At 58.3% G+C, this 56,689-nt stretch carries 52 protein-coding genes and 3 pseudogenes (2 of these 55 only partly in view); 23 read left to right on the top strand and 32 right to left on the bottom strand.

Annotation, left to right across the window (positions count from 1 at the left end; all coding sequences use genetic code 11):
• The 5 genes from VRB54_RS00280 to VRB54_RS00300 all read left to right on the top strand — a co-directional run.
• Positions 1-471 carry the 3' portion of a hypothetical protein gene (locus tag VRB54_RS00280; protein WP_338479086.1) on the top strand. 483 nt of this gene lie to the left of the window's left edge, so 471 of the gene's 954 nt are visible here — the last part of the coding sequence; its start codon lies beyond the left edge, outside the window; its stop codon occupies positions 469-471.
• Positions 462-857 carry a hypothetical protein gene (locus tag VRB54_RS00285; protein WP_338479087.1) on the top strand — a complete coding sequence of 132 codons (396 nt, stop codon included), beginning with the start codon at positions 462-464 and terminating at the stop codon, positions 855-857. Before VRB54_RS00280 ends, VRB54_RS00285 begins: the two co-directional genes overlap by 10 nt.
• Positions 858-874: 17 nt before the next feature.
• On the top strand, positions 875-1,531 hold the full coding sequence (locus VRB54_RS00290) for a hypothetical protein (protein ID WP_338479088.1): 657 nt from the start codon (positions 875-877) through the stop codon (positions 1,529-1,531).
• Positions 1,532-1,550: 19 nt separating this feature from the next.
• A complete protein-coding gene (locus VRB54_RS00295; protein ID WP_338479089.1) occupies positions 1,551-2,192 on the top strand; it encodes a hypothetical protein in 642 nt (213 codons plus the stop codon).
• 296 nt (positions 2,193-2,488) lie between these two features.
• A complete protein-coding gene (locus tag VRB54_RS00300; RefSeq protein ID WP_338479090.1) occupies positions 2,489-3,085 on the top strand; it encodes a hypothetical protein in 597 nt (198 codons plus the stop codon).
• On the opposite strand, the gene VRB54_RS00305 is transcribed toward VRB54_RS00300, so the two are convergent.
• From VRB54_RS00305 to VRB54_RS00320, 4 genes are all read right to left on the bottom strand, one after another.
• Complete coding sequence (locus VRB54_RS00305; RefSeq protein WP_338479091.1) at positions 3,027-4,577, bottom strand: relaxase/mobilization nuclease domain-containing protein; 1,551 nt, start codon at positions 4,575-4,577, stop codon at positions 3,027-3,029. The two genes, VRB54_RS00300 and VRB54_RS00305, sit on opposite strands and share 59 nt — an antisense overlap.
• The gene (locus tag VRB54_RS00310; RefSeq protein ID WP_338479092.1) at positions 4,574-5,029 is read right to left on the bottom strand and encodes a hypothetical protein; all 456 of its coding nucleotides are present in this window, start codon (positions 5,027-5,029) and stop codon (positions 4,574-4,576) included. Before VRB54_RS00310 ends, VRB54_RS00305 begins: the two co-directional genes overlap by 4 nt.
• 68 nt (positions 5,030-5,097) lie before the next feature.
• A complete protein-coding gene (locus tag VRB54_RS00315) occupies positions 5,098-5,358 on the bottom strand; it encodes a hypothetical protein (RefSeq protein ID WP_338479093.1) in 261 nt (86 codons plus the stop codon).
• A gap of 485 nt (positions 5,359-5,843) precedes the next feature.
• Positions 5,844-7,472 (bottom strand): recombinase family protein, encoded by a 1,629-nt coding sequence (locus VRB54_RS00320; RefSeq protein WP_338479094.1) that lies wholly within the window; start codon positions 7,470-7,472, stop codon positions 5,844-5,846.
• Between the two features lie 37 nt (positions 7,473-7,509).
• On the opposite strand from VRB54_RS00320, the pseudogene VRB54_RS00325 reads away from it, so the two are divergent.
• The 3 genes and pseudogenes from VRB54_RS00325 to VRB54_RS00335 all read left to right on the top strand — a co-directional run.
• Positions 7,510-8,346 (top strand): annotated as a pseudogene (locus VRB54_RS00325) (PA0069 family radical SAM protein); the annotation flags it as partial.
• 229 nt (positions 8,347-8,575) lie between these two features.
• Entirely contained in the window at positions 8,576-9,307 is a 732-nt protein-coding gene (locus VRB54_RS00330; protein ID WP_338479095.1) for a carbonic anhydrase, read from the top strand.
• Positions 9,308-9,392: 85 nt separating this feature from the next.
• Positions 9,393-10,934, top strand: a complete 1,542-nt coding sequence (locus tag VRB54_RS00335) for a SulP family inorganic anion transporter (protein WP_209986831.1) — start codon at positions 9,393-9,395, stop codon at positions 10,932-10,934.
• 316 nt (positions 10,935-11,250) lie between these two features.
• Here the strand turns inward: VRB54_RS00335 and VRB54_RS00340 are convergent, their stop codons facing one another.
• Positions 11,251-11,898 (bottom strand): hypothetical protein, encoded by a 648-nt coding sequence (locus VRB54_RS00340; protein ID WP_338479096.1) that lies wholly within the window; start codon positions 11,896-11,898, stop codon positions 11,251-11,253.
• A gap of 272 nt (positions 11,899-12,170) precedes the next feature.
• On the opposite strand from VRB54_RS00340, the gene VRB54_RS00345 reads away from it, so the two are divergent.
• Positions 12,171-12,719: a cytochrome c oxidase assembly protein gene (locus VRB54_RS00345; protein WP_338479097.1), complete on the top strand. Its 549-nt coding sequence runs from the start codon at positions 12,171-12,173 to the stop codon at positions 12,717-12,719.
• 165 nt (positions 12,720-12,884) lie between these two features.
• Positions 12,885-13,520: an SCO family protein gene (locus VRB54_RS00350; RefSeq protein WP_209986841.1), complete on the top strand. Its 636-nt coding sequence runs from the start codon at positions 12,885-12,887 to the stop codon at positions 13,518-13,520.
• A gap of 148 nt (positions 13,521-13,668) precedes the next feature.
• On the opposite strand, the gene VRB54_RS00355 is transcribed toward VRB54_RS00350, so the two are convergent.
• From VRB54_RS00355 to VRB54_RS00365, 3 genes are read right to left on the bottom strand one after another with little or no spacing between them, the layout of a single operon-like run.
• Complete coding sequence (locus tag VRB54_RS00355) at positions 13,669-14,439, bottom strand: MetQ/NlpA family ABC transporter substrate-binding protein (protein ID WP_057006190.1); 771 nt, start codon at positions 14,437-14,439, stop codon at positions 13,669-13,671.
• Positions 14,440-14,490: 51 nt separating this feature from the next.
• Complete coding sequence (locus VRB54_RS00360) at positions 14,491-15,165, bottom strand: methionine ABC transporter permease (protein WP_209986847.1); 675 nt, start codon at positions 15,163-15,165, stop codon at positions 14,491-14,493.
• A complete protein-coding gene (locus VRB54_RS00365) occupies positions 15,165-16,172 on the bottom strand; it encodes a methionine ABC transporter ATP-binding protein (RefSeq protein ID WP_057006188.1) in 1,008 nt (335 codons plus the stop codon). Before VRB54_RS00365 ends, VRB54_RS00360 begins: the two co-directional genes overlap by 1 nt.
• Before the next feature lie 265 nt (positions 16,173-16,437).
• On the opposite strand from VRB54_RS00365, the gene katE reads away from it, so the two are divergent.
• The gene (gene katE, locus VRB54_RS00370) at positions 16,438-18,579 is read left to right on the top strand and encodes a catalase HPII (protein WP_338479098.1); all 2,142 of its coding nucleotides are present in this window, start codon (positions 16,438-16,440) and stop codon (positions 18,577-18,579) included.
• Between the two features lie 99 nt (positions 18,580-18,678).
• Here the strand turns inward: katE and VRB54_RS00375 are convergent, their stop codons facing one another.
• Genes VRB54_RS00375 through zur form a run of 4 tightly spaced genes read right to left on the bottom strand, consistent with a single transcriptional unit; the run spans position 18,679 to position 21,484 of the window.
• The gene (locus tag VRB54_RS00375; protein WP_209986852.1) at positions 18,679-19,398 is read right to left on the bottom strand and encodes a PA5502 family lipoprotein; all 720 of its coding nucleotides are present in this window, start codon (positions 19,396-19,398) and stop codon (positions 18,679-18,681) included.
• Between the two features lie 37 nt (positions 19,399-19,435).
• Positions 19,436-20,224 (bottom strand): zinc ABC transporter permease subunit ZnuB, encoded by a 789-nt coding sequence (gene znuB / locus VRB54_RS00380; protein WP_338479099.1) that lies wholly within the window; start codon positions 20,222-20,224, stop codon positions 19,436-19,438.
• Positions 20,217-21,002 (bottom strand): zinc ABC transporter ATP-binding protein ZnuC, encoded by a 786-nt coding sequence (gene znuC, locus VRB54_RS00385; RefSeq protein WP_338479100.1) that lies wholly within the window; start codon positions 21,000-21,002, stop codon positions 20,217-20,219. Before znuC ends, znuB begins: the two co-directional genes overlap by 8 nt.
• Complete coding sequence (gene zur / locus VRB54_RS00390) at positions 21,002-21,484, bottom strand: zinc uptake transcriptional repressor Zur (RefSeq protein ID WP_003233728.1); 483 nt, start codon at positions 21,482-21,484, stop codon at positions 21,002-21,004. Before zur ends, znuC begins: the two co-directional genes overlap by 1 nt.
• Positions 21,485-21,542: 58 nt before the next feature.
• Here zur and VRB54_RS00395 point away from each other — a divergent pair, with 58 nt between their 5' ends.
• Entirely contained in the window at positions 21,543-22,472 is a 930-nt protein-coding gene (locus VRB54_RS00395) for a zinc ABC transporter substrate-binding protein (protein ID WP_338479101.1), read from the top strand.
• A 126-nt stretch (positions 22,473-22,598) separates the two neighbouring features.
• Here the strand turns inward: VRB54_RS00395 and VRB54_RS00400 are convergent, their stop codons facing one another.
• Together VRB54_RS00400 and VRB54_RS00405 are read right to left on the bottom strand one after the other, a co-directional pair.
• Positions 22,599-23,552 carry a homoserine kinase gene (locus VRB54_RS00400; RefSeq protein ID WP_338479102.1) on the bottom strand — a complete coding sequence of 318 codons (954 nt, stop codon included), beginning with the start codon at positions 23,550-23,552 and terminating at the stop codon, positions 22,599-22,601.
• Between the two features lie 55 nt (positions 23,553-23,607).
• Positions 23,608-23,898, bottom strand: a complete 291-nt coding sequence (locus VRB54_RS00405; RefSeq protein ID WP_003187366.1) for a DUF2782 domain-containing protein — start codon at positions 23,896-23,898, stop codon at positions 23,608-23,610.
• Positions 23,899-23,972: 74 nt separating this feature from the next.
• On the opposite strand from VRB54_RS00405, the gene polA reads away from it, so the two are divergent.
• A complete protein-coding gene (gene polA, locus VRB54_RS00410; protein WP_338479103.1) occupies positions 23,973-26,765 on the top strand; it encodes a DNA polymerase I in 2,793 nt (930 codons plus the stop codon).
• A 268-nt stretch (positions 26,766-27,033) separates the two neighbouring features.
• Here the strand turns inward: polA and yihA are convergent, their stop codons facing one another.
• Positions 27,034-27,681 (bottom strand): ribosome biogenesis GTP-binding protein YihA/YsxC, encoded by a 648-nt coding sequence (gene yihA / locus VRB54_RS00415; RefSeq protein WP_338479104.1) that lies wholly within the window; start codon positions 27,679-27,681, stop codon positions 27,034-27,036.
• A gap of 297 nt (positions 27,682-27,978) precedes the next feature.
• Here yihA and VRB54_RS00420 point away from each other — a divergent pair, with 297 nt between their 5' ends.
• The 5 genes from VRB54_RS00420 (at position 27,979) to VRB54_RS00440 (ending at position 33,159) form a co-directional block, all read left to right on the top strand.
• On the top strand, positions 27,979-28,590 hold the full coding sequence (locus VRB54_RS00420) for a cytochrome c4 (RefSeq protein ID WP_338479105.1): 612 nt from the start codon (positions 27,979-27,981) through the stop codon (positions 28,588-28,590).
• A 168-nt stretch (positions 28,591-28,758) separates the two neighbouring features.
• Positions 28,759-29,394 carry a thiol:disulfide interchange protein DsbA gene (gene dsbA / locus VRB54_RS00425; RefSeq protein ID WP_338479106.1) on the top strand — a complete coding sequence of 212 codons (636 nt, stop codon included), beginning with the start codon at positions 28,759-28,761 and terminating at the stop codon, positions 29,392-29,394.
• 10 nt (positions 29,395-29,404) lie between these two features.
• Positions 29,405-30,283 carry an endonuclease/exonuclease/phosphatase family protein gene (locus VRB54_RS00430; protein ID WP_338479107.1) on the top strand — a complete coding sequence of 293 codons (879 nt, stop codon included), beginning with the start codon at positions 29,405-29,407 and terminating at the stop codon, positions 30,281-30,283.
• Positions 30,280-32,295 carry a diguanylate cyclase gene (locus tag VRB54_RS00435; protein WP_338479108.1) on the top strand — a complete coding sequence of 672 codons (2,016 nt, stop codon included), beginning with the start codon at positions 30,280-30,282 and terminating at the stop codon, positions 32,293-32,295. The genes VRB54_RS00430 and VRB54_RS00435 overlap by 4 nt, the downstream gene beginning before the upstream one ends.
• An 87-nt stretch (positions 32,296-32,382) precedes the next feature.
• Positions 32,383-33,159 (top strand): N-acetylmuramoyl-L-alanine amidase, encoded by a 777-nt coding sequence (locus VRB54_RS00440; RefSeq protein WP_338479109.1) that lies wholly within the window; start codon positions 32,383-32,385, stop codon positions 33,157-33,159.
• Positions 33,160-33,395: 236 nt separating this feature from the next.
• On the opposite strand, the pseudogene VRB54_RS00445 reads toward VRB54_RS00440, so the two are convergent.
• Positions 33,396-35,182, bottom strand: a pseudogene (locus VRB54_RS00445) (KinB sensor domain-containing domain).
• A 10-nt stretch (positions 35,183-35,192) separates the two neighbouring features.
• On the bottom strand, positions 35,193-36,539 hold the full coding sequence (gene algB, locus VRB54_RS00450; RefSeq protein WP_003233753.1) for a sigma-54-dependent response regulator transcription factor AlgB: 1,347 nt from the start codon (positions 36,537-36,539) through the stop codon (positions 35,193-35,195).
• A 392-nt stretch (positions 36,540-36,931) separates the two neighbouring features.
• On the opposite strand from algB, the gene VRB54_RS00455 reads away from it, so the two are divergent.
• The 5 genes from VRB54_RS00455 to VRB54_RS00475 all read left to right on the top strand — a co-directional run bounded on the left by VRB54_RS00455 (position 36,932) and on the right by VRB54_RS00475 (position 41,321).
• The gene (locus VRB54_RS00455; protein ID WP_338479110.1) at positions 36,932-37,216 is read left to right on the top strand and encodes a hypothetical protein; all 285 of its coding nucleotides are present in this window, start codon (positions 36,932-36,934) and stop codon (positions 37,214-37,216) included.
• Between the two features lie 79 nt (positions 37,217-37,295).
• Positions 37,296-37,460: a DUF1328 domain-containing protein gene (locus VRB54_RS00460; RefSeq protein WP_003187386.1), complete on the top strand. Its 165-nt coding sequence runs from the start codon at positions 37,296-37,298 to the stop codon at positions 37,458-37,460.
• 2 nt (positions 37,461-37,462) lie between these two features.
• Complete coding sequence (locus VRB54_RS00465) at positions 37,463-37,933, top strand: inhibitor of vertebrate lysozyme family protein (RefSeq protein ID WP_057006174.1); 471 nt, start codon at positions 37,463-37,465, stop codon at positions 37,931-37,933.
• A gap of 728 nt (positions 37,934-38,661) precedes the next feature.
• Positions 38,662-39,993 carry a glutamate/aspartate:proton symporter GltP gene (gltP, locus tag VRB54_RS00470; protein ID WP_338479111.1) on the top strand — a complete coding sequence of 444 codons (1,332 nt, stop codon included), beginning with the start codon at positions 38,662-38,664 and terminating at the stop codon, positions 39,991-39,993.
• A gap of 98 nt (positions 39,994-40,091) precedes the next feature.
• The gene (locus tag VRB54_RS00475; RefSeq protein WP_057006172.1) at positions 40,092-41,321 is read left to right on the top strand and encodes a nucleoside recognition domain-containing protein; all 1,230 of its coding nucleotides are present in this window, start codon (positions 40,092-40,094) and stop codon (positions 41,319-41,321) included.
• A 93-nt stretch (positions 41,322-41,414) separates the two neighbouring features.
• Here VRB54_RS00475 and VRB54_RS00480 read toward each other — a convergent pair whose 3' ends face one another.
• The 15 genes and pseudogenes from VRB54_RS00480 to VRB54_RS00550 all read right to left on the bottom strand — a co-directional run.
• Positions 41,415-42,026, bottom strand: a complete 612-nt coding sequence (locus VRB54_RS00480; protein WP_338479112.1) for an ABC-type transport auxiliary lipoprotein family protein — start codon at positions 42,024-42,026, stop codon at positions 41,415-41,417.
• Complete coding sequence (locus VRB54_RS00485; RefSeq protein ID WP_338479113.1) at positions 42,023-42,961, bottom strand: MlaD family protein; 939 nt, start codon at positions 42,959-42,961, stop codon at positions 42,023-42,025. The genes VRB54_RS00480 and VRB54_RS00485 overlap by 4 nt, the downstream gene beginning before the upstream one ends.
• A 1-nt stretch (position 42,962) precedes the next feature.
• The gene (locus VRB54_RS00490; RefSeq protein WP_338479114.1) at positions 42,963-43,766 is read right to left on the bottom strand and encodes an ABC transporter ATP-binding protein; all 804 of its coding nucleotides are present in this window, start codon (positions 43,764-43,766) and stop codon (positions 42,963-42,965) included.
• A complete protein-coding gene (locus tag VRB54_RS00495; protein WP_057006168.1) occupies positions 43,763-44,911 on the bottom strand; it encodes an ABC transporter permease in 1,149 nt (382 codons plus the stop codon). Before VRB54_RS00495 ends, VRB54_RS00490 begins: the two co-directional genes overlap by 4 nt.
• Before the next feature lie 54 nt (positions 44,912-44,965).
• On the bottom strand, positions 44,966-45,997 hold the full coding sequence (locus VRB54_RS00500) for a DUF5924 family protein (protein WP_209986913.1): 1,032 nt from the start codon (positions 45,995-45,997) through the stop codon (positions 44,966-44,968).
• Positions 45,998-46,067: 70 nt separating this feature from the next.
• Complete coding sequence (locus VRB54_RS00505) at positions 46,068-47,453, bottom strand: pitrilysin family protein (RefSeq protein WP_338479115.1); 1,386 nt, start codon at positions 47,451-47,453, stop codon at positions 46,068-46,070.
• 57 nt (positions 47,454-47,510) lie between these two features.
• On the bottom strand, positions 47,511-49,169 hold the full coding sequence (locus VRB54_RS00510) for a Na/Pi cotransporter family protein (protein ID WP_338479116.1): 1,659 nt from the start codon (positions 49,167-49,169) through the stop codon (positions 47,511-47,513).
• Positions 49,170-49,366: 197 nt separating this feature from the next.
• Positions 49,367-50,134, bottom strand: coding sequence for a TerC family protein (locus tag VRB54_RS00515; protein WP_338479117.1), 768 nt, complete (start codon positions 50,132-50,134; stop codon positions 49,367-49,369).
• A gap of 68 nt (positions 50,135-50,202) precedes the next feature.
• A complete protein-coding gene (locus tag VRB54_RS00520; protein WP_338479118.1) occupies positions 50,203-51,510 on the bottom strand; it encodes a CitMHS family transporter in 1,308 nt (435 codons plus the stop codon).
• Positions 51,511-51,830: 320 nt separating this feature from the next.
• Positions 51,831-53,791, bottom strand: a pseudogene (locus tag VRB54_RS00525) (DUF4105 domain-containing protein).
• Complete coding sequence (locus tag VRB54_RS00530) at positions 53,788-54,108, bottom strand: DUF2388 domain-containing protein (RefSeq protein WP_338479119.1); 321 nt, start codon at positions 54,106-54,108, stop codon at positions 53,788-53,790. The pseudogene VRB54_RS00525 and the gene VRB54_RS00530 overlap by 4 nt, the downstream one beginning before the upstream one ends.
• A gap of 17 nt (positions 54,109-54,125) precedes the next feature.
• The gene (locus VRB54_RS00535) at positions 54,126-54,443 is read right to left on the bottom strand and encodes a DUF2388 domain-containing protein (RefSeq protein ID WP_338479120.1); all 318 of its coding nucleotides are present in this window, start codon (positions 54,441-54,443) and stop codon (positions 54,126-54,128) included.
• A gap of 109 nt (positions 54,444-54,552) precedes the next feature.
• Entirely contained in the window at positions 54,553-54,873 is a 321-nt protein-coding gene (locus VRB54_RS00540) for a DUF2388 domain-containing protein (RefSeq protein ID WP_057006161.1), read from the bottom strand.
• Positions 54,874-55,211: 338 nt separating this feature from the next.
• Positions 55,212-55,427: a DUF1127 domain-containing protein gene (locus VRB54_RS00545; protein WP_003233780.1), complete on the bottom strand. Its 216-nt coding sequence runs from the start codon at positions 55,425-55,427 to the stop codon at positions 55,212-55,214.
• 317 nt (positions 55,428-55,744) lie between these two features.
• A protein-coding gene (locus VRB54_RS00550) for an acetyl-CoA hydrolase/transferase family protein (RefSeq protein ID WP_338479121.1) crosses the window boundary here: on the bottom strand, positions 55,745-56,689 show its 3' portion. Its footprint extends 549 nt past the window's final position; 945 of the gene's 1,494 nt are visible here — the last part of the coding sequence; the start codon falls outside the window, past its right edge; the stop codon is at positions 55,745-55,747.

Below are 56,689 nucleotides of genomic sequence, written 5' to 3' on the forward strand. Positions count from 1 at the left end.
TTTGGAAGTCTAAAAGAGCTTTACGAAATAGATCCTAGAATACTCGGCAAACTAACAAATGAATATCAAAGAATGCTTTATGTTTTGTATGTGTGTAACAGACGTAATGACGTGAATTATTTCAGTGTTGAAATGTTGAAGCAGCGTTTCAGGATCAACAGTGAAAAGATGCCCGATAAAAGGTTCGTATTGAAAATAAGAAAAGCAAATATAGCTCTTCAAGCAATGGGCTTTATAGATGGTTTTACAGAGACAAAAAAAGAACCTGAAAAATTGCGTAGTCAAACAATTAGATTTGATGTGAGTTACAGCTATAAAACTCTTTACAAAAAAAACGATAAAAAGAAGAGTGCGGAAGGGTCGAATTCAGACGATTTTGATCGTGAGTTGAGTGAAGATTTTTACGAAGAAATTGAAGAGCCAAAAGCACCTAATAAATTAACAGATGATGGGGACGAAGAATGGATATAAATGAAATCAAAGAAATAGATTTAAAGCACGTCAGCCTAGCCGCTGTAGGCTTGATTAAGCAGATTGAAAGCATATTGCCAACGATCCCTAACGACCGTGTTAGACAGATGGTGTCGGTTAAATTAAGCACCGCTATCAGCGAGGGTGGAAATGAGGCCATGTTACGTCAAATTTTGATCTTAGCTACTGCGTCAATCGAAAGTAGCGAATTGATCGAACATAAAATGACTACCGGCGATCTTGAATACAATCCTTTTACCGGGGAAATACTCAGCGAAATAAACGTTTTACCAGCCGTTGTTGCTGTCATAAAAGTGCAAAAAGAAGTATTGAAAAGCAAAGCACCGAAAGCAACACCAAATGAACAAAAACCGCCAGCGGTTTAACATCGATCAGGAGATCCATGAATGTAAGAAATGTAATCACTTTTTTAACGCTGCTTTTCCTTCCTATCGTCGCATTCGCTGACGGTGATGCAACCGCCGCCCGTGTTGAATTGATTTCAGCAAATATCGGACTAATCAAGCTCGTCATTTTCTTAATCGGATTTACCCTTTTTGTTGCAGGTGGGTACAAGCTCATATTGCTTACCGAACAAGGCGGAAAAATGGCTAAAAGCGTGCCACTTGTTTACTTGATTGTTGGTGCTGTTCTTATGAACCTTACGATGTCCATCGGTGTGTTTGGCAATACCTTGTTTAAAGCCGGGGATTTCTGTTTTGTCGTGTCCGAAGGTGCGATAAATAACGCTTGTATGAATACAGAAGTTTCAGGGCTTACGGGTGAATTAAAGGGCAGAATTGAAAAGCTTTCGAGTGGAAGCACTGCCGAAGCATTCATGCAAAACGTGCAAATCATTATCGGTATTTTGCAAATTATTGGTTTTATCTATTTTGCGGTTGGTGCCTATGGATTAGCACAAGTTGCGAATGGATCATCAAAAGATAGCGGCTACGGTAAACCCATTATAACAATGTTTGCATCGGCGTTGATTGTCGATATACCGCACACGGCACAGATGGCAATTGATACGCTTGAAAAAATAGGAATTAACTTTTAAATAAACACAGGGGGGAATTATGAAAAATACAATATTACTTTTAACGCTTTTATTCTCAGTCAATGCTTTTGCTGTTAATGACTTTTGTGAAGATGGATGCACAATGGAAGAAATAGAAGCAAGAAATAAAGCAAACTATAAAACACATGAGCAATTGATGCGTGAAGGACATGAGTGGGAAGCGGAGCATTTTAGAAAGCTTGTTGAAGAAAACAGGGAAGCTCAAGCAAGATATGACGCACTCCCAAAATATGTACATACACCGAAAGGGCCAGTTATCACATGCGTTCAAGAAGTTTACGAAAAAGCTACGGGGATCTTGGGCGATGATGCAACAAACCACATCGACGTTTCTATCATTTCGCCCGGCAAATGTAGTTTTGAAGTAAAAGAATTCGGAGACTTCGGGCGTGGTTGCGACAATCTAGCCGCTCTTTCTAGTATTGCAAAAATGGGATTTTACCAAGAAGAACAATGCAGATATGAAGACGAAAGCTGGAAAGTATATTTACAGTACAAAGACGTAATTTATACACCTGAATGGACTAATGCACTAAATCGAGAATATTACAACAAGTTGAAACCTATTAAACAAAGGCACATTGACAACGTTGCTAAATTGCAAGATCAAGAAAGAGCTTTAAATAAATCCGATAAATAAACAAGCCCAGAAAATGGCTTTTTGTTCGTATTTGATTTTTTAATATTATTATATATAATAATATTAACAACATATTTTAATGAAATGAGAACATCGAAAATAGTAATTTTAGTTTTAGGTATAGCACTAGCCGCATTTTTTACTTCGATTTATTTTGCAGTAGCCGCAAATTTCTACAACATTCAATTTTTCTTATTGATCGCCATTCAGATCCTTGGCATTTACGCATTGCTAGGTTTGAAGGGTGAAGCACAAAGGAGAGAAAACAAAACAAACAACAATAACGAGGTATCACAATGATCAAGCTTTCAATCTTAACAATCGCATTATTTGCTTCAATGTCAGCCAATGCAGCTTATAAAATTTACATACCAATAGAAGCAAAGCTAGGCGGGTCATTGCCTGATAATACTTTGGCGTGGGTTGGTGTCCCTGATGGTGGTGTTGTGGGTGGTGGGAATGGTTCAAATCCAACGACACCGGAAGAACCAGAAAACCCAGAAAACCCAGAAAAACCGGAACCTAAGCCAGAAAGAAAATTGGTTACTACTCTAAATTTCTCAGTAGTTTCCGGCGAAACAAATAGTCTTTTCACATCGGACAGACAAAATGGGTTTGTTCTTCAAACTTCCACGTTTGCCATTAAAGGTGCGTTAAAGCACGGTCAAAATTACTACGTTACGAACAATGGTAATGAGTGTAAATATAATGCAGCTGTATGCATAATTGATTATAACTGTTTCTATTCATCCGATAAATTAAGCGGTGAATATACATTGTTATCAATTTCGCCAAGCCAAGCCAAAGCGTGTCTTAATGTAGTGACCAATCACTTCACGGGTACCAAATCTTTGAGCAACGTGACGATTTACGACAACCCAAAAACAGAATGAAGAAAACGCCATTAAGGCGTTTTTTATTGCGGCATAAGTTTAATGCCAACAGGCTTTCTTTTTTCTCTTCTTTTCGTTCGCTTTCGTCTATCAAATCTTTCATCATATTCAAAGCGGCTAGCTGGTCTGTCGCACTTCCGTCGCTCATATCAGTAAGCTTATTTAAAGCACCTTCAAGCACGCCAGCAGCAACATCTACAACTTTCCCTGCAGCGGCCATTCCAGCAGTTTTAACACCATCCGCAATTTCGGCTCCGGTTGTTTTTTCTGGGGTTTTTTCAGTTGGTAAAGCTTTAATATTGTTTTTTTCAATCGGCTTCTTAAAAGCTGGATTTTCAAGCTTCAATTTTTCAAGCTTTGCTTTATCTGTCAAAGTAGGTTCAAAACCTTTGAGCGAGTAACCTTTTTGATCCAGTTGCATCATGTGGAATTCGAGCCATGCGTTACGCTTAAAATCGTCATTGCCATTAAGGTATAAGGTTTGTGGTTTGCCGTTCTCAGTGAGCTTCTGCAAGCCCGCTTTAATCACCATCGGGTTACTGGTTTTGAACGTGGCACAGCCATTACTGTATTCAAAGGCTTTTTTGTTTGAGTTTTTGAAAAAGAAATCGCGACCATCAGGCGTATCGAAGCGAGTATCTAAAACGCGGTTGAACTCCTTAATTCTTTTTTCTGTGATGCTTGATTGTTCATCATGAAAATCGCCGCCAATGCTTCCAAAACCATCATTCCCAGGCTTTTCTTTGTGAAGTGAAGCAAGGGTAGCGGCAAACTCGGGATCGTCGCCTAATGCGGCTTTTAAGGTCTTGTAGGACACAGCAAGATCGGAAGCCTTGAAGGTCTGATCATCTTTGGTCATTGAATAGGCTTCTTTCCCACTGTGGTGAATGTCGAAGCCCGCACCATTCGCCAGCATCAAGAACTCGGAAGCGGTCAACGCATTATCCAGAATGGTTTTTAATTCTTTTTTAAAGGTCTTCTTGTATTCGTCTTCGTCCTTTGGTTTTCGGTGCTCATTGTAAAGCCCATATTTCAATTCAAGCTTTTTAATGATCGGGTTGTAATCGATCATCTTGTTATTGACCTTTTTTGTTTCTAGGTCAGTAAGATGGATCATTGCATGAACGTGGTGGTGTTCGGTGTTTCTTTCGACAACAAACAAATAATGGCGATTGTCATTCAGGCCATTTTTCACGCCGTTATTTAAATAGACTTCTTTTGCCATTTCAATCATTTGTGCATCTGTAAACTTGTCGCCTTCGCTTGGGTGAAGCGACAGCATATTAAATTGATATAGATTTTTTTGATTGTGAACGCGGTCGCCTTCAAAAACATTTTTTATACGTGTGGCATATTCCATATTCGTTTCACCATCCAAACGGGGGATGGTGCAATCTATTGCGTCACCTTCGGGGTTTAGTTTTAAAAGGTAGTTAGCTGATGATCTGGTTCTATTACCTCTCCCCTTTCTCATTTTCATTTTATTGATCATGATTTAAGCCCCCTTTTTTTCTTGGCCTTAATGACTTCTTTGAGGGTCAAATCTGTTGAACGCTTTATGTTTTCTTCGTAAATGCAATACCCTTTAATTGCACGATCTAAGTTTGCGGAAAACGAAATCATAGCGTTTAAATTTTTTCTATCATCTTTTTCTAGGTAGTTGATCAGGGTTTGAAACTTTTCAGGCTGTAATTGAATAAGGTCTAAACCTTTATTGATGCCTTTTCCAAGATCCTTGGCTTTTGCTAAAACGGCACTGTATTTCTCGACCTCGCTCACTAAGATGATGCCAGAATTATTTATTGAATTTATTACGAGTTCGACAACTGATTTTGAGTTGGTCGCAGCCATTGCGGCTAAGATGGTGTCTTTTTCTTCTTGTGTAACGCGAAGGGTAAAACGTTTGTCTCTGTTTCTTACTCTTGGTTTTTTGTCATTGCTCATAGTTCTCCTGATCGGGGTTTATAATTTGGTGAACAAAGGCCGGGGCCTGTTGTTCATTTTTGTTGCTATCAACTTTCTCTAACCTCGTCAGGAATTTCACCATAAATAGTTATATTCAATCCAATAGTCATTAAGCTCATCAAGAAAAGCTTATGCTCATCTGTGATATATTCGCTGTTATGGATTGCACCAAGCAAGTATGTAAATAATGCGATATTGTCTTTTTCGACATTGGCAAGTAATGTTTCTGCAATACTTCCTTCTTTCAATTCAAAAATAATTTCAGCTTGTATATTTGTTAGTGTTTCAAGTATGTCTGTCAATTTCATAATTTTCCTCATGCTTATGTTTGTTTTTTTGACCAATGAGCATCAGCTAATTGATCGGGTCTTGCTTTTGATTTTCTGTAATGTCCACAGACATTGCAGTAACTGGCTTTTGACTTTCTGTAATATCCGAAGGTATTACAGCAACCGGCTTTTGACTTTGCTTTTGCCTTTGCTCTTGATCTTAAATTTCAAACGAAGTGCGACAATTTCAAGCGGCCCGTCCCGAAGGGTGGACAGACACGACGAAGTCAGTGGCAGTCCAAGGGCCTTGCTTGCAAAAGAAAGAAAGCTTACCTATACAATTATCATATTATAATGTGCTGTCAAATTAGTGGACTGCCAACTATATAAAAATATGGACTGCCAATTTTAGGACTGCCAAAAAAATAGCCATCCAATTTGGACAGCCATTTTATACCGTTTGATTTTTAGACCATATTAAGAAAGCATGTTAGACGTTTGATGGTTAGACTTTTACTGCTGGGCTATTCTTGTGATTGATAGCCTGCTTTAAGATCAAAGCGTTCTTCATCTTCGGGCTTAAACTCGGGTGGCTCAAATCCTATGATCTGATCTCCGGTATTACCTTCTGCGTCTATGAACCTTTGAACGCCGTTAAAAAACTCGATTTCAAGGGCGTTTTCTAGATAATCTATACGAATATGCTTGATGATCTTTTTAAGTTCGCTGTTGTATCTCACACGTTTTTCAATGGCTTCGTCAGAGCGATCATAAATTATTTCGCCAATGTCATTTGATTTCAAACCTGAGAACGACTTTTCCGACAGATATATTTGATCGAGCTTTTTAGTGTCGGCTTCGATTTCTTGGTCTATGTGGGTGCGGTTGCTTTCAAGTTCTGCGATCAATTCGTTGTAAGTTGATGGTATGGTTTTACCACTCATAATCATGTTTTTAACGTCGATCTTGAAGTCGTCAAGCCTGCTAGTTATTTGATCTCTATTTGCTTGCATCTTCATGATTTTTGTTTTCAGTTCTTCTGCCTGCGTGTTTTCTTCAAGCAGTGCCGAAACGTTCAAGCCATCGGTGAAAGCAAAGAACATCGAAAACAATTTTTTACCACGGATCGACAATTGACCAAAATGGGTATTTAGGTCGCATTTTCCTGTCATTGAATTTGTGCAGATGAAATAGTCCCTTTCTCCTTTGTTCATATAACGAATGGTGCCGCCACACCATTTGCAATAAATCAGGTCACGAAAAACGTTATATCGTTGATTTGAGTATCTACCTGCGAAAGGTCTGCGGGATTTGATTACTTCTTGAACTTGATAGAAAAGTTTTTCATCGACAACGGCGGGGTAATAATTCGGTATGGCGTCGCCTTCGTCTTTACGTTTTAGTTGTCCACCTTCGTCATAATGGATTTTTTGCGGGGAATGCTCGCCAATCAATTTACGATTAGACAATAGGTATTGTGTCTGGTGAATAGCGAGCTTTTCACTATAAAGATCGTTATATTCTCGCGTTGCTTCTTGTAGACCTTTCGACAATGAAAGCTTGAAAAGCGTATTAATTCGTTCGACTTTTGCTTGGTCAATGACAAAAGCATGGTTTTCGACTTTTAACCAAGTCGGCACCTTTTTAGTGACGATTTCACCGTTTCGCATTTTTTCGCGATTAAATTTCCATGCTTTGCTTGAAAAGTCGCTTTTTCGCTCACTCTCTGCGTTTGCTCGTTCAAACTCTACTAAGGCACTGATCCAATCCCCGAAATCTAGATTATCCGCATCATAGATTTTGTTTTTATCGAGAATGACGATCTTGATACCGGCGTAAAGGAGATCGGAAAAAATTTTGTTACTGCGGACAATTTTGTCACGCGAGAGCCGGTCGAAGTTTTCAATCAAGAGATACGAACCCTTGTCGATTTCGCCCATTCTCACTTGACGCAAAAACTGACCTAACACGCCTTCAGCACTGGCGTTTTTCCCCCGGTGAGCTGACGTACCAGCGTCTTCAAGGTGTCTATCCACATCCAAGCCATGCTTGGTGACGAAAGCGTCTATAAGCTCGTTTTGACGTGTCCGGGTGCTGCCATCTTCCTGCCGGGTCGAGGAAAAGCGAACGTATGGAAAGCATTTTTTAGTCATTTTTCAGTCAACCCAGTCGATGGAACGTATAGCGTAGCATGGCTGCATCTACTGCTATGCGCGGCCCAGCCATGCCTATTGGGACATGTCGCCGGGGCTGGATTTCGAAACCCGCTTGATCGCCAAGAGCAATGCCGCCGAGGTGCTTGAGCAGCAGCTGTCCAGGCCCGGCTATGTGTGTGCGCCGATCAACCTGGGTTCCAATACCGACCCGTACCAGCCCATCGAACGCGAGTACAAAATCACCCGGCAAACTCTCGAAGTGCTGCTGCGCTATCGGCACCCGGTGACCATCATCACCAAAGGCTCGCTGATACTGCGCGACCTCGACCTGCTCACCGAATTGGCCCGGCAACGGCTGGTGGCGGTGATGATCAGCCTCACCAGCCTGGACGACGAACTCAAGCGCATCCTCGAACCGCGCGCGGCGGCGCCCAAGGCGCGGTTGCGGGCAATTCGCGTCATGCGTGAGGCAGGCATTCCGGTGGGTGTGCTGTGCTCGCCGATGATTCCGATGATCAACGACAGCGAGCTGGAAAGCCTGCTCACCGAAGCCCACGCTGCCGGGGCGCAAAGTGCGGCCTACATGATGCTGCGCTTGCCGCTGGAAGTGGCGCCGCTGTTCGAGGAGTGGCTGGCGGCACATTACCCGCAGCGCGCAGCCCACGTGATGAGCCTGGTTCGCCAGGTGCGCGGCGGCGAGGTGTACAACAGTCGGTTCGGCGTGCGCATGCGTGGCGAGGGGCCCTTTGCCGATCTGTTGGCGCAGCGGTTCAGTAAAGCGATCAAGCGCCTGGGCCTGGATCGTCGAGAAGGATATAACCTCGATTGCACGGCGTTCTGTCCACCGGGCAGACAGATGGCGCTGTTATAGACTTATCAGGTGAGGTACATCGTTACTGTAGGAATAGTCGCGTTTTGATATCAATGAAACCCTTGATCTAGAGCGGTTCATTCAGCTTGAGTTAAGTTTCGATGGTTACCTTGTTCGGCGAGTGACCAACGAGTCGGTGACCTGGGTTGTGGCAGTTGCACAACTATTTCACGGCTCTGGCGTCGAACTGAGCTGAACCCTGCCCCTGCATAAAGTATGAGGATGAATCATGAGTGATTACGATAAACAGCCGTTGGCTGCGTCGGCTTCAGCCCCTCAAGTGGCGGAGTCCGCCGATGCAGCGCTGCAGCACATCGTTGACGGTTTTTTGCATTTCCATCACGACGTCTTCCCCCAGCAGGAAGAACTGTTCAAGAAACTCGCCACGGCCCAGAGCCCACGAGCGATGTTCATTACCTGCGCCGATTCGCGCATCGTGCCCGAGCTGATTACCCAAAGCTCCCCTGGCGACCTGTTCGTGACCCGTAACGTCGGCAACGTGGTTCCGCCCTATGGCCAGATGAACGGCGGCGTATCCACCGCCATCGAGTACGCGGTACTCGCCCTGGGCGTGCAGCACATCATCGTGTGCGGCCACTCCGACTGCGGCGCCATGCGCGCAGTGCTCAACCCTCAGAGCCTGGAGAAGATGCCAACGGTCAAGGCCTGGCTGCGGCATGCCGAGGTCGCCAAGACCATGGTCCATGACAACTGCGACTGCGCCAACGAAGGCGAAAGCATGCAGGTGCTGACCGAAGAAAACGTCATCGCCCAGTTGCAGCATTTGCGCACCCACCCTTCCGTGGCTTCGCGCATAGCCAATGGCCAATTGTTTATCCACGGCTGGATCTACAACATCGAGACCAGCGAGATCCGCGCCTACGACGCGGAGCAGTCGGCGTTCCGACCGTTGGGCGGTGAAGGTCCGATTCCGTCCGCGACGCCTAAAGCGCGCTTCTAACACACTTCCCTGCCGGGTAAAGCGGTGGCTGCCATGGATGCAGCCAGGCTTTACCGCGCCCGGCGAATGCCTCGGGAGAGTCATCATGCGTGCTGCTCAATTGAAAGCTGTATTGCCAAGGGAGCTGCTTGCTTCCGTGGTTGTGTTTCTGGTCGCCCTGCCTCTGTGCATGGGGATCGCGATCGCGTCCGGCATGCCGCCGGCCAAGGGCCTGATCACCGGGATCATCGGCGGGTTGGTGGTGGGTTGGCTGGCGGGGTCACCGCTGCAGGTCAGCGGCCCGGCGGCGGGCCTTGCAGTGTTGGTGTTCGAGCTGGTGCGTCAGCACGGCATGCTGATGCTCGGGCCGATTCTGCTGCTGGCGGGCTTCCTGCAATTAGTGGCCGGACGTTTGCGCCTGGGCTGCTGGTTCCGCGTGACGGCGCCTGCAGTGGTGTACGGCATGCTCGCGGGTATCGGCGTATTGATTGTGCTGTCGCAGGTGCATGTGATGCTCGACGGTGCGCCCAAGCCTTCCGGGTTGGACAACCTCACGGGCTTCCCGGCGGCGCTGGTCGAAGCGATCCCGACGCTGGGCGGCGGCCTTGGCTGGCAGGCCGGTCTGCTGGGTCTGTCGACCATGCTGGTGATGTACCTGTGGGACAAATTGCGCCCGCAGAAACTGCGCTTTGTGCCCGGCGCTCTGCTTGGTGTGGGCCTGGCGACCGTGACCAGCCTGGTACTGGCGTTGCAGGTCAAGCGCGTGGAAGTACCGGAAAACCTGGCGGACGCCATCGATTGGCTGCGTCCCAGCGACTTGCTCAACCTGGCCGATCCGCAGCTGTTGATCGCGGCGTTCGCGGTGGCGTTCATCGCCAGTGCTGAGACCCTGCTGTCCGCCGCCGCCGTTGACCGTATGCACAGTGGGCAGCGCTCGGACTTCGACAAGGAATTGTCTGCTCAAGGTGTAGGCAACATGCTCTGCGGTCTGGTCGGCGCCCTGCCGATGACCGGCGTGATCGTGCGCAGCTCGGCCAACGTCCAGGCCGGCGCCACCACGCGCCTGTCGGCGATGTTCCATGGCCTGTGGCTGCTGGGCTTCGTGCTGCTGCTGTCGAGCGTGCTGCAGAGCATCCCGGTGGCAAGCCTGGCGGGCGTGTTGGTGTACACCGGGATCAAGCTGGTGGACATCAAGGCGTTCAAGGCGCTGGGGCGCTATGGGCGGATGCCGATGTTCACGTACGCGGCCACAGCTTTGGCGATCATTTTCACTGACTTGCTGACGGGCGTGCTGGTGGGCTTCGGTTTGACATTGCTCAAGCTCGCGTTCAAGGCCTCACGCTTGAAAGTCAGCCTGATCGACCTGCCGCAGGACGCCGAGATGGAACTGCGCCTGACCGGTGCGGCGACCTTCCTGAAGGTACCGGCGCTGACGCAGGTGCTGTCGACTGTGCCGGCGGGGACCACCGTGCATGTGCCACTCAATAACCTGAGCTACATCGACCATTCTTGCCTGGAATTGCTGGAGGAATGGGGCCGTGCAAATGCGGCGAAGGGCTCGAAGCTGGTGATTGAGGCGCGAGGGCTGAAGCGTCGTCTGGAAGGGCGGATAAGGACCACAACCGGGATTGGATCCGCCCCGGCTTGAACACCTGAGAGGCTCCTTCGACGTGGCACTGTCGCGCAGCAAGTTGGAGCCTCTGTGGCGAGCGCGCTTGTTGTGGCGAGCGGGCTTGCCCCGCGTTGGGGTGCGAAGCGCCCCCAATCACGGAAAACGCGGTGTACCTGGCACTGCGCGGTGAATGGTTTTGGGGCTGCTGCGCAGCCCAACGCGGGGCAAGCCCGCTCGCCACAGGGGGTGGTTGACTGAAAAAGCTCATGGGCTGGGTGAAATTTCAGGCTTAAAATCAACAGGTTATTCTTGTTTGTTAAGAAGGCGTTTGCTCCCTCCCACATTTGATCTTTTAGGCAGGCTGATCCAGGGCCAGTTCAACGCCCAACTGCCGCGACAGGCACGGCCAGCGTTTCCACGCGGCTTCGGTGTTCGGGCTTCTCAGCTTTTCCCGGTAGCTCTCTACCGACTCCAGCGCAAAACTCTCTTCGTTGAGCATTTCATCCACCGCCAAGTGCACGGCCTCGTCCAACTGGTTGGCAAAGACTTCACCGATCAACTGGTGGGCAATCAGGTTGGCCACGGTGGTATCCGCCGGTATCAATGGCTGGCCGAAATGCTTGATATATAGATCGTTTACTTCTTCCACCAGGCGATGCGCCAGGTAGGCTTCATCAAGCAAACCTTCCAGGCCTTCGTGCCCGGCCAGGATTGACGGTGGCTGCAGGAAGAAATGCTCGGCAATCTTCAGTACCGGTTTGATCTGGCTTTCGATACCGGCTGCGCGGGCCACGTCATTGGCGGCGTCCAGCAGATCCGGGACGAGGTCGATGTAGGCCTTGACGAAGCGGGTCATGACTGCGTTGCGATCACCTTCAGCCAGGGAAATGGCCGAGTGCAGGTGCGGCAATTGTTTTTCCAGTTGCAGGGCCAGTTGGCCCGTGCTGGCTTCGTGGTGATGGGCACGGGAAATCTGCTCGCGCAATGCGGCGGTGTTCATGGTGGCTCCAGTCAAGCAGGTGTAGGAAAGAGGAGAAGTTAGCCCGTTTATCCGAGCGCCTAAGATGCATTTGTCATAATTACTTCATGGTTATGCGCGTGCGCTATAACCAAGTGCAAATTTTAGTCGCAAAACCGTTTCCGCTCCTGACTTTATTGGGTGGGATTGATCGTTTTCACTGATTTTCCCGGGTACATCGCGAGGTTACGAACGCTGTCTATACTCGACGATGTTCTGGATTGTGTTGCTCTTGCTGATACTGGGTGGGTGTTATGGCTGAATCTGTTCCGCTCAAACGGTTTATTGCGCGTGTGCTGATCCTCGCGGTGGTGATGTTCGCTTTCAGCTTTGCTCTGGTGCCCATCTACGACGCACTGTTCACCGCGTTCGGCTCCAACGACAGGGCCGGGCAATACGAGGGATCGCAGGCAGTGGACTCGATGCGCCAGGTGCGGGTGCAGTTTCAGTCCACCAATGCCGCCAATATGGTGTGGGATTTCCATGCCAAGGCCAGTGAGGTCGTGGTCCATCCAGGCGCCGTCAGCGAGATGCTGTTTGTGGCCTACAACCCCACCAACAAACCCATGACCGCCCAGGCGGTGCCGAGCATCTCCCCGGCGCAAGCCGCGCCGTACTTTCACAAGACCGAGTGCTTTTGCTTCACCCAGCAAGTGCTGCAACCCGGCGAGCGCATAGAAATGCCGGTACGTTTCATCGTCGACCGCGATATGCCCAGGGATGTGTCACATGTAACGCTGGCTTACACGTTGTTCGATATCACTGCGCACTCATCGCCCGTGGCCCTGCGTGGCGAGGGCTAGCTACTGTTTGCCCCCTCCATAACGGAGGCAAATACATGCTCAATCATGATACGTACTACATAACCTGAAGCAGTGTTACACCCGGCTGCTTCTCCTGCTTTACACTTCGGCACCTGTTGCTGCCATTTATCGCCCTGCCCGTAAACCACTACTACTGTTGACCCTATGACTCGAACTCAAAAAACTGTCTTCATGCTGATTGCCCTGGTGGCGTTGATCCTGGGCCTGATCGTTAACAAGGCGATCTCGGGAAGGGGCCAGGTGGACTCCGTGGCGTTGATCGACGCAGGCATCATCCTGCTGCCGCAAAGCCGCCAACTGCCGCCAGTGACCCTGCAGGATCAGAACGGCCAGCCGGTGGTGATCAACGAGTTGAAAGGCAAATGGAGCCTGCTGTTCTTCGGCTACACCTTCTGCCCGGACATCTGCCCCACCACCCTCGCCCAGTTGCGCCAGATCAAGAGTGAGTTGCCCAGGGAGGCTGTGGACAAGTTGCAGGTGATCCTGGTCAGCGTCGACCCGCATCGCGACACCCCGGCGCAGCTCAAGCAGTATCTGGGTTACTTCGATCCGCAGTTCCGCGGCCTGACCGGTGCGACTGTGGATGATGTGCAGAAGGTGTCGAATGCCGTGAGCATCCCGTTCATCCCGGCTGACACCAGCAAGCCCAACTACACCGTCGACCACAGCGGCAACCTCGCGATTATCGGCCCGGACGGTACCCAGCGCGGGTTTATCCGCGCGCCGTTGAACAACCAGAAGCTGGTGGCACAGTTGCCGGGATTGTTGCTGCGCAAATAAGGCCGGCACAAAAAAATGGGAGGGGGCTCGCTCCCGATAGCGGTGAGTCAGTCGACATATCAGTTGACTGACTCAATGCCATCGGGAGCAAGCCCCTTCCCACATTTTTGACCGCCATCAGGCTGGAGGTCGCAGATTTACGGATGAATCAAAACGCCGGCTTGATCGCGCCCTTGTATTTCTCTTCGATGAATTGCTTCACTTCAGGGGTGTGCAAGGCGGCTACCAGTTTCTTCACGGCGTCCGAGTCCTTGTTGTCTTCACGAGTTACCAGAATGTTCACGTAAGGCGAGTCGCTGCCTTCGATCACCAGCGCGTCCTTGGAAGGGTCCAGCTTGGCTTCCAGGGCGTAGTTGGTGTTGATCAGCGCCAGGTCAACCTGGGTCAGCACGCGCGGCAGGGTCGCGGCTTCGAGTTCGCGGAATTTCAGGTTTTTCGGGTTGCCGGTGATGTCCTTGATGGTCGACAGGATGTTGGTCGGGTCCTTCAGGGTGATCAGGCCGTTTTTGGCCAGCAGCAACAGGGCGCGGCCGCCATTGGTGGCGTCGTTGGGGATGACCACGTTCGCGCCGTCCGGCAGCTCGTCGAGCTTCTTGTACTTGCTGGAGTACGCGCCCAGGGGTTCAAGGTGCACGCCGCCGACACTCACCAGGTGAGTGCCCTTGGCCTTGTTGAACTCATCCAGGTACGGCTGGTGCTGGAAAAAGTTGGCGTCCAGGCGTTTTTCCGCCACCTGCACGTTGGGCTGTACGTAGTCGGTGAAGACCTTGACCTGCAGGTCCACGCCTTCTTTGGCCAGGGCAGGCTTCACGAACTCGAGGATTTCCGCGTGCGGCACCGGCGAGGCTGCAACGGTGAGGGTTTCGGCGTGGGCGGAAAACGCCGCAACGGCGGCAAAAGCGACCAGTAGTTTTTTCATGCAACAAGCTCCTTGTTCGGATAACTGCCGGCTTCTGGCCGGCAATAGCCGTTATTTTCGAGAAAAATGCACCACCAGTCGATCGCCGACGGTTTGCAGGATTTGCACCAGAATCAACAGCATCACCACGGTGACCACCATCACGTCGGTCTGGAAGCGCTGGTAACCGAAGCGGATCGCCAGGTCACCCAGGCCACCGGCCCCGACCACACCGGCCATGGCCGTGTAGGACACCAGTGTAATCGCCGTCACCGTAATCGCTGCAAAGATGCCGGGACGTGCCTCGGGCAGCAACGCGTTGGTGATGATCTGGCGAGTACTGGCGCCCATGGACTGGGTGGCCTCGATGATGCCGCGGTCCACTTCACGCAGGGCGGTTTCCACCAGCCGCGCGAAGAACGGCGTGGCACCGACCACCAGCGGCGGGATCGCACCCGCCACGCCCAGGGACGTGCCCGTGATCAACACCGTGAACGGAATCATCACGATCAACAAAATGATGAAGGGCAGCGAACGCAGCATGTTCACGATCAACGACAGCAGCGCGTACAAGCCTTTTTGCTCGAACAGCTGGCGCGGGCTGGTCAGGAACAGCAGCACGCCCAGCGGCAGGCCCAGCAGCACGGTAAAGAACAACGAACCGAACAGCATGGTCATGGTGTCGCCCGTGGCGAGCCAGATCTCGGACCAGTCGATATTGGCGAAGAAACTCAGGAAAACGTCCATCAGCGCAGCACCTCCATATGGACATCGGCAGCGGTAAATCGCGCAAACGCCGCGTCCATGTCGCCGCCGGTCACGGCCAGGGTCAGTTGCCCGTAAGGGATATCTTTGATGCGGTCGATCCGACCGGCGAGGATGCTGTAGTCCACCCCCGTTTCACGGGCGACGGTACCCAGCAATGGCGCGTAGGTCGCTTCGCCCTGGAATGTCAGGCGCACGATGCGGCCTGGCACGTGGGCGAAATCATCGCGCTGCTCGCTTTCGTCGATCTGGTCGGCTTCCTGCACGAAACGCTTGGTGGTCGGGTGCTTGGGGTGCAGGAACACCTCGGCCACCGAGCCTTGTTCGACGATGACGCCGGCGTCCATCACGGCCACCTGGTCGCACACGCGGCGGATCACGTCCATTTCATGGGTGATCAGCACGATGGTCAGCTTCAGCTCGCGGTTGATTTCGGCCAGCAACTGCAAAACCGACGCCGTGGTTTGCGGGTCGAGGGCACTGGTGGCTTCGTCGCACAGCAGGATTTTCGGTTTGGTCGCCAGGGCGCGAGCGATGCCGACGCGCTGTTTCTGGCCGCCGGACAGCTGCGCCGGGTATTTTTTGGCGTGGTCCGACAGGCCCACGCGGGCAAGCAACTCGGCCACGCGCAGGTCGATGGCCTTGCGCGACAACTCGCCGGCCAGCGTCAGCGGCAGTGCCACGTTGTCGGCGACGGTCTTGGACGCCAGCAGGTTGAAGTGCTGGAAAATCATCCCGACCTGCTGGCGGAAGCGGCGCAGGCCGTTGGCGTCCAGTGCGGTGACTTCCTCGCCATCGACCGTGATCTGCCCGCCACTCGGTTCTTCGAGGCGGTTGATCAGGCGCAGCAGGGTACTTTTACCCGCACCCGAGTGGCCGATGAGGCCGAACACCTGGCCGTTTTCTACGCGCAGGCTGGTGGGGTGCAGGGCGGGGATATCCCTACCGGCGACGCGGTAGGTTTTATGGACGTTTTGAAACTCGATCACGTAGCGAACCTTGTGGGGCGCATGGAAAAGGGATCAGCGGTTAGCCGGGCGCGCATTTTAGCCTGTCCGTATAGTCTTTCTTAGCATTTATTTCGCATTCAACCAGCGATTTGGCAATAACGCGATCAAAGGTCATAAAAAAGGAACGGCCCAAAACCTCATCAGTCACTACTTAAGCAACTCGATTTCCCAGGTGCCGTGCCTGGGGTTTTGCTCAAAAGAGCCGGGGAACGCTCTGGCCACTTTGAATAAGGAGTTTTGACTGATGAGTACCAAGAAGCCAGCCACCCCGCCCAAGAGTGAACTCGCGGGCACCGATACCCTTGACCGTGGCAACACCAACGCCAAATTGCAGGCCTTGGAAGAATTCCGCTCCGACGCAACCGGACAGGCGCTGCGCACCAACCAGGGTGTGAAGATTTCCGACAACCAGAACAGCTTGAAGGTGGGCGCTCGCGGCCCCTCGCTGCTCGAAGATTTCATCATGCGTGAAAAGATCACGCACTTTGACCATGAACGCATTCCAGAGCGCATCGTGCATGCCCGTGGTACCGGCGCCCATGGTTACTTCCAGACTTACGAAGACCACTCTGCGCTGAGCAAGGCTGGTTTCCTGCGTATCCCGGAGCACAAAACCCCGGTATTCGCGCGCTTCTCTACCGTGCAGGGCCCGCGCGGCTCCGGCGATACGGTGCGTGACGTGCGTGGTTTTGCCGTGAAGTTCTTCACCGAGGAAGGCAACTTCGACCTGGTGGGCAACAACATGCCGGTGTTTTTCATTCAGGACGCGATCAAGTTTCCTGACTTTGTGCACGCCGTAAAGCCTGAGCCGCACAACGAGATTCCTACCGGCGGTTCGGCCCACGATACCTTCTGGGACTTCGTGTCGCTGCAGCCCGAATCGGCGCACATGGTGATCTGGGCCATGTCCGACCGTGCCATTCCAAAAAGCCTGCGTGCCATGCAGGGTTTTGGCGTGCACACCTTCCGGTTGATCAACACCGAAGGCAAGTCGAGCTTCGTCAAGTTTCACTGGCGGCCAAAGGTTGGCACCTGCTCCCTGGTGTGGGACGAAGCGCAGAAGCTGGCCGGTAAAGACACCGACTACCACCGTCGCGACCTGTGGGAAGCGATTGAGAGCGGCGACTACCCTGAGTGGGAGCTGGGCGTTCAGATCGTTGCAGAAGAAGACGAGCATAACTTCGACTTCGACCTGCTCGACCCGACCAAGATCATCCCCGAAGAGCTGGTGCCGATCACCCCGCTGGGCAAGATGGTGCTTAACCGCAACCCGGATAACTTCTTCGCCGAGGTCGAGCAGGTTGCCTTCTGCCCAGGCCACATCGTGCCGGGTATCGATTTCACCAACGATCCGCTGCTGCAAGGCCGTCTGTTTTCCTACACGGATACGCAGATCAGCCGACTGGGCGGACCGAACTTTCACGAGATCCCGATCAACCGTCCGGTTGCGCCATTCCATAACGGCCAGCGCGACGCGCAGCACCGCACCGTGATCGACAAAGGCCGCGCCGCCTACGAGCCGAACTCCATCGACGGCGGCTGGCCGAAAGAAACACCGGCAGGCCCGACTGACGGCGGCTTCGAAACCTATTACGAGCGTGTCGACGCCAACAAGGTGCGTGAGCGCAGTGAGTCGTTCGGCGACCACTTCTCCCAGGCCACCCTGTTTTTCAACAGCATGAGCCACCACGAGAAAGAGCACATCATCGCGGCCTACAGCTTCGAGCTGGGCAAGGTCGAGCGCGAGTACATCCGTGCCCGTCAGGTCAACGAGATCCTCGCCAACATCGACCTGGAACTGGCCAAGCGCGTTGCGCAGAACCTGGGCCTGCCGGCGCCGACCAAAGGCACCGTGCCTGTGCGTGAGACCTCGGTGAAAAAATCGCCAGCTTTAAGCCAGGTGAACCTGCTGTCGGGTGATATCAAGACGCGCAAAGTGGCGATTCTGGCGGCCAATGGCGTGGACGGTGCAGCGATTGATGCGATGAAAAAAGCGCTGGAGGCAGAAGGTGCCCACGCCAAATTGCTGGGGCCGACGTCGGCGCCTGTGACCACGGCAGATGGCAAGGCGCTGCCGGTGGATGCGTCGATGGAAGGCATGCCGTCGATTGCCTTTGACGCGGTGTTTATCCCGGGCGGTAAAGCCTCGGTGGACGCGCTGAGCGGTGACGGTGTGGCGCTGCACTATGTGTTGGAGGCGTACAAGCACCTGAAGGCGATTGCGGTCGCCAATGATGTGAAGCCGCTGTTGGATCTGCTGAAGCTGGAGGCGGATGAGGGGCTGATCGTGGGTGCGGATGCGAAGGCGTTCAAGGCGTTCTTTGCGGCGATTGCCGAGCATCGGGTCTGGGATCGTGAGGTCAAGGCCAAGGCGATTCCGGCTTAAGTCGTCCGCTGTTTGTTAGACCGCTATCGCAGGCAAGCCAGCTCCCACATTTGAAGTGTGAATACTTTCAAGTGTGGGAGCTGGCTTGCCTGCGATGCTTTAGTCCGCCTTGCGCGGAATCAAAACCACCTGCGCCGGAATGTGTTTCAGGATCTGCCGGTGGATCTTCAGCTCGTACCCCGAATCAATCCGCTTTACCCGTTTGGTCAGTAATGTGGCCAGCCACGGGTAATCCTCGGTGCGCGGCGCCTGGATGCTCACGTCGCACTGGTAATTCACCACATCGGTGGCAATCGCATCCAGTTGATGGCGTAGCGCTTCGATATCGGTGAGGTTCAACGCCACCGTAGTGCTGGGCGCCGCCGGGTCGATGACCTTGGCGGGCGGCTTGGCTTCGGCGGCTTTCAGGGCGGCCTCGGCTTTGTCCAGCTCGGCTTTGCGCGCATGGCTGATCGCACTGTTGACGCCGCCGGTGAGGGCCGGCGCCTTGGGCATCAGCGCACGGGCACGGCTCAGGGCGGTGGCGGCAGCATTGACGTCGCCTTTTTGCAGGACGATCTGGCTGCGCTGCAGGTAGGCTTCGGCCAACTGGCGTTGGTAAGCCTCCAGCGCCGGGTCATTGGGCGTTTGCGCCTGCAAGGCCGCCAGTTGGTCCTCGGCGGTGGCCAGTTCGCTGCTGGCCAGGTTTTGCTCCAGCTGCGCGATGGCCGCAGCGCGAGCGTCCGGCGTCGCGAGGGCGGCGGGCGGTGTGCTTTGACAGGCGCCCAGCAGCAGGGAAAATGCGGCAAGGAGCAGATAACGGGAGGTGAACGGCTTCATTCCTGCGACTCTCTAATTGCGCAAAAAGCGAGCAAGTCTACACCCCTCGACGGGGCAGGACAAAACTCAGCAGAAACAGGGCGGCGGCCGCGACCACAATCGATGGCCCGGCCGGCGTGTCCTTGAACCAGGACAACGCCAGGCCCCCACAGACGGCGAGCATCCCCAACAGGCTGGCGCCAATTGCCATCTGCTCTGGAGAGCGGGCGTGGCGCTGGGCGGCGGCGGCGGGAATGATCAGCAGCGACGTGATCAACAATACGCCGACAATCTTCATCGCGACAGCAATCACCACCGCGATCAACAACATCAGGGCCATGCGCAGTGCCGGCACCGGCAAGCCTTCCACCTTGGCCAGCTCCTCGTGCACGGTAATCGCCAGCAGCGGGCGCCACAGCGTCACCAGTAGCACCAGCACGGCAGCGCTGCCGCCGAGGATCCACGCAAGGTCGGTCGGGCTGATCGCCAGCAGGTCGCCGAACAGGTAGGCCATCAGGTCGATGCGCACTTCATGCATGAAGCTCAGCACCACCAGGCCCAGGGACAAGGTGCTCGGCGCCAGGATGCCCAGTAGGGTGTCGGAGGCCAGCGGCTGGCGCTGTTGCAGGGTCACGAGCAGCACCGCCAGCAGCAGGCAGCCCACGGTGACGGCGATGGTCGGGCTCACATCCAGCAAAAAGCCCATGGCCACGCCCAGCAGCGCGGCGTGGGACAAGGTGTCGCCAAAATACGCCATGCGCCGCCACACCACGAACGAGCCCAGCGGGCCCGCCACTAACGCCAGAGCCAAGCCTGCCAGCAGGGCGTAGAGCAGAAAATCAGCCATGCTTGCAGCTATCTCCGTGAACATGCACGTGGGGTGCAGAAGGGTCGTCGACCACGGCGCCATGCAGGTCGTGGGCGTGGTCGTGATGGTGGTGATAGATCGCCAGGCTCTGCGCGTTCTTGCCGAACAGCTCGACAAAGGCCGGGTCGCCGCTGACCTGTTCCGGGTGGCCGGAGCAGCACACATGGCGGTTGAGGCACACCACCTGGTCGGTGGTGCTCATCACCAGGTGCAGGTCGTGAGACACCATCAGCACACCGCAGCCATGGCGGTCGCGCAGGCGGGTAATCAGGCTGTACAGCTCGGCCTGACCGGCCACGTCGACACCTTGCACGGGCTCATCGAGCACCAGCAGTTCGGGCTCGCGCAGCAGGGCGCGGGCCAGCAGCACGCGCTGCATTTCGCCGCCGGAGATGCTTTGCACCGGGCTGTCGATCACCTGCTCGGCGCCGACTTCCTTGAGCGCGGCCTGGGCGCGGGCGCGGTCAACGCCGGGCACCAGGCGCAAAAAGCGCAGCACGGATAACGGCAAGGTCGGATCAACGTGCAATTTTTGCGGCATGTAGCCCACGCGCAGTTTGGGCTTGCGCCATACGCTGCCGGTGTTGGGCTTGAGCAGGCCGAGCACGGCGCGTACCAGGGTGGTCTTGCCGGCGCCGTTGGGGCCGATCAGGGTGACGATCTGTCGTGGCTGGACACTCAGGGCGATGTTATCCAGCACGGTTTGCCCGGCGAATGTGACCCCGACCTGCTCCAGGCGGATTAACGCGTTGCTCATCAAGCCCCCTGGCAGCCCGAGCACAGGCCGACCACTTCGACCGTTTGCCCTTCGACCTGGAAGCCCACCTCGGCAGAACTCTTGATGATCGCGTCGCTGATGCTTTTTTGTTCAAGCTCGATGGCGGCGTGGCATTCGCGGCAGATCAGGAACTGGCCCTGGTGCGCATGTTCGGGGTGGTTGCAGCCGACGAAGGCGTTGAGCGAGGCGATGCGGTGCACCAGGCCGTTTTCCAGCAGGAAATCCAGCGCGCGATACACGGTAGGCGGCGCGGCGCGACGGCCGTCCTGTTCGCTGAGCACGCCGAGAATGTCGTAGGCGCCCAGCGGCTTGTGGCTTTGCCACACCAGTTCCAGCACGCGCCGACGCAGGGCGGTCAGGCGCAAACCCTTTTGCGCACACAGGGTGTCGGCTTCCGCCAGTGCGGTGTGCACGCAGTGAGAATGGTCGTGGGGACGGCTGGCAAGCGGTGTTTTAGGCATGAGCGGCGACAGACATTTGATAGAGACGTTATTATGTTACCCGTTCCTACGCCATTGAGTGGTCATCGTGTCCCGACTTTTTCCAGTTTTTGTCATATTTATCGCCAGTTTTTTCGTTGCGGGGGCCGCTCAGGCTGAGGTGAAGGTGCTGACCAGCATCAAGCCGTTGCAGCTCATTGCCGCCGCTGTGCAGGATGGCGTGGCGGTTCCCGAGGTCTTGCTGCCGCCGGGTGCGTCGCCGCATAACTTCGCATTGCGCCCATCCGACGTACGGCGCGTGCAGTCGGTGGACCTGCTGTATTGGATCGGTCCGGACATGGAAAGCTTCCTGCCACGCGTGCTCAAGGGGCGCAGCGCGCCAACAGTGGCGGTGCAGGACCTGCCGGGCATGAAACTGCGTCGCTTCGCCGAAGATAGTCACTCTCACGCCGACGATGCCGCCGAGCATGACCACGATCACCGTCCGGGCAGCCTGGATGCGCACTTGTGGCTATCCACCGTCAATGCGCGGGTGATCGCAGCGCGCATGGCGGCGGACCTGAGTGCCGCCGACCCGCAGAACGCCGGCCGTTATGAGAGCAACGTGAAGGCTTTCGACGAGCGTCTGGACGCACTGGATGCGCGTCTGAAAAAGCGCCTGGCAGGGATCGCTGGCAAACCTTATTTCGTGTTCCACGAAGCCTTCGATTACTTCGAAGATGCTTATGGGCTCAAGCATGCCGGCGTGTTCAGCGTTGCCGCCGAAGTGCAACCGGGCGCCCAGCATGTAGCGGCGATGCGCACGCGTCTGCAGGAAGTGGGCAAGACCTGTGTGTTCAGCGAGCCGCCGCTGCGCCCGCGTCTGGCTGAAACACTGGTGGCGGGTCTGCCGGTAAAACTGGCGGAGCTGGATGCACTGGGCGGTTATACGCCGGCCACGGCGAATGGCTACGAGCAAGTGCTGGACAAGCTGGGTAACGACCTGGCGGGCTGTCTGGAATCGCTCTAAGACCAAGCGAAGATCAAGTGTGAGAGGGGCTTGCTCCCGATGACCGTGTGTCAGGCATGCATAAGTTGCCTGATACTCCGCTATCGGGAGCAAGCCCCCTCCCACATTTTTTGATCCGGTAAGGCTTCAGAGGGCGAACGGCAGGTGGACGCTGACCTGCTGGCGTTGCGCCAGGCGGTGTTCGAACTCCGCTGGATCGTGAATCAGCACATCCTGCCCGGCAAACGACTCAGCAGCAATCAGGCGCGACAGCCAGAACCGTACGCACGCCACCCGCAGCATCGTCGGCCACAGTTCGGCTTCCTTCGCGGTAAACGGTCGTAGCCCCGCGTAGGCGCCCAGCAACGCACGGGCCCGCGACCCATCGATTGCGCCTTCTGCGTTCGAGCACCAGTCATTCAGCGCAATCGCGACGTCATACAGCATCGGCCCGGAGCAGGCGTTGTAGAAGTCGATCAGGCCGGTCAGGTGGGTGCCTTCGAACATCGCGTTGTCGCGGAACAGGTCGCCATGGAGGTTGGCGCGCGGCAGGCCCAGAATGTCGGCCTTGTGCGCCTGGATCTCGGCCAGCGCGTCCTGCAGCAGGCTTTGCTGCGCGGCGTTCAAGTGCGAAACAATCTGCGCACCTTCACCGAGCATCCAGTCCAGCCCGCGGTCGGTCTTGCGTTCCAGCACCTTGTCGCCCTGGGTGGCCTGGTGCAAATGGCCGAGCAGTTCGCCGACCTGGGCGCAATGCTGCGCATTGGTGTGCGTGATGTGCTTGCCGGTCAGGCGCGGTTGCAGCAGCGCCGGTTTGCCGGCCAGCTCGCGCAAGGCGACGCCGTCGGTGGTGCGCAGCGCGTAGGGCACCGGCAGGTCAGCGTCGTGCAGTACGTCGAGCAGCTCGATGAAAAACGGCATTTCTGCCACAGGGCCGCGCTCAACCAGGGTCAGCACGAACTCGCCCTGTTCCAGGCTGATGAAGAAATTGGTGTTTTCGCTACCAGCGGCAATCCCCTGGAAGTCGAGCAGGCGGCCGAGCCCGTAGGGCGCGAGAAAGGTTTCCAGCTCGGGCCGAGCCAGGGGGGTAAACACAGACATGGGTAAACTGCCGTTACGGACGCTGCGAATTGCAGCGTCGATTAAAGTGGGGAAATCATTTCCATTCGAAGATCTTCCATGACGGAATCAGCATATCCGGCTGGTCAGAACGGATGAAGTTCGCGTCGGTTCCGTCCGCGCGCACCAGGAAATACGGCGGTGCACCTTTGGGCGTGACTTTGATCGCATACAGAAAGCCATTCTGGCGGTACTCCTGGATGGTCTTGTCGCCTTCCGTGCGAATGGTCACTTCCGGGTCGGCCGACGGCGCATCGTCTGCCGCCATGGCAGCCATCGGAGCGAGTGCAATCAGGCCAGTCAACAGCAGGCGATTGAATGTACGCATGATAACCTTGTCCCTTTGTTTTCATTGGTCCGGCTATTCTAGCGCCTGACCCGCCGAAAAGGTTGATCCTGCTCATGAGCCAAGCGCCCCTCGTCCTGGTGGACGGTTCTTCTTATCTGTACCGCGCCTTCCATGCACTGCCACCGCTGACCACCTCCAAAGGCCTGCCGACCGGCGCGGTCAAGGGCGTGCTGAACATGCTCAAGAGCCTGCGCCGGCAGTACCCGGACAGCCCGTTCGCGGTGGTGTTCGACGCCAAGGGTGGGACTTTTCGCGATGACATGTATGCCGATTACAAGGCCAATCGTCCGAGCATGCCCGATGACATGCGCCTGCAGATCGAGCCGCTGCACCAGAGTGTGATCGCGCTGGGTTTTCCGTTGCTGTGCGTCGAAGGCGTCGAAGCCGATGACGTGATCGGCACCCTCGCCCGCAGCAGCGCGGCCGCCAGCCGGCCGGTGGTGATTTCCACCGGTGACAAGGACATGGCGCAGTTGGTCGACGGGCACATTACCCTGGTCAACACCATGACCGGGAGCGCGATGGACGTAGAGGGCGTGAAGGAGAAATTTGGCGTCGCTCCGGAGCAGATCATCGACTATCTGGCATTGATGGGCGATTCGTCCGACAACATCCCCGGCGTGCCGGGCATTGGTCCCAAGACCGCCTCCGGCTTGCTGGTGGGCGTCAATGGCGGCCTCAAAGAGCTTTATGAGCAGTTGGACATTGTGCCGAGCCTGCCGATTCGCGGCGCCAAGACCCTGCGCGCCAAGCTGGAAGAGCACCGCGAGATGGCGTTCCTGTCGTACCGGTTGGCCACGATCAAGATCGATGTGCCGCTGGATATCGGCCTGGACGACCTGCACCTGATCGAACCGGACCGTGAAAAGCTGCTTGAACTGTACACCCTGCTCGAGTTCAAGAGCTGGTACGACGAGATTCAGCGCGATGCCAAGCGCGTCGAGCTGAGCGCGGCGCCCGTGGCGGTCGAGGTGGTCGAGGTGGTCGAGGCTGCACCGACAGCACCCCTGGAAACGGCCTACACCACTATCCTCGACCAGCCGACCTTCGAGCTGTGGTTGAAGAAGCTCCAGGATGCACCGTTGTTCGCGTTCGACACCGAAACCACTGGCATCGACGCGCAAAAAGCGCAATTGGTCGGGGTTTCCTTCGCCGTGCAGCCCCATGAAGCGGCCTACATCCCGCTGACCCACTCCTACATCGGCGTGCCGGACCAGCTGGACCGTGACACCGTGCTGCTGGCCTTGAAACCGCTGCTGGAAGACCCTGCCAAACTCAAGGTCGGCCAGCACGCCAAGTTCGACATGAACATCCTCGCCAACTGCGCCATCGGCGGCGACCCGGCGCAAGGCATCACCGTGCGCGGCATTGCTTTCGACACCATGCTTGAATCCTATGTGCTCAATGCCACCGTCACCCGGCACGACATGGACAGCCTGGCCAAGAAGTACCTGGACTACGACACCGTCAGTTTCCAGGACATCGCCGGTAAGGGCGCCAAGCAACTGACCTTTGACCAGATCGCACTGGAACAGGCGGGCCCGTACGCAGCCGAAGATGCCGACGTGACTTTGCGTCTGCACCAGGCGCTGCACACGCAATTGGCCGCGATCCCGAGCCTGGCCAGCGTGCTGTCGGATATCGAAATTCCGTTGGTACCGGTGCTGGCGCGCATCGAGCGTCAGGGCGCGCTGGTTGACAAGGAATTGCTGGGTATCCAGAGCATCGAGTTGGGCCACAAGATGGTCGAACTGGAGCGCCAGGCATTCGAGATCGCCGGTGAGGAATTCAACCTGGGTTCTCCCAAACAGCTCGGCTCGATTCTCTACGACAAGCTCGGCATGCCGGTGCTGAAAAAGACCGGCAAGGGGCAGGCCTCGACAGCGGAAGAAGTGCTGGCCAAACTGGCCGAGGATGACTATCCGCTGCCCAAGGTGCTGATGCAGTACCGCAGCATGAGCAAGCTCAAAAGTACCTATACCGACCGCCTGCCGGAACAGATCAACCCCCGCACCGGGCGTATCCACACGTCTTATCACCAGGCAGTGACCGCGACCGGGCGCCTGTCTTCCAGCGACCCGAACCTGCAGAACATTCCGGTGCGCACCGCTGAAGGGCGGCGCATCCGCCAGGCGTTTGTCGCGCCCAAGGGTTACAAGCTACTGGCAGCGGACTATTCGCAGATCGAGCTGCGCATCATGGCGCACCTGTCCAGGGACGAAGGCTTGATGAATGCCTTCCGTCATAATCTGGATGTGCACACCGCCACCGCGGCCGAGGTGTTCAAGGTGGAGTTGGACGAGGTCACGTCCGACCAGCGCCGCAGTGCCAAGGCGATCAACTTCGGCCTGATCTATGGCATGGGTGCGCAGAAGCTGGGCAAGGACATTGGCGTCGATACCAAGACCGCCAAGGCCTATATCGATGTCTATTTCGCCCGCTATCCCGGGGTGCGCGAGTACATGGAGCGCACCCGCGCGCAGGCTGCCGACCAGGGCTACGTGGAAACCTTCTTCGGCCGCCGCCTGTATGTGCCGGACATCAATTCCAACAGACCCCAGGAACGGGCCGCCGCCGAGCGCACGGCGATCAACGCGCCGATGCAGGGCACCGCAGCCGATATCATCAAGAAAGCCATGGTGCGCGTGGATAACTGGCTGACCGACTCGGGCCTGGATGCCAAGGTGATCCTGCAGGTACACGATGAATTGGTGCTGGAGGTGCGTGAGGATCTGGTCGCCGAAGTCAGCGAGAGGATTCGTGAGCACATGAGCGCTGCCGCGCAACTGGACGTGCCACTGCTGGTGGAAGTGGGTGTGGGCAATAACTGGGACGAAGCGCACTGACGGCGGGCGTTTGCCACCGCTAATGAACGGTGGCACAGCGTTTGAAGTGGGAAATGGCCTTCAGGTATTTCACAGTTTTTCAGGCGGGCCGGAACTTAACCTGTGAATTGCCACTCAGATTCTCTGAATGGGTGGTGAAGCCCTTCAAAGCTCCTATGTTGTGTTAAGTGTTGGCAGATATCCGGACCCCGCCCTAGCGGTCCGGAACTTGAACCCCGAACTTCCCCTCCCCATACGAAGTCCGGGGTTTTTTTTGCCTGCAGAAAAGCTATTCGGCGATTTCTGCTTCTGCGCCCTTGTCCGCCAATTCCATCCAGCCGGCCAGCACGGTGTAGGCGTCTTCCAGGCCCATGCGCTTTGGCGCCGAGAACAGCTGGATGGTGATGGTGTCACCCCAGCCCTTGCGGATTTCGGCCTGCACCTTGAGCAAAGTGTTCTTGGCCGCGCCGTACGTGAGCTTGTCGGCCTTGGTCAGCAGGATATGCATCGGCATGCCGCTGGCGACAGCCCAGTCGAGCATCAGCAGGTCGAAGTCGGTCATTGGATGACGAATGTCCATCATCAGGATCAACCCTTTCAAACTTTCACGGCCACCCAGGTAAGCCTCCAGGTGACGCTGCCAGTGCAGCTTCAGCGGGATGGGTACTTTCGCGTAACCGTAGCCTGGCAGGTCGACCAGACGACGCTCGTCGTCCAGCTTGAAAAAGTTGAGCAGTTGCGTGCGGCCCGGGGTTTTCGAGGTGCGCGCCAGGCTGGCGTGGGTCAGGGTGTTCAGTGCGCTGGACTTGCCAGCGTTGGAGCGGCCGGCAAAGGCGACTTCAAAGCCTTCGTCATCGGGGCATTGGTCCACTTTGGCGGCGCTGAGCATGAAGGTGGACTGTTGGCACAGACCGAGGATGGGATTCTTGAGTTGCATGAGATTTCCGATGTGAGCGGTGCCGAAAAAGGGTGCGGCAAGCGGTGTCGTTTCCGTTTAAGTAGCGCGAGTATATGATGCCGCAGATTTTGTGTGTGCTTTCATGGCGCTCAGGCTACACAGGAACCCCAGGCGCTGTACAACCGAGTTTGTGTTCAAAGGCAATGCCGCGCATGGTTTTGTGCCGGGGGCCGCAAGGCTGGAGATCACCAGATCATCGATCCGTTGATGATGAGTAAACCCGGTAGATACGTTTAAAACCTCTGGCCGCAGTTGGATGAGTAGTTGGATTAGCTGATGAACAAACTGATCGTGAGTCTGCTGTTGGCCCTGGGCATCACCGGTGTTGCCCATGCCGCGGGTGATGCCAAGGCGGGCCAGACCAAAATTGCCGTATGTGGGGCCTGCCACGGGCCCGATGGCAACAGCCCGGTGCCCAACTTTCCCAAGCTGGCAGGTCAGGGCGAGCGCTACCTGGCCAAGCAGATGCACGATATCAAGGACGGCAAGCGTATAGTGCTGGAAATGACCGGCTTGCTGGCCAACTCCAGCGACCAGGACATCGCCGACCTCGCGGCGTACTTTGCCGCCCAGAAAGGCAGCGTGGGCGCCGCCGACCCCAAGCTGGTCGCCCGTGGCGAAAAGCTGTTCCGTGGCGGTGACCTGAGCAAGGGCCTGCCGGCCTGCACCGGTTGCCACGCGCCCGATGGCACAGGCAATGCTGCCGCGGGCTTCCCGCAGTTGAGCGGTCAGTACGCGCAGTACACCGCCAAACAACTGACTGATTTTCGCAAGGAAGACGCAGGCCGGGCCAACGATGGCGATGCGATGACCATGCGCACCATCGCCCGCAAGCTCAGCGATGAGGACATTGCGGCCCTCTCCAGTTACATCGAGGGTCTGCACTGACGGGCCGCGACGTTAACACTCGATTAATCCCGCGATGCAAGCATAAAAAGGGTGGCCCGGGCCGCCCTTTTTTGTGGCCGCTGCCGTTACACTAACGAACTCATGCCCGCGTAGACCTGTCACAACAAAGGGTCGCGTGAGGCGACTTTATTTGTCCAGGAGTAAAGCATGCGTAATCTGATCCTCAGCGCCGCTCTCGTCACTGCCAGTCTTTTCGGCATGACCGCACAGGCCGCCGACGTGCCGCTTGAAGCCGGTAAAACCTACGTCGAGCTGGCTAACCCGGTGCCGGTTTCGGTACCAGGCAAGATCGAGGTGGTCGAGCTGTTCTGGTATGGCTGCCCGCATTGCTACGCATTTGAACCGACCATCAATCCCTGGGTAGAGAAACTGCCCAAAGACGTGAACTTCAAACGCATCCCGGCCATGTTCGGCGGCCCTTGGGACGCCCACGGCCAATTGTTCCTGACCCTGGAAGCCATGGGTGTAGAGCACAAGGTGCATAACGCCGTATTCAACGCCATCCAGAAAGAAGGCAAGCGTCTGACCAAGCCGGACGAAATGGCTGACTTCGTGGCCACCCAGGGTGTCGACAAGGACAAATTCCTCGCCACCTTCAACTCCTTCGCCATCCAGGGCCAGATCAAGCAGGCCAAGGAACTCGCGCAGAAGTACGGGGTGCAAGGCGTGCCTACCATGATCGTCAACGGCAAATACCGTTTCGACCTGGGCTCTACCGGTGGTCCTGAAGCGACCCTCAATGTCGCTGACCAACTGATCGCCAAAGAGCGCGCAGCCAAGTAAGGGGCTCGTCATGCGCCGCTGGGGAACCGAACGTGGCATTGGCCTGCACGAACCGCAGGTCAATGAACATCACCTGGAATCAACGGGCCTGCCGGCGGACAGCCGTCTGCGCCTGCTCAGCTTCAATATCCAGGTGGGCAACAGTACCGAGAAGTATCGGCACTACCTGACCCGTGGCTGGCAGCACCTGCTGCCCCACAAGGGACGCACCGGCAACCTGCAGAAGATCGGCACCCTGCTCAATGACTTTGATCTGGTCGCCTTGCAGGAAGCTGACGGCGGCAGTATGCGCTCGGGCTATATCAACCAGGTGGAACACCTGGCCCAGCTCGGCGGCTTCCCCTACTGGTACCAGCAACTCAATCGCAACCTCGGGCGTCTGGCGCAGCACAGCAACGGTGTGCTCAGCCGCCTGAAGCCGACGGCCATCGAGGATCACCCGTTGCCAGGTCCGAAGGGGCGCGGCGCAATCCTCGTGCGATTCGGCGAAGGCCCGGAAGCGCTAGTAGTGGTGATGATGCACCTCGCCCTCGGCGGGCGGACGCGCAATCTGCAGTTGGCTTACGTGCGTGAGCTGATCGGCAACTATAAACACCAGGTGTTGATGGGGGACATGAACACCCACGCCAACGACCTGCTTCTGAATTCACCATTGCGCGATCTCGGGCTCTTGGCGCCGCAGGTCGAAGCGACGTTTCCCAGCTGGCGCCCGCAGCGCTGCCTGGACCATATCCTGCTCAGCCCGACCCTCACGCTGGAAAGTGTGCAGGTCCTGGCGCAGCCCATTTCCGATCACCTGCCCGTCGCGGTAGAGATTCGTCTGCCGGGTTCGCTCACGGTTGATGCATTGCCCGCGTTGAGCCCCAGCCCTCGCGGACCCCTTGCATGAGCGACGACGCCGAGCGCTGGAAAGAAAAATACCTGTTAAGCATCGAGCAGCAAGACAAGCTCGAACGCCGTTGGGCCGCCCGCCTCGATCTGCTGCGCCGAGGCCTGGTGCGCAGTACGCTCGCCGCTGAAGGCACCGACCGCGCCGTCGACCAATGTATGAAGGAAATGCGCGATGTGGTGCGCACCGACGACATGGACGCCGCCCTCGCCGCCTTGCTGCCGCGCCTGGAAAAAGCCGTGCTCGATTCAGAGCAGCGCCGCGAAACCCGGGTCGACCAGATCAGCACCGCGCTCACCGCCCTGGTCGCGCAACTGCAGCAATTGCCACTGCCGCGTGAGGTGGCGCGCCCGCTCAAAGCCTTCGCCAAGCAACTGGACAGTCGCGTGGACCAGGCTCGTGAGATTCCGCTGCTGCTCAGCGAATTGAGTAGCCTGCAAGGGCAGGCGTTGAATAACCTGGAAGCTGACGGCGAAACCCCACGGTCAGGTCCAGGTTTGTTGCAACGCCTGTTCGGGAGCACCAGGGAGGTCGCTCCCGAGACGGTGGCCCATGAGCCTCCGGTAAAACCCACGTCAAAACCGGTTGCCCCCGAGCCTGTTAGTGAAGAGCAGGCCGCTGCGCCATCCGAACCGCCACCTCAAGTCTTGCCGACTACTGCGCCATTGCCGCAACCGCTGACGGCGGCGCCTGCGGCTGAAGTCGCCGCGCAACCCAAGGTCGAAGCGGCACTTGCAGAAACCGCCGTCGCCGAACCTGCCGCTGATCCCGAACCCGAACCTGAAGCCGAAGAACCGCCCAACGAAAGCGCGCTCGCGGCCTTTATCGAAACCCCCGAAGTACTGGCCGAAACACCGGATGAGACCAGCATCGGCAGCCTGTCGCTGCCGCCGGTTCTTGAAGACGAGGAGGCCGACGAGCAGCCTGAGGAAAGCGGCTATGCCCTGCCCGACTCGCCGGAGCCTACCTACAGCTCCGTGGCCCGGCACATCGAAAGCACCCTGCTGGGCCTGCTGGAAGACCTGAGCCTGCCCGAGCGCCACCGGCCCCAGGCCGAAGCCATGCGCGAGCGCCTGGCCAATGGCTTGAACTGGTACGAGCTGCTGCCGATCCTCGATGACCTGGCGGTGCTGATGCTGGCGGTCACCGACAGCGGCCAGCATGAGTTCGAGGCTTATCTCAAGCATCTCAACGAACGTCTTGAAGCGTTCCAGGGCCATCTGCAGGTGGCCAGCGATGACCACCTCGACAGCCGCTCCGCCGCCCGCCAACTGGACACGCAGATACGTGAACAGGTCGACGGCCTGCAAAGCAGCGTGCAGGAAGCGGCCGACCTGGACAGCCTCAAGCAGGTATTGGAAAGCCATATCGAAGGCTTGCTCGGCACCATGGACGAGCACCGCCAGCAACGGGACCAGCGCGAAGAGGAAGTGGCGGCGCGGCTACAGGGGCTGGCCGAACGCGTCGCCAACATGGAGCAGGAGGCGATGGGCTATCGCGAACATATGGAAGTGCAGCGTCAGAAAGCCCTGATTGACCCGCTGACCCGCCTGCCCAACCGCGCGGCGTGGAGCGAACGCCTGGACCACGAGGTCAACGCCTGGCATCAGCGTGGCAACAGCCTGTCGCTGGCGATGCTGGACCTGGATCACTTCAAGCGTGTCAACGACGGCTACGGCCATCTGGCCGGCGACAAGGTGTTGAAGATCATTGCCAACGTGCTGCGCAAGCACCTGCATGGTCGCCACTTTATTGCGCGCTTTGGCGGTGAAGAGTTTGTGTTGCTGATGCCCGACACTTCACTCACCCAAGCGCTGGCTGTAGGCGAGGTGCTGCGGTCGGCCATCGAGTCGTGCCCTTTCCACTTCAAGGGTGAGCCGGTGACGATCACGCTGTCCATGGGTGTGGCGCAGTTCCAGCCGGGCGAGCGCAGCGATCTGGCGCTCAAGCGCGCCGACGAGGCGTTGTACCGGGCCAAGGCCGCTGGGCGCAATCAGGTGCAGGCGGCATAAAAATGTTCCATTTTATGATTTGAGCGCTGTGTCACACACCTTACGTTACACTGTTGCATTACCGTCTTCAGCGTGACGTCACTCCCTATGAAAACCCTGTACTTCGCCTTCCTGTTCATTCTGCTCGCCGGCTGCTCCAGCGGTCCGCGCATTGATACCAACCATCCCTCGGTCAACCACGACAATCGCGTGCAGTTCGTGATCGTCCACTACACCTCCACCAACCTTGAACGCTCGCTGGCCTTGCTTACCCACGGCCAGGTCAGCAGCCACTACCTGATCGGCGACGACGCCAGCGCCACCATCTACAAGCTGGTGGATGAGAGCCAGCGCGCCTGGCATGCCGGGGAAAGCGAATGGGCGGGCCGCACATGGCTCAACTCCAGCTCCATCGGCATCGAAATCGTCAACCCCGGGTACACGGACACGCCAACTGGTCGCCTGTGGTACCCCTATTCAGAGGCCCAGGTGAAGTCCCTGGTGGTGCTGCTCAAGGACATCAGTAAACGCAACGGCATCGACCCCAAGAACATCATTGGGCACAGCGACATCGCGCCGCTGCGCAAACTCGATCCTGGTCCATTGTTCCCCTGGAAGCGTCTGGCCGACGAAGGCCTGGGCCAGTGGCCTGACGCCCAGGCGGTCGACCGCTTCCGGCAGCAGTACGCAACGCAGCTGCCGAGCATCACCTGGTTCCAGGAAGAGTTGGCGAAGCTGGGCTACCCGACGCCGCAGACCGGCGAACTGGACGTGGCCACGCGGCATGTGATCGCTGCGTTCCAGATGCACTTCCGTGCGTCGCTGTTCGACGGCATGCCAGACGCCGAAAGCGCCGCGATCCTGAGTGCTCTGAACCAACCCTAAACTCCAGGCAGGCCTGTGGCGAGCGACCTTTATGGTGAGCGGCCTCTGTGACGAGCGGGCCCTGTGGCAGCGGGCCCTGTGGCGAGCGGGCTTGCCCCGCGTTGGGTTGCGGAGCAGCCCTAATCAAAACAACACGGTTGATCTGACGCAACTCGGTGCCTGATTGGGGCTGCTGCGCAGCCCAACGCGAGGCAAGCCCGCTCGCCACAGGGTTCGCTCCCGACAAAGCCTGCGAACTACAGGGGCAACGCCATATAAAACTGCGTGCCCTGCCCCGGCCGCGAGTACACGCCCATGCGTCCGCCGTGCAATTGCACGATTTCCTTGCACAGTGCCAACCCCAGGCCTGCGCCACCTTTCTTGCGGCCCACCTGCACGAAAGGTTCGAAGATGCGCCCTTGCTGGCCATAGGCAATGCCTTCGCCGTTGTCCTCGACGCTGACAATCACCCGCTCGCCATGGCGTCGCGCCTGCAGGTGGATTTGCCCGCCTTCGGCGGTATGACGCAGCGCGTTGGCCAGCAGGTTGTCGAGCACCCGCTCCAGTTGCGCCTGATCGGCGTACAGCCGTGGCACGTCGGCCTGGGCCTCCACCAGCAATTCAATATGTTGCGCGTTTGCCGTCTCGGCAAAGCGGGCGCGCGCGTGCTCGAGCAGGTCCGTCACGTCGCATGGCCCCAGCGTGAGTTTCTGCAGGCCATTCTGGTAGCGCGAGAAGTTGAGCAAGTCGTTGATCAACTGCATCAGGCGCTGCATCTCTTCGTTGACCGTATCCAGCAGGTCCGCCTCGCGGGACTCTGCCGGAAACTTCGCGCGCTCGCGAAAAAGACCAAACGCCATGTGCATGCCGGTCACCGGCGTGCGCAACTCATGTGAGGCGCGCAATACGAACTCGCTGCGCACCCGCTCGAAGGCACGCTGCTCGGTGACGTCATGCAGCACCATCACCGCGCCGAGGATATGCCCCTGGGTATGGCTCACCGGCGTAAGGCTGTAAGTCAGCAGACGCAATTCGCCTTCGACTTCCACTTCCAGATCATCCGGCGCCCGCTCCAGGTTGCCGCCGCGCAGCACCAGCTGCAATTGTTCATCCAGCTCCGGGCGCACCAGCGCTTCGCCCAAGCCTTGCCCCAGGCGCTCCTCGTCCCAGCCCAGTTGACGCTGCGCAACGGGGTTGAGGTGCTCAAGGCGGCCTTGGCGATCGATCATCAGCAGGCCGTCGTCGATGCTGTCGAGCACTGCCTGCAGGCGCTGCTGGCCGGCCAGAAGTTCGTCGACATTGGTTGCCTGATGTTGGCGCAGCGCCTCGGCCATGATGCCGAAGCGCCGGGTCAGCTGGTTCATTTCCGCCGCTGACGAGATCGGCAGCGTCACCTCGAAATCACCCTGCCCGATCTTGTCGGCCGCCTTTGCCAGGGCTTCAATCGGCCCGCCAAAACGTCGTGCGATGCCATGAGCGGTGATGAAGCCGATAATCAGCACGGCAAGCCCAACCACCCCCAGGGCCGCAGCGATCAATAACGCACGGTTGCGCGACTTGTGTTCACTGGCGTTAATGTTTTCCAGGGCTTGTTTGTGTTCGGCGATCAGGCCATTGCGCAAGGCATTGAAGCTTTCGGTCAGTTTCTGATTTTTTTGTTCGCCAGTGGCGATCGCTGGGCTTCGTCGAACGCTTTCAGAAAGTCCAGGTAGTCGATGCGCGCCTGGCTGAAGCCGTTGATTCGTCCATCACGCTTTTCATGGGCGATACCTTCGTCCAGCAACGCAAAATACTGCTGCTTGGACGTCTCCAGGGCCTTGGCGTCAGGTTGCTCTTCGAGCATCAGGATCAATTGGTCGCCCAGGCTCTGACGCAGCTTGAGCCCCAGGTCCAGGGTGATGAAGTTGCTGCGGATCAGCGATTCCTGGCTCTTTGCCATTTGCATCACGCTGACCAGCCCGAGCACCAGGCCCAGCAGGGCCACGGTGATCAGTGCGGAGATGCTCAGGAATAACCGAGTGCGCAGTTTCATCGCAAGCTTCATAAGGTAAAGCTCACAGGTTGTACTGTTTGCGTTTGCGGTACAGCGTCGAGGCGTCGATACCCAGTGTACGGGCCGCCTGATCCAGGGTATCGCTGGTGGCCAGTACAGCGCCGATGTGGGCTTTTTCCAGCTCATCCAGGCTCAACGCCGCACCGATGCGCGGCGCATTATTGGTCGGCTGCTCCGCCATCCCCAGGTGGCTGATCTCGACTTTTTCCTGTGGGCAGATAATGCTCGCGCGCTCCACGACGTTGCGCAGTTCGCGGATATTGCCCGGCCAGCGATAGTTGAGCAGTGCTTCGCGGGCCTGGTCGCTGAAACCTCGCGCCGGTCGGGCATAGTCCTTGACGAAGCGCGCCAGGAAACGGTCCGCCAGGGTCAGGATGTCTTCACTGCGTTCGCGCAACGGCGGCAGGTGCAAGGTGATGACGTTGAGACGGTACAGCAGGTCCTCACGGAAGCGGCCGTCACGCACCATGTCTTCCAGGTTCAGGTTGGTGGCCGCCAGGATGCGCACATCGGCGCGGCGGGTCACCGGATCGCCGACGCGTTCGTATTCTTTGTCTTGGATAAAGCGCAGCAACTTGGGCTGCAAGGTGAGCGGAAAGTCGCCGATCTCATCGAGAAACAACGTGCCGCCGTCCGCCTGGTTGACCCGGCCCAGTGTGCTCTCGCTGGCCCCGGTGAAAGCACCGCGGCTGTGGCCGAACAACTCGCTTTCCATCAGTTCCGCCGTGAGAGACGGGCAGTTGATAGTGACGCAGGATTTCTTGGTGCGCTTGCTCCAGCCATGAATGGCCCGCGCCAGCTCACCCTTACCGGTGCCGGATTCGCCCAGGATCAGGATGTTGGCGTCGGTGCCGGCCACCTGGCGTGCGGTTTCGAGCACCACCATCATTGCCGGGCTGTGGGAGTCGAGACCGTCCTTGGGTTTGCGGACTTCGCCCTCCAGCGCCTCCAGGCGCGCGGAGAGCTGGCGCACTTCCAGCTGTTTGGCGGTGGCCAGACGCAATTGGTCCGGGCTGCACGGCTTGACCAGATAATCGGCTGCGCCGGCCTGGATGGCATCCACGGCGGTGTCAACGGCCGAATGCGCGGTGACGATCACCACGCGCATCCACGGCGCCTGAATGCGCATCTGCGCCAGCACGTCCAGGCCATTGTCTTCGCCCAGGCGCAGGTCGAGGAAGCACAGGTCGAACACCTGCCGCTGCATCAGGGCATCAGCCTGGGCGGCACTGTTGGCGGTAGCTACGGTGTAGCCTTCGTCTTCCAGGCAGTAACGGAAGGTGCGGAGGATCGCGGATTCGTCATCCACTAAAAGAATGCGGCCTTGAAGTTCCTTGGCTGATTCCATCTGTCCCGCGCTCCTTAACTTTAAATGATGATGGTGATTAGTCCCGGAATAATCGGGCAAGTTGCATGGTTTATTCTGATCGATAAAAGGCGACTTCGCGCAGCTATCTGCGCGGCTTCCTACAGCGCCCCAGGCTAGTGGCGTTTTTAGCCCTTCGTGCCACTTCGGCAACCGCTGCGGTGGGTTCTATCCCTTGATCCGACCACTGGCCATCGTGCATTTCGCACGGCCTGCAAGGGGGCATCGTGCAGGATGCTGGGGCGTTTGTATTGGGTTCAATCATAAGTTATTGATTTTATTGATATTTATTTTGAAAAAAGCTGGCATGCGCTCTGCAATACATCTCCCAAGAGTGTCATGAACCAATAATCAGAATGCGGGAGAAATGCAGCATGACTCGCCAAAGCCTCAGCCAACTGCGTGTATCGCCACTGCGCCTGCAACAGGGTCTGTTTGCCAGCTTGGCCCTGATGGTCACGTTGATTGGCGGCCAGCAGTTGCAGCACTGGCAGCAGAGTCAGCAGCAAGTCCCGCAATTCGACCGTCCGGCCATGACGCAAAACCATTTTCGTTCCATCGCCAGCGCGACTGCCGATGTAACTGCCCCGCAATTGCGCGTGGTCGACCAGGACTCCACCCTGGACGCGCTGCCTAAGCAAGAGCGTTGGGTGTTCTAGGCAATAAATCGGGCGCCGTATTGAGCGACCGCACTGCACTACAGCTGTTACCCCCTATGAAAGCGTAAGGAGAATCACCATGTTGAGTTGGGCAATCACGTTTCTGATCATCGCCATTGTGGCTGCAGTCCTCGGCTTCGGTGGCATCGCCGGCACCGCCACAGGTATCGCCAAGATCCTGTTCGTTGTCTTCCTGGTGATGTTCATCGCTTCGTTCTTCTTTGGTCGTAAGGGCCGAGGCTGAAGATGACCACTCTTTCTTTTAAAGCCATTACTGTCGCCCTGTTGTTGGGCGGCAGCGGCTTGGCGATGGCCGCCAATGACGGCCAGACCCGAGCCAACGAATTGCTCAGTGCGGACCCTCAGTACCGTGAAACCTGGCGAGACGTGGTGAAGAAAGAAGAGCGCCTGCCGGAATGGGTGATGAACCTGTCCGGCTCGGCCGAACAACAGATGACCGCTGTTGAAGAAGATGGCGACAAGTACCTGGTCGGGCCGCTTTGCGAGACGGCAGACACCTGCCTGAACAAGCGTCTGATCGTTGCCGTCAGCTTTGACAAGGAAGATGCCTACGCCCTGTTGGTGGAAGTCCCGGCCGGTTTGCCGAAGGACAAATCGCCGACGCGGCACGCCGATTACCGGTTTATCGGTAAGCCGGACGAAGGCATGCAAAAGCTGTTGATGGAACAGCTCAAGAAAGATCCGAATTGGTACTAGGTTCCGTTTGACGCACTCAGTGTCTGCGGGGCCGGCGTCCATAGAAAGAAGCCCGTTGCTTCTTTCTGTCTGCATCGCTCGCCAAGGGCGATGCATGACCAGGGGGTCGGGTTGCTCTGATCAATCGAGATCGGCGTGACCTACGGGTACAGGGAGTGCCTGCGCAAGGGCCGGGTCAGGTGAAAAGCTGCGACGCAAGTTCACAAGTCCTCAAGCTTGCTGAACTTGCGGCGGGCTTGTTGCTCTGATGGCTGCGTCCCATATCGGCCTTAGCCCAACATTTCGTTTTTGCTCTTCACCAAGCATTACTAGTTGTGTCGCCGCGACCATCTATCGAGAAAGTTTTGCCCCCGCCATAGGATATTTCTGACGCGAACTCCGTGAATTTCTGGGCGTTTGTGCCATCCCTTCAGCGCGCGTCTGACTCCCTGAGCAAGCCTGTACTGGCAGGTTCACGGCATGTTTGCCCGTCAGATTGGCGTAATCGAACTGACCGTTCGGACAGTTATTCCCTAAAAAAGCCATGCCGATTCGGCATAGGGTAGGCGTTTACGGCATTAGACGTTGCTCCCTTGCATGGGAATAGTTGCGCCTTTTTTCGCCTGCCAGTAAGCCATTTCGGCCATGCGGCGGTGACCTTCCATGGAGGCTTGTGCACACACTTTTTCGCTCTCGAGCGTTGCGGCTGGCGCATTTGCCTTAAGTTCACGTGAAGTAAGGGTAATGACATGAAGAAGGCAAAACTAAGCCTCGCCTGGCAGATCCTCATCGGTCTGGTGCTGGGGATTGCAATCGGTGCGGTGCTCAACCATTTCAGTGCTGAAAAGGCCTGGTGGATCAGCAACGTCTTGCAGCCGGCAGGCGATATCTTTATCCGCCTGATCAAGATGATCGTGATCCCAATTGTGATTTCCTCGCTGATCGTCGGCATTGCCGGGGTCGGTGACGCGAAAAAGCTGGGTCGGATCGGTGTCAAAACCATTCTTTACTTCGAAATCGTCACCACCATTGCCATCGTGGTCGGTCTGTTGCTGGCCAACCTGTTCCATCCGGGTGCAGGCATCGACATGAGTACCCTGGGCACCGTCGATATCTCCAAGTACCAGGCGACTGCCGCCGAGGTGCAGCATGAACACGCGTTCATCGAGACCATCCTCAACCTGATCCCCTCGAATATCTTCGCCGCCGTCGCCCGTGGCGAGATGCTGCCGATCATTTTCTTCTCGGTGCTGTTCGGCCTCGGCTTGTCGAGCCTCAAGCCCGAGCTGCGCGAGCCGCTGGTGACCATGTTCCAGGGCGTATCCGAGAGCATGTTCAAAGTCACTCACATGATCATGAAGTACGCCCCCATCGGTGTCTTCGCGCTGATCGCGGTGACCGTCGCCAACTTCGGCTTCGCTTCCCTGCTGCCGCTGGCCAAGCTGGTGATCCTGGTTTACGTCGCCATCCTGTTCTTCGCCTTTGTGGTGCTGGGCCTGATCGCTCGCCTGTTCGGCTTCTCGGTGATCAAGCTGATGCGCATCTTCAAGGATGAGCTGGTGCTGGCCTACTCCACCGCCAGTTCCGAGACCGTGCTGCCGCGCGTGATCGAGAAGATGGAAGCCTACGGCGCGCCGAAGGCGATCTGCAGCTTTGTGGTGCCGACCGGTTACTCGTTCAACCTCGACGGCTCGACCCTGTACCAGAGCATCGCCGCCCTCTTTATCGCCCAGTTGTATGGCATCGACCTGTCGATCGGCCAGCAACTGATGCTGGTGCTGACTCTGATGGTCACCTCCAAAGGGATTGCCGGCGTGCCGGGCGTGTCCTTCGTGGTGCTGCTGGTCACCCTGGGCAGCGTGGGCATTCCGCTGGAAGGCCTGGCCTTCATTGCCGGCGTCGACCGCATCATGGACATGGCGCGTACCGCGCTCAACGTGATCGGCAATGCCCTGGCCGTGTTGGTGATTTCTCGCTGGGAAGGCATGTACGACGATGCCAAAGGCGAGCGCTACTGGAACTCGCTGCCGCACTGGCGCACCCGGACAGCAGTGCCGACCGCCCAGGCCACTCGCGGCTGATTGCCCTCAGGCGCTGAAACAAACCCCGGAAAATTCCGGGGTTTGTCGTTTCTGTCAGCCCCGTTATCATTCGCCCCATCTTTCGGGGGATTTAACTGATGCTCAATGGCCTGTGGCTTGGCTTCTTTGTCGTGGCAATGGTGTCAGCACTGGCGCAATGGCTGGTGGGGGGTAACGCCGGGATTTTCGCAGCGATGGTCGAAAGCATTTTCGCCATGGCCAAATTGTCAGTGGAAGTCATGGTGCTGCTGTTCGGCACCCTGACCTTATGGCTGGGCTTTTTGCGCATCGCCGAAAAAGCCGGGATCGTCGACTGGCTGGCCAAGGCTCTGGGGCCGCTGTTTCGCCGGCTGATGCCCGAAGTGCCGGCCGGCCACCCGGCCATCGGCCTGATCACCCTCAACTTCGCCGCCAACGGCCTGGGCCTGGATAACGCCGCGACTCCCATCGGCCTGAAGGCCATGAAGGCGCTGCAGGAACTCAACCCCATCCCCAACACCGCCAGTAACGCGCAAATCCTGTTCCTGGTGCTTAACGCCTCGTCGCTGACGCTGTTGCCGGTGACCATCTTCATGTACCGCGCCCAGCAAGGCGCCGCCGACCCGACGCTTGTGTTCCTGCCGATCCTGCTGGCCACCAGTGCCTCGACCCTGGTGGGCCTGCTGTCGGTGGCGGTGATGCAGCGTCTGCGATTGTGGGACCCGGTGGTGCTGGCCTACCTGATTCCCGGTGCGCTGGTGCTGGGTGGTTTCATGGCGTTGCTGGCCACCCTGTCCGCCACGGCGCTGGCCGGGCTGTCGTCGATCCTTGGCAACCTGACGCTGTTTGGGTTGATCATGCTGTTTCTGCTGATCGGTGCACTGCGCAAGGTCAAGGTGTACGAGGCGTTTGTCGAAGGGGCCAAGGAAGGCTTCGATGTGGCGAAAAACCTGCTGCCCTATCTGGTGGCGATGCTCTGCGCAGTCGGTGTGCTGCGTGCTTCCGGGGCGCTGGACTTCGGCCTGGAAGGCATCCGTCACCTGGTGGCGTGGACCGGCATGGACACGCGGTTTGTCGACGCCCTGCCGACCGCGATGGTCAAGCCGTTCTCCGGCAGCGCGGCGCGGGCGATGCTGATCGAGACCATGCAGACCCAGGGCGTGGACAGCTTCCCCGCGTTGGTGGCGGCGACGATTCAGGGCAGTACCGAAACCACGTTTTATGTGTTGGCGGTGTACTTTGGGTCCGTGGGGATTCAGCGGGCAAGGCATGCCGTGGGGTGTGCCTTGCTGGCGGAGTTTGCCGGTGTGGTTGCGGCGATTGCGGTGTGCTACTGGTTCTTTGGCTGAGGCTGAAATCGCCATCGGGAGCAAGCCCCCTCCCACATTTTGAAAGTGTTCACAGGTCAAAATGTGGGAGGGGGCTTGCTCCCGATGAGGCCCTCAGCGATTCATTGCTCTACTGCCCTGCTCAACCACCCAATCCACCACCTGCTTATTCAACTGATCCGCCGCCAATCCAAACGCTGCCACCACCGCCGGCACCTTGGTATCTGCCACCGGCTGCCTTACCTCAAACCGTCGGCTGGCGATAATCCGCTGATCACTGCCTCGCACCAACCGCGCATCCAACCGAATCACCACCTGCACCGTACTGCCCTGGTATTCGCTCTGAAACGCCTGCAGCTGTCCGCCCAGTTCATAGTCGGCCTGCAGGTTGGTCTCGTCGGTACTCAGCAGCGTCACCTGTCCATCGCGCTGGAAGCCGTCGAGCAGGCGGTTGCGCAGCAGCACCGGCGCCGGGTCGCTCCAGCGCGCGTGGGCGTAGCTGCTGATCAGGTTGCCATTGGGCACTACGGCAATGCGCGGGCTGTCGAGGAACTCGCTGGTCTGGGGCTTGGTCACGCGCAGCGACCAGCTCACCGGGGTGCCGTGTGTGGCGGCGGGCGTTGCCGTCAGGCGGTACACGTCCGAAGGATCGGCCTTGGGCAGGATCGAGCACGCGCTCAGCAGTGCCAGGGCCAGTGGAACGATCAGTTGGCAAACACGCTTCATGGCGTGAACTCCTTGTTCTTGTCGCTGCCCAGCAGGTAGCCGCTGGGGTTGGCTTCCAGGCGCCGGGAAATGGCGCGCAGCGACGCGAGGGTTTCGCGCAGCTCGCGCACGGCCGGCGCCAGTTCGTTGAGGCCCTGCATGCCGCTGTTCACCGAATCCTTATTTTTGGTGAGCAAGGTGTTGATGGTGGCGGTGCTTTGCTGCAGGGATTTCATTGCCTGCTCGGCGCTACCGAACGCCTGTCTGCCCTGATCGTTGAGCAAGCCATTGGCGTTGCGCATCAGCACGGTGGTCTGCTCGAGCGCAGCGGTGGCCTGCTTGCTTACCTGCATCAGTTGTTGCATCACCACCTTGATATCGCCGCGCTGATCGGCAATGGCGCCAGTGGTTTGCTGCAGGTTGTCGAGGGTCTTGCTCAGGCGGTCGACGTTTTCCGAAGAAAACATGTTGTTGGCGTTGTGCAGCAGCAGGTTGATGCCGGTCATCAGGTCATTGCTGTTATTGAGCAGCCGCGCGATGGGCGACGGTGAGGCGATGATCTGCGGCAGCTCGCCATCCTTGCCCTTGAGTTCGGGGCTTTGCGGCGTGCCGCCGCTGAGCTGGATGATCGAGGTGCCGGTGATGCCGGTCAGCGCGAGCTTGGCCTGGGTGTCTTCCTTGATAGGCGTCTGCCCGGCCAGGCGGATGCGCGCCAGTACGCGGCGCGGGTCTTTGGGGTCCAGGCGCAGGCTGGTGACGTCGCCCACCTTGATCCCGCTGTACTGCACCGAGCTGCCCTGGGACAGGCCGCTGACCGCCTCGTTGAAGATCACTTCGTAATCCTGGAAGGCGCTGTCGACGCTGGATTTGGCCAGCCACAGGCCAAACAGCATCGCGCCGACCACCACGATCACGCTGAACAGACCGATCATCACATGATGGGCGCGGGTTTCCATGTCATACCTCGTTGAGCGGTTGAGCAGCATCCAATGCCGCGCGGCCCCGTGGGCCGTGGAAATATTCGTGAGTCCAGGGGTCGTCGGTTTCCGAGACGACATCGATGGCGTCGGCCACCAGCACTTTCTTCTGCGCCAGCACCGCCACGCGGTCGGTGATGGTGTACAGCGTGTCCAGGTCGTGTGTGACCAGAAACACACTCAGGCCCAGCGCGTCGCGCAGGGTCAGGATCAGTTGGTCGAATTGCGCCGCGCCAATCGGGTCGAGGCCGGCGGTGGGTTCGTCGAGAAACAGGATATCCGGGTCCAGTGCCAGGGCACGGGCCAAGGCCGCGCGCTTGATCATGCCGCCGGACAGCGACGCCGGGTATTTGTCGGCGGCCGACAGCGGCAAGCCGGCCAGGGCCAGCTTGACCGCCGCCAGGTGCTCGGCGTCGGCGCGGCTGAGGCCGGCGTGTTCGATCAGCGGCAGGGCGACGTTCTCGGTGACGGTGAGTGACGAAAACAGCGCGCCCTTCTGGAACAGCACGCCAAAGCGGCGTTCCACCAGGGAGCGTTCGTGCTCGGGCAGGTTCGGCAGGTTCTGGCCGAACACACGCACCTCGCCGGCGCTGGGCCGGCGCAGGCCGACGATGCTGCGCAGCAGCACCGATTTGCCGCTGCCGGAGCCGCCGACCACGGCGAGGATCTCGCCCTTGTACACATCCAGGCTGAGGTTCTCGTGCACGCTCTGGCTGCCAAAGCGGTTGCACAAGCCACGCACTTCAATCACCGCCTCGGCGGGTGCACGCAGTGGACGACTCACCAACCCATCTCCATAAAGAACAATGCGGCGACCGCATCCAGCACGATCACCACGAAAATCGACTGCACCACGCTGGAGGTGGTGTGGGCACCCACCGACTCGGCACTGCCGCTGACCTTGAAGCCCTCCAGGCAGCCAATGGCCGCGATCAGAAACGCGAACACCGGCGCCTTCACCAGGCCCACCAGAAAATGCTGCACGCCGATGTCCGATTGCAGCAGCGACAGAAACATTGCCGGCGAAATATCCAGGGCCACGGCACACACCACGCCACCGCCGACAATGCCCGAGAGCATCGCCAGAAACGTCAGCATCGGCAGCGCCACCAGCAGCGCCATGACGCGCGGTAACACCAGCAGCTCCATCGGGTCCAGGCCCAGGGTACGGATGGCGTCGATTTCTTCGTTGGCCTTCATCGAGCCGATCTGTGCGGTAAAGGCGCTGGCCGTGCGGCCGGCGATCAGGATAGCGGTGAGCAGTACGCCGAACTCACGCAGAAAAGAGAACGCCACCAGGTCCACGGTAAAAATCGTCGCGCCGAAGCTCTTGAGCACCGTGGCACCCAGAAACGCCACCACGGCGCCCACCAGAAAGGTCAGCAGGGCGACAATGGGCGCCGCGTCGAGGCCGACCTGCTCCAGGTGCGCGACCATCGGCGTGAGGCGCCAGCGTTTGGGGCGCAGGATGCCGCGGGCGAAGGTTTCAAGGATCAGGCCGATAAAGCCCAGCAGCTGTTTGCTGTCCTGCCACACGGTGTCCACCGCCCGGCCGATACGCGCCAGCAACTGGATGCCGGTGGCCTCTTCCGGGCCTTTGTCGGGCACGCAGAAATCGTTGAGGGAACGGTAGACGGTCTTGAGCAGCGCACGGTCGGCGGCGGACAAACTGCAGTCGGTCTGTTCGGCCGATTGCTCGATGCGGGTGGGGCCGAGCAACTCCACGAGCAGCGACGCGCCGGCAGTGTCCAGCGCGCCGAGGCCGTTGAGGTCGATGCGCGCGGCGGCATCGTACTGGCCGTCGAGCCTGGCTGACAGTTTGCGCAGGCTTGCGTAGTGGGCCAGCGTCCAGTCCCCCGTAATCCGCAACTGTGGCGGCGAGATGGACGTATCGAGGTGGGCTGCGCCGGGCGTGGGACTGCTGGTCATAAGCTCCGAGCTTGTCTGCTATTTCGCAATGGCTACGTAATAGCACACTACCGTCTACGTTGGGTTGTCCGTTTGTGCTGTGTCCGTCACTTTGAAGCGCAGCACGCCGATCACCTGTCCGTCTTCGGTGAGCACCTGCACCTGCCAGCGCCCTACGGCGTCGCCCGGGAAGTTCTGTTTGTGGGTCCAGGCGCGGTAGCCTTCCTTGCGTCCGCCGTGGATGTCGAGGGCGATGCGGTCGACTTCTTTACCGTTGAACTTCCACACATGGTAGATCCGCTCATCCAGCCCGCGCGGCGCGTTGATGGCGGTGTAGGCGTAAAGCCCGCCGCTGCGCAACTGGGCAGCGTTGACTTCCTTGAGGTCGTCACCGGGCGTGCGATCCTGCATTTGCGTGCTGATGGCTACTTCGGTCATCCACAGCGTGGCGGGCGGCACCCAGCTGCGCAGGAACCAGCCGGCGCAGCCGATGGCGGCCGTGACCCCCAGCAGCATCGCCCAGCCTCTGAGGCTACGCAGCGGCAGGCTCAACGCCAGGCTTGGAATCGACAGCGCCATGGCCACGCCGAGCGCCAGCTTGTAACTCTCGGCGGTGGTCAGGTGAAGGATGATCGGCAGCGCGGTGAGCAGCGCGGCAAACAGTGTCAGGGTGTGCAGGGCCAGAAACAGCGAGCGCTTGGGCGCCAGCCATTTGTAGTACAGCGGGTCGATGATCGACACCAGTGCCGCCGCGCCCAGCAGGCCGGTGAACACCGATTGGCCGCTGTTCCAGGCGGTGGTGACGAAGAAAAACGGCAGCACGAAAAACAGGCTTTCCTGGTGAATCATCTGAGTGGCATAGCGCAACAGCGGTTCGGGGATTTCCCGCTTGAACAGCTTGGCGAACAGTTGGGTAAAACTGTTTTCCAGCATCAGCCACAACCAGCTCACCAGCATGATCACCGCGATCCAGCTGGCCATGCCCTGCTGGCGGTCCACCAGAATGAAGCTGCCCACACCCGAGATGAAGCCGCCGAGTGCGATCACCCCTGGGTAGCGCTTCATCAGTTCGAGGATGCGCTGGATTACGTGACTCAGGTTTGGCATTCGGCGATTCGCAGTAGGTGTAGGAAAAGATCCCGGACAGAATAGCGTCTCGGTACGCGTGTGCGGTGGCTCACTGCGCGATCCGTTTGCGATAACCGCGCACGCCGATCAACACAATCGCGATCAGCCCGAGCACGCCGGCGCCGATCCAGTTCAGAGCGTCGTAGCTGAGCAGCGGTTTTTCGATGCGCCAGTAGCCCGGTTGTTTGAACACCTGGCGCATGGCCTGGTTGGTCTGTTCCAGGCTGACCGCTTTGATGCGCTTGACCGGGTCGCTGAAACGCCCGTTGGCGTACTCGCCAGACGCGCTCCAATAATAGTCGGCCAGGGCACTGTTGCCCTGTACGGCCCAGGCTTGGCGGGCGACGGCGGCCTGTTGCAGGCGGGCGAAGGCGGCCGGATCGAGGCCGTCCTTGAGCAGTCCGGCTGTGAGGTCGTGCAGCACCTGTTCGGCCTCGGGGAGGTCTTCGCGTTCTAGATCGGCATTCAGGCTGAGGAAGCCGACGCCGCCGAGTACTTCGCGCTCGCTCCAGGGGCCGTAGGACAAACCGTGCCTGAGGCGCAGTTCGCGGTAGAGCGCCCAGTCCAGGTAGTCCTTGAGCAGGTCGTAGGTTTCGTCATGCTGATCGTCCAGCATCGGCTCGGGAAACAGCCAGTGCAGCTTTGCACCGTCGCCGACCCAGCCGCGCATCAGGTCGCGATGATGGGCGGCGGCGTGCTGGATTTCGGGCAGGGCCAGGTGGTCGGTCGGCTCGACCGGGTCGAGTTCGCCGTAGGTGCGCTCAAGGTAGGCCGGCAGCAATTTGTCGAGATCGCCGACGATGATCAGGGTCATGTTGTTGGGGGCGTACCAGTTTTTGCGCAGCGCCTCCAATTGATCGCGCGTGAGTTGACCGACCTCGGCCCGTTCGGCGCACTTGAGGCCCAGCTCGACCGCCAGTTGATTGCTGGCGGTGTGGCCCAGGTCCTGGCGGTCGAGCAGGCGCTGCAGGTGCGAGTAATGCCCGCCGTCCTCGCGCTCGACGACGCGCTTGGCGGCATTGATATTGGCGTCGGTCAGTTCGGTGCGGGTGAGGATGGCCAGCAGCAGGTCCAGCACCTTGCGCTGGTTTTGTGCAGGGGCCTCGATCACAAAGGTGGTGTCGGCATTGCTGGTGTAGGCGTTCCACTCGCCGCCCAGGGCTTGCATGCGGTCTTCGAGATCACCTTCGCCGCCGCCGTCGATGCCGCTGAACAGCAGGTGTTCGAGCAGGTGCGGCAGCTCTTTTTGCTCACAACTGAAATCATCCAGGCCCACGCCAACCACCAGGCGAATCGCCACATGCCCGCGTTCGGTGCCTGGCTTGAGCAGCACTTGCAGGCCGTTGGGCAAGGTGTAGCCCTCGACTTGCAAACGGTCAAAAGCAAAGGCATGGGCAGAACCCATGAGCAGACAGGCGAACAACAGGCGACGCATAACAAGCTTCCTGGCGAGTGAGGTCAGCTTTAACTGACTTCACGGGCCACCATCCGTTCAGGGTGAATGCGTGATGTCGGCAATATCGTCGTCGGAGAGTGCACCGGTGTCGGACGTTTCCAGCACGACATAGGCGCTGCTGCAAAACAGTGAGTTGAGGCGCTTCATGTCGGCAATCAGCTCCAGGTGCAGGGAACTGGTCTCCAGGCTCTGTACGATCTTGTGTTGCAGCCGGCTGACGTGGGCGTGGGCCAGGCGACGCTCCTGGGCGCGGAAGCGACGTTTTTCGCGCAGCAACTGGCGGGCGCTTTCCGGGTCGGCACTCAGGAATACCGACAGCCCCAGGCGCAGATTGGCGATCAACTGGCTGTGCAGACCCGAGAGTTCCTCCAGGCCGACCTCGGAAAACTGGCGGCGCTGCGATGTTTTCTGCTGCTGCACCTTGCGCAGCATGCGCTCGATCAGGTCGCCGGCCAGCTTCAGGTTGATCGACAGCTCGATGATCTCGGCCCAGCGCCGGCTGTCGTGTTCGCCCAGGTCTTCGCGCGGCATCTGCGCCAGGTAAAGCTTGATCGCGCTGTACAGCGCCTCGACGTCGTCGCTGAGGCTGCGCATTTCCTGAGTGATGGCGGTTTGTTTGCCGCGTAGCACTTCCTGCATGGCCATGAGCATGTTGTCGATCAGGTCACCCAGGCGCAGGGTTTCCCGTGCGGCGTTGGCCAGGGCCAGGCTCGGTGTGGCGAGAGCGGCTGGGTCCAGGTGGCGCGGCTTGGTCTTGCCGTTGACCTCTTCGCGCTCCGGCAGCAACCATTCGCACAGCCGCGCCATGGGGCCGATGGTGGGCAGCAGGATCAGGCAGCGGCTGACGTTATAGAGCAGGTGGAAGGTGATGACCATGCCTTGGGCGCTGTAGTCCAGGCTGTCCATCCACAGCACCAGCGGGTCTAGCACCGGGATGATCAGCAGCAGGCCGATCAGTTTGTAGAGCAGGCTGCCCAGCGCCACCTGGCGCCCGGCGGCGTTCTGCATGCTGGTGCTGAGGAAGGCCAGTATGCCGCTGCCGATATTGGCGCCGATCACCAGGCCGATGGCCACGTGCAGGCCGATCACGCCGGCGCCGGCCAGGGTGGCGGTAAGCAGCACGGCGGCCAGGCTCGAGTAGGAAATCATGGCGAACAGCGCGCCGATCAGGGCGTCGAGCAGGATATCGCCGGTGAGCGAGGCGAAGATCACTTTGACGCCTTGAGCGTGGGTGATCGGCCCGGCGGCTTCGACGATCAATTGCAGGGCAAGAATGATCAGGCCGAGGCCTATGCTCACGCGGCCCAGTTGGCCGGCGCGCGTCTGTTTGCGCGACAGGAAGAAAATAACGCCGAGGAAGATCAGCAGCGGTAACAACCAGGACAGGTCGAAGGTCAGCACCCGCGCCATCAGCGCCGTACCAACGTCTGCACCGAGCATGGTCGCCAGTGCGGGCACCAGCCCCATGAGGCCTTGGCCGACAAAGGACGTCACCAGCATTGCGGTGGCGTTGCTGCTTTGCACCATGGCCGTCACCAGAATACCGGCGACGAAAGCCAGCCAGCGTTTGGACATGTTCTGCCCGATGACTTGGCGCAAGTTGGAACCGTAGACCCGCAGAATGCCGGTACGGACGATGTGCGTGCCCCAGATAAGCAGGGTCACGGCGGAAAGCAGATTGAGCAAGGTCAGCATGCTCGGCCCCCCGTGTGGGTGTGCTCCATGAGGAGCGAAGGAAAGGTGCCGCGTGCCGTTCTACGTCTTGTACTTAAGCTGTAGTTGGCGAATAGGCTTCGCGCCAGCATCGCATAGCTACATCAGGGATTGAAACAAAACTGTCATGAGGAGCGCTCCCACGGGGAGTGTGGGAGCGTTCAGCAGCGGCTCAGGGATTATTGACCCGGAACGTCCTTGCGCAGTTTCACCGGGTCCTGCTGTTTCTTCTTTTTAGCGATGGCGGTACGCATCTTGATGTTGACCGCCTCCACCGCCAGCGAGAACGCCATGGCGAAGTAGACGTAGCCTTTTGGCACGTGCACGTCGAACGATTCGGCGATCAGCACGGTACCGACCACCAGCAGGAACGACAGCGCCAGCATCTTCAGCGACGGGTGCTTGTCGATGAACGCGCTGATGGTGCCGGCAGCCAGCATCATCACCAGCACCGCGACCACAATCGCCGCGACCATCACCGGCACATGGGACACCATGCCGACTGCGGTGATCACCGAGTCCAGGGAGAACACGATGTCGATGATCGCGATCTGGATGATGGTGTAGATGAACTTGCCACCCTTGCCGCCGGGTTCGTCGTGGGATTCGTCTTCACCTTCCAGGGCGTGGTACATCTCTTGGGAGCTTTTCCACAGCAGGAACAGGCCACCGAAGAACAGGATCAGGTCGCGCCCGGAAATACCCTGGCCGAACACCACGAACAGGTCGGCCGTGAGTTGCATGACCCAGGTGATCGACAGCAGCAACAGGATGCGCGTGACCATGGCCAGGGCCAGGCCGAAGATCCGGGTGCGCGCCTGCATGTGCTTGGGCATGCGACTGACCAGGATCGAAATCATGATGATGTTATCGATGCCCAGGACGATCTCGAGGGCCGTCAGGGTGAAGAAGGCAATCCAGATTTCCGGATTGGTCAGCCATTCCATGTGTATTCCTTTGAGCAAATGTTAAACCGCGCAAGCTGCAGCGCCGCGCGGTGAGTGAGTCGGTAGGATTATAGAGTGCTGAACAGCGGAAAAATCCCCATCAGCAATGCGGCGAACATTATGCACAGGCATACCAGCACTGCCCACTTCAGGGTAAAGCGCTGGTGATCGCCGAATTCGATACCGGCCAGGGCCACCAGCAGGTATGTCGAGGGTACCAGCGGGCTGAGCAAGTGCACCGGTTGGCCAACGATCGAGGCGCGGGCCATTTCCACGGCGGTGATGCCGTAGTGGCTGGCGGCTTCGGCGAGTACGGGCAGCACGCCATAGTAGAACGCGTCGTTGGACATGAAGAACGTGAACGGCATGCTCACCAGCGCGGTGATCACCGCAAGGTAAGGGCCCATCGCTTCCGGGATGACCGCCAGCAGGCTCTTGGACATGGCGTCGACCATGCCGGTGCCCGACAGGATGCCGGTGAAGATACCGGCGGCGAAGATCAACCCGACCACCGCCAATACGCTGCCGGCATGGGCGGCGACGCGGTCTTTCTGTTGTTGCAGGCACGGGTAGTTGACGATCATGGCGATACTGAACGCCACCATGAACAGCACCGGCAGCGGCAACAGGCCGGCGATCAGTGTGCACATCAGGCCCAGGGTCAGCGCGCCGTTGAACCAGATCAGCTTGGGACGGCGGGCGTCGGGGAATTGCGACACGCTGATGTCGCTGTGGTCGATGTCGTCGCCCTGCAGGTGCAACTCACCCAGGCGTGCACGTTCGCGCTTGCCGTACATGTAGGCGATCACTAGGATTGCCACTATGCCGGCGGCCATCGCGGGAATCATGGGTACGAAGATGTCGGACGGGTCCACATGCAGCGCGCTGGCGGCACGGGCGGTCGGGCCACCCCAGGGGGTCATGTTCATCACACCACCGGCGAGGATGATCAGGCCGGCCATGATCCGCGGGCTCATGCCGATGCGTTTGTACAGCGGCAGCATGGCCGCCACGCAGATCATGTAGGTGGTGGCGCCGTCACCGTCGAGTGACACAACCAACGCCAGCACGGCGGTGCCGACGGACACTTTCAGCGGGTCGCCCTTGACCATCTTGAGGATCTTGCGCACGGCCGGGTCGAACAGGCCGGAGTCGATCATCAGGGCAAAGTAGAGGATGGCGAACATCAGCATCACGCCGGTCGGCGCAAGCTTGGTGATGCCTTCGAGCATCATCGGGCCGATCTTCGGTGCGAAGCCGCCGAACAGCGCAAACAGGATCGGCACGATGATCAAGGCGATCAGCGCGGACAGGCGCTTGGTCATGATCAGGAACATGAACGTGATGACCATGGCGAAGCCAAGGAAAGTCAGCATAGGGATACTCCAGGCGTAGCGCGGCTAGGGAATGGCGAACCGGTTGGGGTCAGCGCAGAACGAAAGGCACGAGGCGTACGGGGGGAGTGAGGGCAAGCAGGCGTTTACTAGCGGACATCAGGGATCACCATTGTTGTTGTTAACAGTCGGTCTGTTGCCGACAGTGAAGGCGATCCTAGACGCGTAAGCTTTCAGCCAGCTTTCGCCGGGGAAACGGGGGACACACGGTAAAAAGTTTCAGGCTGCTTGAATTTATATAGCTGGCTTTATGTGGGAGGGAGCAAGCCCCTTCCCCATTTGGACTGTGGTGCAACACAGGTCTACGGCAGTTCGAGGCCGCCGGCGGCTTTGTGGAGACTGCGCAGATGCTCGCCGACTTGCTTGAGATTCGCCTCGCATGCGGCGATCTCGGCGGCGCGGGATGGCTCCAGCAGCGCCCTTACCTCTTTATCCAGCTCGCCGGTCAGCGATTGCAGTTGTTTCTGGCGTTCGGCGCTCTCCGATTCCAGACGCTTGGCTTCCGACGGCTGCGGCAGACCGTAACCGCTGCTGCCGAGCAGCTCCGCCGGGCGGCTGAGGAAGCCGCTGTTGGCGAGGATCTGTTGCAGCGTTGCGTTGGCCTTCTCCATACCACCGTTCTTCAACTCGCGGGCACCGAGGTAGCGTTGTTTGACTTCATCCTGAGCCAGCATCAACTGTCTGCGAAAGCTGGCCTGCTCCAGCAGCAGCAGCGCGGCGCTGGTGCGCAGGTCGGCCTGGTCGAACCATTGACGGCGCTCCTGGGCACTCAGCGACAGCCAGTCTTCGACCTCGGTCTGCTTGATCGGCAGGTATTTGCGCAGCACATCGAACATCGCCTGGTAGCGCTCACGGAACGAGTCGAAGTGATAACCCAGGCGCAGCGCCTTGCGTTTGTCGTCCAGGACGCTAGTGTCCGCCAGGCCCCGGGCTTGCAGCACTTCGAGCAGGCCATTGGGGGTGATGTTGTCCAGCCCGGTCAGTTGCGGGTTGGCGCTGCCGCTGCGCAACAGCTTGAGGCTTTCGACGGCGCAGTTGTTGGAGATGAAGAAGTAGTTGCCGTCGTAGCTCCAGTGCATCTCGGCGGCGTGTTCGACGGTGTCGTTGATCTCCTGGCGCGACAGCTTCAACGGTACAGAGGCCAGGCCGCGCAGCTCGGTTTTGGTGTATTCGTCGATTACCTGGGCCAGCGGCAGCACGAACAGGCGTGACGGGTACTTGCCCACCAGGCCGTCCCAGCTCGACAGTTGGACGTCACCGACGAATGCGCGGTAGGACAACACCAGATGCTGGTCCAGGTCCAGCCGACAATCCGGGCCACGAGGGCGCCCGGGGGCGCAGATCACCAGACGCAACATGCTATGGCCCCAGCGGCTGACCAGGTTCTGGTTGGCTTCGGCAAGCAGGTAGTCGATTTCGTAGACACGCTCGGGATCGACGTGGCCCAGTGGCGTTTTGGCAAAGTCATTGCCGGCGTTGAGGAAGGCATAGGTCTTTTCGCAGGCGTCCTGCTGGGGGGCGCCCAGCCGAAATGTTCCTTGTAATAGCGGAACAGCGAAGGGCGACGGCAGGCGTAGCTCGGATCGAGGAGGAAGTACTCCATGTTGACCGCCACGAACTCCAGCGGGCTGGTGGTTTCGTAGATGTCCGGGCTGCGCGCGATCTGGCGGTTGTGCTGTTCGCGTTCGCCGCGACGGCCCACATATTGCGGCCAGCCGGCGATGTCCAGCAGGCGTGGATCATCGCTGAGGGTGAAGCGGCGGTTGTTCTGACCACGGCATTGGTCGGGCAGGCCGATCAGGCCGGTGATGCTGTTCTGGCGGCTGCAGCGGTTGATCAGTGCGCGGTCGTCTTTGGACCACAGGCGCGCACGGTCATAGATGTGGGTCAGTTCATGCAGCACGGTGGCGAGCATTTCCCGACGTACGGTGCCGTGGGGGCGATGGGTCTTCTGGGTGGCTGCGCTGCCATCGGTGAGGCTGGCGAGCAGGTTGCGGTTGAGGTCCAGCTCGGACACCAGCGAGGCCTGGCCGTAAGCGTTTTCGGGCATCTGGTCGGTCCAGCCGACATCGATGCGGCGGTCCAGTTGCTCGATAAAACGGGGCGGCAAGGCGCGCATTGCCTCATCGAGCAGCGCCTGGCTGGCCTGCTGTTCGGCGGGGCTTAGGCCTTCGGTCTTGAGCCGCAGTTGCAGGCTGGCCTGGGCTGCGCCGCTACACAGCAGCACAGTCCCGGCCAAGAGCCAGGCGAGCAGGCGCCTCACAGAGCGAGAATAGCTTCGGCGAGGGTCTGGTCAGTGGCGTCGCGGGCTTCGGGCACGCGGGTGCGCAGGGTGTCGAAGGCAGCTTCAAGTTGTGCGCCACGGATCTCGCCATTGGTGGCGACGAAACTGGCGGCATCATCGTGGGCTTCACGCACGACTTTGGAGTCGCGGATGGAGGTGGTGGTGTCCGAGGTGAAATCGATGGTGCGCGCTGAGGCACGGACGACGATGTTACTGGTGGCCTTGAGGGTTTGCGCCTGGGCGACATCCGCCAGGAACAGCAGGCCGAGGACGGCGACGATCAGCGGGCTACGCATGGAATGGCTCCAGAATATTAAGATGATGATTGGACGAGAATTGCCTGCGCCAGTTCACGGTCGCTTGCATGAAGTTTTGGCCGGGTGCGGCGCAGGTAATCCAGCGCAGACTCCAGGCGTGCGCCCCGCCATTGGCCGTCAGTGGCAATGAAAGCGGCAGCATCATCCCGTGCGGCCAGTACTCTTTTTCTGTCGAAGGGGGCAGACGTCACCTTGCTGGTGGCGTACACGCTGACGACGGTGCTCTGCACGGTCACGTCAAAGGCCGAAGCCAACGGTGACCAACCAGTGCACATCAACACGGCAACAGTGAACAGGCGGTAAGAAAAAGCCATGGGACTCGACGCTTGAAAACGAGCGCCAAGGCTAGCGCAATGCCCCGGCGAGAGCCAGCGCAGCGGCGTTTGGGAGCGGCTGGCGCTCCCTTTTCCTACACCGCGGTTATCAGATGGCCAGGATCGCCTGGGCCAGCTGTGCATCGGTTGCAGTATTGAGCTGCGGCGCCTGTTGGCGGATCTGCGCCAGGGCGCTCTCCAGCTTCACGCCACGGATAGCACCTTCACTGGCCACAAAACTGGCGGCGTCGTCACGGGCGGCGCGTACGACTTTGTTGTCGCGCAGCGAGGACGTGGCGTCGGAGGTTGCATCGGATGTGGCTTTCAGCGCGCCGACGATGGAGTCGGTGGTGACGATAAAGCTGCTGGCGTGAGCATTGGCGGCCACAACGAGAAGCGTGGCAGCGCTCAACAGGCGAAGACGGGACATGGGGTAACTCCTGTGGATGAACAATCAAGGTGGCGCAGGACATCTGCGCTGTGGGCGATGTTGCCATTGAGCAATCAGACGTCAGCTCTGCACGGTTCGCCACGCAGTAGCGGGATATTAGGCTGCGGCTTGAGTGTTCGGGTAACTTTATATCGCCGCTTGAATTGTACTGGTGATGTATGGATTTATAGAAACTGTACTGCTTTCGAAGTAAATCGCTTTCAAATCCAAACCCCCGAATACAACAAAGCCCGCCTCCGGTCTCCCGGGGCGGGCTTTGTTTTGACAAATCAGATTGCTGGCGTTGGACCCGGAAGGTCAGGGCCAGCGAGCGCCAATCAGCGCCAGAACGGCTTGCTCAGCTCTTCGTAGCGTTGAGCTTCGCTGATACCTGCGTCAGCCAGCAGACGCGAATCCAGACGAGCCAGTTGATGGCGGCTGGAGATGCGGCGCTGCCACAACATCAGGTTGGCGAGAACGCGCAAAGGCATGGAAGCCTGGTTGTTTACAGCTTTTTCTTCGAAGAACAGTTCGGAACTGAGTGTACGTTCCATGATTGCATCCTTCCGCTTATGGCGGGATTAGGTAGTGGTTTAACTGATGCCAATGATCCTCCTCGGGCGCAAGACTCTCCAGATACAGTTCACCTGTATTGTGAGGGCCCAGTTAACTGTTTAAGAGTGCTGTACTGTACGGAAATGGGGCAACTGTACCTGTCTGCACTGAAACAGTGCGAAATAAGTAATTTCGACGCAATGCGTAGGATATTTCGGTAGGAAGTGACCAGTACAGCAGTACAGTTTTTTACATAAGTGCGGGCGTTGGCTGCGAGCTGAGCAAACTGTGTTTGCATCAGCTCGATCTGTATCCATCACGCCTTGAGCATATGCCCGGTTTCTTCCAGGTTAATGTGCCAGCTCAGTGCTTCGCGCAGGATGTGCGGCGTGTGCCCGCCAATAGCGCAGGCAGCTTCGAAATAGCGGTTGAGGGCATCGCGGTACGCCGGGTGCACGCAGTTGTCGATGATCACCCGCGCCCGTTCCCGTGGCGCCAGGCCTCGCAGGTCGGCCAGGTCGACTTCGGTCACAAGGATATCGACGTCATGCTCGGTGTGGTCCACATGGCTGACCATCGGCACCACACTGGAAATCGCGCCATCCTTGGCAATCGACTTGGTGACGAAGATCGCCAGATGCGCATTGCGCGCGAAGTCGCCGGAGCCGCCGATGCCGTTCATCATGCGCGTGCCGCAAACGTGGGTGGAGTTGACGTTGCCGTAGATGTCGAACTCCAGCGCCGTGTTGATACCGATAATACCCAGGCGCCGCACCACTTCTGGGTGATTGGAAATTTCCTGTGGACGCAGTACCAGCTTGTCCTTGTAGTGTTCCAGGTTGCCGAATACGTCTGCATTGCGACGTTCCGACAACGTGATGGAGCTGCCGGAGGCGAAGCTCAGCTTGCCGGCGTCGATCAGGTCGAATGTCGAATCCTGCAACACTTCCGAATACATGGTGAGTTCTTCGAACGGCGATTCGATCAGGCCGCACATCACCGCGTTGGCGATGTTGCCGATGCCGGCCTGCAGCGGGCCGAGCCTGTTGGTCATGCGCCCGGCGTCGACTTCCTGCCTGAGGAAGTTGATCAGGTGATCGGCGATGCCCTGGGTGTCGCTGTCCGGTGGCGTCACGGTCGAAGCCGAATCCGCCTGATTGGTGATGACGATGGCGACGATCTTTTCCGGTGGGATCGGGATCGCGGTACTGCCAATGCGATCGTCGACATTCACCAGCGGGATCGGTGTGCGGGTCGGTCG

Origin of the sequence: Pseudomonas trivialis (genome assembly GCF_036864995.1) — a bacterium.
Taxonomy (GTDB): domain Bacteria; phylum Pseudomonadota; class Gammaproteobacteria; order Pseudomonadales; family Pseudomonadaceae; genus Aquipseudomonas; species Aquipseudomonas trivialis.

Excerpts from the sequence above, each read along its gene's own strand:
- VRB54_RS00515 (WP_338479117.1), bottom strand. The coding sequence starts at position 50,134 with ATGGAATGGCTGACCAATCCGGAAATCTGGATTGCCTTCTTCACCCTG.
- VRB54_RS00285 (WP_338479087.1), top strand. The coding sequence starts at position 462 with ATGGATATAAATGAAATCAAAGAAATAGATTTAAAGCACGTCAGCCTA.
- VRB54_RS00305 (WP_338479091.1), bottom strand. The coding sequence starts at position 4,577 with ATGATCAATAAAATGAAAATGAGAAAGGGGAGAGGTAATAGAACCAGA.
- VRB54_RS00475 (WP_057006172.1), top strand. The coding sequence starts at position 40,092 with ATGCTCAATGGCCTGTGGCTTGGCTTCTTTGTCGTGGCAATGGTGTCA.
- gltP (WP_338479111.1), top strand. The coding sequence starts at position 38,662 with ATGAAGAAGGCAAAACTAAGCCTCGCCTGGCAGATCCTCATCGGTCTG.
- VRB54_RS00290 (WP_338479088.1), top strand. The coding sequence starts at position 875 with ATGAATGTAAGAAATGTAATCACTTTTTTAACGCTGCTTTTCCTTCCT.
- VRB54_RS00485 (WP_338479113.1), bottom strand. The coding sequence starts at position 42,961 with ATGGAAACCCGCGCCCATCATGTGATGATCGGTCTGTTCAGCGTGATC.
- VRB54_RS00455 (WP_338479110.1), top strand. The coding sequence starts at position 36,932 with ATGACTCGCCAAAGCCTCAGCCAACTGCGTGTATCGCCACTGCGCCTG.
- VRB54_RS00480 (WP_338479112.1), bottom strand. The coding sequence starts at position 42,026 with ATGAAGCGTGTTTGCCAACTGATCGTTCCACTGGCCCTGGCACTGCTG.
- VRB54_RS00530 (WP_338479119.1), bottom strand. The coding sequence starts at position 54,108 with ATGCGTAGCCCGCTGATCGTCGCCGTCCTCGGCCTGCTGTTCCTGGCG.
- VRB54_RS00400 (WP_338479102.1), bottom strand. The coding sequence starts at position 23,552 with ATGTCTGTGTTTACCCCCCTGGCTCGGCCCGAGCTGGAAACCTTTCTC.
- VRB54_RS00520 (WP_338479118.1), bottom strand. The coding sequence starts at position 51,510 with ATGCTGACTTTCCTTGGCTTCGCCATGGTCATCACGTTCATGTTCCTG.
- VRB54_RS00460 (WP_003187386.1), top strand. The coding sequence starts at position 37,296 with ATGTTGAGTTGGGCAATCACGTTTCTGATCATCGCCATTGTGGCTGCA.
- VRB54_RS00345 (WP_338479097.1), top strand. The coding sequence starts at position 12,171 with ATGGCTGAATCTGTTCCGCTCAAACGGTTTATTGCGCGTGTGCTGATC.
- VRB54_RS00430 (WP_338479107.1), top strand. The coding sequence starts at position 29,405 with ATGCGCCGCTGGGGAACCGAACGTGGCATTGGCCTGCACGAACCGCAG.
- VRB54_RS00340 (WP_338479096.1), bottom strand. The coding sequence starts at position 11,898 with ATGAACACCGCCGCATTGCGCGAGCAGATTTCCCGTGCCCATCACCAC.
- VRB54_RS00300 (WP_338479090.1), top strand. The coding sequence starts at position 2,489 with ATGATCAAGCTTTCAATCTTAACAATCGCATTATTTGCTTCAATGTCA.
- VRB54_RS00510 (WP_338479116.1), bottom strand. The coding sequence starts at position 49,169 with ATGCTGACCTTGCTCAATCTGCTTTCCGCCGTGACCCTGCTTATCTGG.
- yihA (WP_338479104.1), bottom strand. The coding sequence starts at position 27,681 with ATGCAACTCAAGAATCCCATCCTCGGTCTGTGCCAACAGTCCACCTTC.
- VRB54_RS00440 (WP_338479109.1), top strand. The coding sequence starts at position 32,383 with ATGAAAACCCTGTACTTCGCCTTCCTGTTCATTCTGCTCGCCGGCTGC.
- VRB54_RS00295 (WP_338479089.1), top strand. The coding sequence starts at position 1,551 with ATGAAAAATACAATATTACTTTTAACGCTTTTATTCTCAGTCAATGCT.
- znuB (WP_338479099.1), bottom strand. The coding sequence starts at position 20,224 with ATGGCTGATTTTCTGCTCTACGCCCTGCTGGCAGGCTTGGCTCTGGCG.
- VRB54_RS00310 (WP_338479092.1), bottom strand. The coding sequence starts at position 5,029 with ATGAGCAATGACAAAAAACCAAGAGTAAGAAACAGAGACAAACGTTTT.
- VRB54_RS00545 (WP_003233780.1), bottom strand. The coding sequence starts at position 55,427 with ATGGAACGTACACTCAGTTCCGAACTGTTCTTCGAAGAAAAAGCTGTA.
- VRB54_RS00405 (WP_003187366.1), bottom strand. The coding sequence starts at position 23,898 with ATGCGTACATTCAATCGCCTGCTGTTGACTGGCCTGATTGCACTCGCT.
- znuC (WP_338479100.1), bottom strand. The coding sequence starts at position 21,002 with ATGAGCAACGCGTTAATCCGCCTGGAGCAGGTCGGGGTCACATTCGCC.
- VRB54_RS00435 (WP_338479108.1), top strand. The coding sequence starts at position 30,280 with ATGAGCGACGACGCCGAGCGCTGGAAAGAAAAATACCTGTTAAGCATC.
- VRB54_RS00500 (WP_209986913.1), bottom strand. The coding sequence starts at position 45,997 with ATGCCAAACCTGAGTCACGTAATCCAGCGCATCCTCGAACTGATGAAG.
- VRB54_RS00320 (WP_338479094.1), bottom strand. The coding sequence starts at position 7,472 with ATGACTAAAAAATGCTTTCCATACGTTCGCTTTTCCTCGACCCGGCAG.
- VRB54_RS00350 (WP_209986841.1), top strand. The coding sequence starts at position 12,885 with ATGACTCGAACTCAAAAAACTGTCTTCATGCTGATTGCCCTGGTGGCG.
- VRB54_RS00375 (WP_209986852.1), bottom strand. The coding sequence starts at position 19,398 with ATGAAGCCGTTCACCTCCCGTTATCTGCTCCTTGCCGCATTTTCCCTG.
- VRB54_RS00535 (WP_338479120.1), bottom strand. The coding sequence starts at position 54,443 with ATGGCTTTTTCTTACCGCCTGTTCACTGTTGCCGTGTTGATGTGCACT.
- VRB54_RS00420 (WP_338479105.1), top strand. The coding sequence starts at position 27,979 with ATGAACAAACTGATCGTGAGTCTGCTGTTGGCCCTGGGCATCACCGGT.
- algB (WP_003233753.1), bottom strand. The coding sequence starts at position 36,539 with ATGGAATCAGCCAAGGAACTTCAAGGCCGCATTCTTTTAGTGGATGAC.
- VRB54_RS00360 (WP_209986847.1), bottom strand. The coding sequence starts at position 15,165 with ATGGACGTTTTCCTGAGTTTCTTCGCCAATATCGACTGGTCCGAGATC.
- zur (WP_003233728.1), bottom strand. The coding sequence starts at position 21,484 with ATGCCTAAAACACCGCTTGCCAGCCGTCCCCACGACCATTCTCACTGC.
- katE (WP_338479098.1), top strand. The coding sequence starts at position 16,438 with ATGAGTACCAAGAAGCCAGCCACCCCGCCCAAGAGTGAACTCGCGGGC.
- polA (WP_338479103.1), top strand. The coding sequence starts at position 23,973 with ATGAGCCAAGCGCCCCTCGTCCTGGTGGACGGTTCTTCTTATCTGTAC.
- VRB54_RS00355 (WP_057006190.1), bottom strand. The coding sequence starts at position 14,439 with ATGAAAAAACTACTGGTCGCTTTTGCCGCCGTTGCGGCGTTTTCCGCC.
- VRB54_RS00330 (WP_338479095.1), top strand. The coding sequence starts at position 8,576 with ATGAGTGATTACGATAAACAGCCGTTGGCTGCGTCGGCTTCAGCCCCT.
- VRB54_RS00465 (WP_057006174.1), top strand. The coding sequence starts at position 37,463 with ATGACCACTCTTTCTTTTAAAGCCATTACTGTCGCCCTGTTGTTGGGC.
- VRB54_RS00540 (WP_057006161.1), bottom strand. The coding sequence starts at position 54,873 with ATGTCCCGTCTTCGCCTGTTGAGCGCTGCCACGCTTCTCGTTGTGGCC.
- VRB54_RS00315 (WP_338479093.1), bottom strand. The coding sequence starts at position 5,358 with ATGAAATTGACAGACATACTTGAAACACTAACAAATATACAAGCTGAA.
- dsbA (WP_338479106.1), top strand. The coding sequence starts at position 28,759 with ATGCGTAATCTGATCCTCAGCGCCGCTCTCGTCACTGCCAGTCTTTTC.
- VRB54_RS00505 (WP_338479115.1), bottom strand. The coding sequence starts at position 47,453 with ATGCGTCGCCTGTTGTTCGCCTGTCTGCTCATGGGTTCTGCCCATGCC.
- VRB54_RS00335 (WP_209986831.1), top strand. The coding sequence starts at position 9,393 with ATGCGTGCTGCTCAATTGAAAGCTGTATTGCCAAGGGAGCTGCTTGCT.
- VRB54_RS00495 (WP_057006168.1), bottom strand. The coding sequence starts at position 44,911 with ATGACCAGCAGTCCCACGCCCGGCGCAGCCCACCTCGATACGTCCATC.